Genomic DNA, 57149 nt, shown 5'->3' with positions numbered 1-57149 from the left:
GCTCCAACCAGTATGATTGCAGGGCGTCGATCCAGTGGTACACATACTCGTCGTATTCCACCCCTGAAGAGCGCAGAAGGTCGAGCGGAATTTCGCACAGCTGTGTCATTCGAGTCTGTTCGCGGCACACGATCGAAAACCAGAACGCGGTGAGCCAGTTTCCTGCATTGGCGTAATATTGCGGGCCTGTCGCCGGGATGATCCGCATCTGATCCGCAATGCGGCACTCAACAGTGCCCTCCCTCTGAACGGCAGCCGCGAACGCCGCGGAACTCACCTGCATCGCGGTCACAGTGGCTTCCCAGGTGCGGAGGCGTGATGCGTTGGGGTTGACTGCCAGGCAGGCGCGAAGGTAGGTGTCTGCTCCTCCCATCGCCCCGTCGAACATGAGTGGCGAGCGCTCCAGGACGGCAATCGTTCGCGTGAGTCCCTCGCCCAGGGTTTGCGCGTATCCCTCGTCATCAGGCCCGGGGCTACCATGCCGAGCTACCCTCACCGTCACAGAACTCTCCCGTCAGCCAATGTTGAACTGGTGCTTCTCGTAGCCAGCGTACCGACCTCCGTCGGCCTTCCCCTTTATGAGAACGTAGTCCACCTTGCCTTCGGCGAGAGCAATCTTCAGCTCGGCTGCCAGCCGGGGCTCAGTGGGATGCTTTCGACCCCTGTTTTCCATTTGCTTGAGGATATCCATGAAGTACTCCCTTGAGCCTTGCATGGCGCTTCTCTTGCCATCGAGGAAGGGGATGTCCCTTTTGCCCATCTTGGTGCTGACATTCGACTTGGCCTCGATGACGACGAAACCGCCGTCTTCGCGGCGCCACACCTGATCGAATTGGTCGTTGCCGTTGGCCGGCCCGTACAGCGTCTCCTTGGTGGAGTTCGGATAATGCTCGGGAATGAACTGATGTTCCGCGATCGCCTCACCGTACGACTCAGCCGCCTTCGTGCGTTCATTCATCGCGGCCTTGTACTCGTTTCCGGCATCGTGCAACGCCGAGTCCGAGTCGTCCATGCCTTCGAGAGCCCCCCGGTGTCGGTCGGCGCTCATGGAATAGTCAATTGAGCTCCTCCGGTGGGCTGCCGCCTCGTCCAACTTCTGGAGTGTCTCCGGGCTCAGCACTTCGTGCCGGCCTCGGCTCAATTCGGCCCCGTCAACGTACTTTGCGGGGATGGGGGGCGGTGCATCGGACGCCGCGGACTTGACCTTCGTGGCGGGATCCACGTCCAGTTGGACCGGCACGAGTCCGCTTTCGTCCGTAACCGTTGTGTCGAGTCGACGACCGTCGGCGTAGTAGTGGTCCTTGAAGTATCCCGGCTCGTGATTTGCGCGGTAAACCTGTATTTCCTTGATCTGCTCCGGGGTAAGCGAACCCGGCGGACCGTACGGGTTGTCGCCGTCCCGCATGAAGGGGGGTCGTTCAGGACTCGACGGGCGGTCAGGTGTCGGCGTGTCATCGCTGTGCCTGCCCGCATCACCGAGCGCGTCGTCGCCGGCCCCACCGAGGTCGTCCAGGCTGCCGCCGCCCGGGGGCACTTCCGGGCCACGACCGGGCAGTCCGTCGGTGGCGCTGCTGCCGGGCAGGTCGTGGCCGCCGGGACCGGTACCACCGGTGCCGAGGTCGTTGGTGGGGCTGCCGGGCAGACGGTCGGCTGTTCCGGCGCCGGGTACCTGGTTGTCCGGGATGGTGCCGGGGGTGTGATTGTCGAGGCTGTTGGTCGGCAGGTTGTCGCCGACTCCGCCGCCTGGGAGATTGCCGGCGGTGCCGCCGGGGAGGTTGTCGCCCAGCCCGGCGCCGGGAAGGTCGCCGCCTGCGTGGACCGCTGGGGTGGTGGGGACGTCCTCGCCGACCCGGCCGACGTCGCCGAGGTTGTTGTCCACGCCGTTGCCGAGGCGGATGTGCTGGCCCGCCTGATCAGCGGTGTTGGTGGCCGCGCCGACCAGGGCCGGTTCCCTGACCGGAGAGTCCACCCGCGGCACGTCCGCGCCCGCAGCCGGGTCGCCGGACGACGGCCGGTCGACGATGTCCGTGGGGCCGGAGGCCTTGGCATCCATCTGGACGGTGCCGCGCTCGTCCAGGATGTTGCCCTCGCGGTCGACGAACAGCATCGGCTCGCCCTCGGGCGTGTTCAGCCGCTCCGCCCCCGCCGGCAGGACCGGGGCGTCGTCGGGCAGCTTGATGTTGCCGTCCGGGAGACGGGTCGCCCCGTCCGGGATCGCCGCGCCCTCGGGCAGGTTCACCGTGCCGTCGGGGAGCCGGACGGTGCCCTCGGGCAGGGTGATCGCGTTGTCGGGGAGGGCCGGGATGTCGATGTTGCCGACGCCCTTGAGGCTGGCGGCGATGTCGCCGATCTTCGACAGGCCGGCGCCCGCGCCCTTGGCGATGTAGGTCATCGGGTCGAGGACCCTGCCCGCCTTGCCGGCCACGGACAGGGCCTTCGCCACCGCGCCCGCCTTACCGGCACCTGCCACACCGGCACCCGCGCCACCGGTGAACACAGTGGTCAGGACGTTGAAGGTGACCGCTCCGGCCGCGCGGGCGGGGTTCTTGCCCCACTGATCCCACGCCACCAGCGCCTTGCCGGTCTCCTTCATCGCCGTACGCGAATCACGGATCCAGGCCGGGAGCTTGTCGTCCGGCAGAGCCCAGAACGCCACCTGCGCGCCCGGCATCATGCTCAGGGTCAGACCGGTGGCCAACTGCGCCAGGCCCTTCCAGGCCTGACCCATGGCGTCCCAGCCACCGAAGCCCACCAGCATGCCGAGACCCTTGATGGTGCCCCAGATGCCGTCGACGATCAGGCCGTCCCACACGAACGACTTCACCCAGTGGCCGACCTCGTACCACTTGTGCTTCTCCTCCACCGGGTCACCCCAGGGAAGCTTCGCGTTCTTCATGTCCTCGGCGTTGAACCCGTACTGGTCCTTACGCTCCGAACCATCCCCCGCCACCATCTGCGTCCCGCCCCACAGAGCGGTGATCTTGTTGTGGCAGGTGCGTTCCGCGGCCCAGAACGCCGCCACCGTCGCGGTGATGTCATCCCGGATCTGATTGTGCTCGTCGACCTTGTCGCCGTCGTACTCCCACTCGTCGTCATCCTTCACGGAATCGACGAACGTCACGGCCTTGGCCTTGAGCTCCTTCAGCTTGTCGACGAGCGGCCGGATCTCGGTGGCATACGACGACAACGCACCGGAGACGGTCTCCAGGTCGGTGGCGAAGTCGTCCGCCCGCTCCTTCACCGGCTTCGTCGTCGCGAAGAGCTGCTCCGCCTCCGGAGCCGTGTAATACGCCGACAACCCCTGGAACTGCGAATGCACATCCTCGCCGGTCTTACGGACATGACCCGCGTCCTTCTTCAAGTCCGCGTAGTCGATCTCCAGCTGCGGCAGGTTCCCCGTGAACTGGGGTATCTGCTCCGGCTTGATCACGCTCAACCGCCCCCGCTCGTCCGCGCGTCATCGGACCAACTCACACCAAGATCGGATCATCATACAAATAGGCCTGCGGGGCTGTCCAAGGCAGGAAGTGCCTTACCGCAGTGGGAAGTTGCGACGTTTTCGTGTGCGCGGGCCGCCGAAGCTCGCGGGTCGGCCGCCGCTCAGTAGGATGCCGCCCGCGACAGCCCCGCCGACCCCGATCGCGAGCGCATGCTCGGGCCGGCCGGCGATCGGCGTGCCGTGCACCCGCACGTCCTGCTCGGCGAGGTCGTGGGCCTGCCGGGCCAGGGCGTGGGCGCGTACCAGGTCGGTGAGGGTCGTGGCGTGGAGCAGGTCCTGGGTCGCCGTCGCCAGCCGGATGCGGGCGTCGGCGCCGACCTCGCCCCGGTGCGTGGTGATGAAGGCGTCCGCCGCGGCGGTGGCGCTGCGTGCGGTGAGGCGGGCGGCCGCCGGGAGGACCCCGGACCGGCCAGTGGTTACCGGCGCGAGGGCCTCCACCACCCGGCTCAGGATGCCCAGCGGGTCGTACGGACGCCCGCCGGTCAGCTCCCGCCGTACGGAGGCCAGCACGGCGTCGGCGTGCATGATCCGCGACCGCAGCTCGCCCACGGGGACGCCCAGCAAAGCGGGATCCGGCACCGCAACCGGTCCGGTCGCCTCCGGAACCGCCCCCGCCATGGCGCCCATCCCCGCGTCCGCCGGCTGCTCCCACTCTCCGGTCGTCGGCAGCACCCCCCGCAGCTCCCAGAGCTCCGCCTCCGCCCCTGTCAATGCGGCCGGCACCAGCTCCTCGGCGAACCTCAGCTCAGCGGCGAGTCGGTCGATTTCGTCGTCGAAGACGGCGGCCTGGGCGATTGCGCCCTCGGCTGCGCGCAGATGGCCGGCCGCCTCCTCCACGTCGCCCAAGTCGGCTGCCTGGCGGGCCTGGTTGAGGTGGACGGTGGCGAAGAGCAGGCGGTTCCTGGCCTGTTCGACGTACCCGATGACCGCGGCCGTGGCGGAGGGTGCGTACCGCTTGGTGAGGCTTGTGAGCGTCGCGTCCGTGGGCGCCGTACGTCCGGTGAGGTTGCGGAAGCGTGCCTCCGCGACCGCTAGGGCCTCGCCGATCTCCCGCTCCAGGGCGCGGAGTTGGTCGAAGGCGGGTGCCTCGGCGTCCAGTCGGCGGCCCGCCTCCTGGCATCGGCCCACGATGCCGGTGAGGGCTTGGCGCCGGGACGTCTCGTCCGTCGGGACGCCGGCCTCGTACTGCCTGCGTATCCGGAAGGCCGCCGACAGTTCCGACTCCGCGGCCTGTATCGCCTGCGCGAAGGGGGCGGTGGCCTCCTCGCCGAAACGGGCCTCGGCGAAGCCGAGCTCCTCGCGGCTGGTGCGGATCCAGTCGTCGGCCTCGGTCAGAAAGGCGCGGGAGTGGTCGTCGAGTTCCGTGAGGGGCGGGGACCAGCCGACGGGGGGTGCGGCGAGGGTGCCGCCGGGTGTCGTACGGGTTCTGGCCCGTCGTGTGCGGCGGATGTATCCGTAGCCTGCCAGGGCGGCCGCCGCGGCCATCACGACGAGCGGCAGGACGAGGTCGGCGGCGGACGTCTCCTCGTCCTCCTGCGCGACGGCGTTCGCGCTCGCGGTGGGTCCGGACCCGTTGACCGCAACCGGAGCGTCCGTACTGATCGTCATCCCCGGCAACACCAGCCACAGCACCCCGACCGCACCGCCCAGTACGGCAAGCGCCACCCGCACCCATATCTGCGAGGCGGCGCGCGGCGGCCGGCCCCGGAACGACGATGACGTCACATTTCGGAGCGTATGGGGAGGAACGCCGGCTCGCGACCGGGGTGAGGTGGGCGGGCGTACGCCGATGGGGAGGGGAACGCGCGATGGAAAGTTCTGGGGGGACGGGGTCGGGGATGGGGATGGGCGTGGGCATGGGGATGGACGGAGCGCAGCAGCAGGATGAGGGGAGCAGGGGAAACGAATCAGCAGCCGCCCCTGACAGTGACAGTGACAGCGAGCAGGCCCCACCGGAGCCCAGCCCCAGCCCCAGACCCAGCCGCCGCCCCTGGCTCCGCTGGACCCGCCGCACCGCCCTCACCCTCGTCCTCGTCGTCCTCCTTCCCCTCCTCGCGGCCGAGATCGCCCTCCGCGTGAACTACACCGGCGACCCGGCGGACGACACCTACACCAGGAACAAGGACGCGATCTGGCTCGGGCACGCCTGGGTCGACGGCCGCAAGAAGGACGCCGACGTCACCGGCCTCGCCCGCCGCCTGGAGACCACCGGAATCCGCGACCTGTACGTCCACTCCGGGCCCCTGGAGCACGACGGCACGCTGCCCGCGTCGGTCTATCCCCGAGCACGTTGGTTCATCGACGCCGTGCACCGCGAAGCACCCGGCATACGGGTCCAGGCCTGGCTCGGTGACGTGCTCGCCACCGAGAGCCCGGACGGGATGCGGCTGGAGCGCCCCGCGACGCGCGCGGCCGTCGTCGCCTCGGCGCGGCAGATCCTGGCCACCGGCTTCGACGGCGTCCATTTCGATCTGGAGCCCCTGCACTCCGGGGATCGTCACTACCTCACCCTGCTCGACTCCCTGCGCCGGGTCACGCGGGCGCAGGGCGCGCAGTTGTCGATCGCCGCCCACCAGATCGACCCGGTTCCGGCCTTCCACTCCTTCTGGGGGACGTTCACCGGGCACCCGAAGTGGTGGTCGCAGGAGTTCTTCGGGCAGGTCGCGCGTCGCGTGGACCAGATCGCGGTGATGTCGTACGACACCATGCAGCCGCTGGAGAGCACGTACGGCGGCTATGTCGCCCAGCAGACCTCGCTGGCCCTGGAGGTCACCCCGCAGTCCACCGACCTGCTCATGGGTCTGCCCTTCTTCCACGAGAACCGGTTCGGCCACTGGAGCCACGCCGAGACCGTCCCCGCCGCCGTCCGCGGCGTCCGCCTCGGCCTGTCCCGCACGGACGCCGACCGCGCCAATTTCGGTGTCGCCCTGTACGTCGACTTCGCGGCGAAGGAGGGGGACTGGACGGCGTACCGGGAGGGCTGGGTGCGGTGAGGAACCAGCCGCGCTGAAAACCGGCTGCGGCCGGTCCGGCCGGGTGCCACGATCCGACGCGTGACCGCCACCGGAAAGTCCCAGCCCAGCCAGTCCCAGCCCAGCCAGTCCCAGCCCAGCCAGTCTCAGCCCTGCCAGTCCCAGCCCCGCAAGCCCCTCACCCGCGACGACCTCGCCCCCCTCGCCCGGGCGGCGACCGGCCCCCACCGCACCCTCGCCGGCGTCGCCCGGCTGCGCGGCGGCTCGAAGAAGGGCGTCTACCGCCTCACCTTCGACGACGACACGACGGCCGTCGCCTACGTCTGGTCGGCCGACGAGGACTACTGGGACGCCGGACCCTCCGACCCGCGCGACCCCTTCTCGCACGGCACCGGCCTCGACCTGCTCACCGCGGCGCACGACCGCCTGACCGCCGTAGGTGTGCGCACGCCCCGGCTGCTGTACGCCGACGCCTCGCACGCGCACCTTCCGGCGGACGCGGCGGTTGTCGAGGACGTCACGGGCGGGAGTCTGGAGGAGGCGCTGGAGCGGGACCCGGTCGCGGGCCGCGCGGCCCTGGAACGGCTGGCCGGCCAACTCGACGTGCTGCACGCCCACGAGGGGCCGGCGTTCGGCAAGGTCGCGCTGGTGGACAACGGCGGTGTGTCGTCCGCCGACTCCTGCGAACAGCGGGTCACCGACGGTGCCCTGCGCTCCATCGCGGAGGCCGCCCGGCGGGACGCGCGCATCGCCGCCGCGAAGGAGGACCTGGAAGGGGCGGTCCGAGAGCTCTCCGCCGCGGTCCGCCCCCGCACGCGGTACACCCTCATCCACGGCGAGCTAGGCCCGGACCACGTCCTGTTGGACGCCGAGGGCAATCCCGCCCTGATCGACATCGAGGGCCTGCTGTACTTCGACGTGGAGTGGGAGCACGTGTTCCTGCGCCTGCGCTTCGGCCCGCACTACGACATCCTGGGCGCACCGGACATGGACGAGGACCGCCTCCGCCTCTACCGCCTGTCCATGCACCTGGGCCTGGTGTCCGGCCCCCTCCGCCTCCTCGACGGCGACTTCCCCGACCCGCAGTTCATGCGCGCCGTCGCCGAGCACAACCTGCGCAGGGCACTGGAACTGGTCGGGCGACCGGGTTAAGCGTCCCGTGGCCCAGACGTCATGCGTGCTTCTTCCGCAGGGAGACATCTGTTAGTTGTGAGCGATCTGTGAGCCCCCTACGGTCCACGGATGCGAGCGTTACTCACCAGCAAGGCTGCCCGGCGCGCTCTGCGCCCGATAGCCGACCTCATAGATCAGCGCATCGAGCGCCATGTTCGCCGCGCCCTCCAGAACGCCTCGGCCGCCGGAAAGACACCGGCCGCCACGATCACTCCCGACGCCGCGTTGCAGCAGGAACTCAAGGTGTTGCGCAACCGCCAGCGGCCCCTGGAGCTGTTCTTCGACGGGACCGGGCGCGGTGCCTCCCGGCTGCCGTCCGGGCCCCACCTCAACCGCACGATCAGCGAACTGGCGCAGGTTACCGGGGACAAGGACGGCGCCGAGCGCAATGTCGCCCAGGCGTTCCGGCTGCTCATCGCGATGGAGGCGCTCGGGGTCGGCCGAATAGCCGGCGGCACCATGAACATCGTCGGCAAGCTGTCCGCCGTACCGCTGCTCAAGCCGCCGAACGACGAGATCATGGAGATCGGCACGCTGTACGGGATGTTCGGCGCTTCCCTGATCCGGATGATGGAGCGCGCGGGGCGTGATCCGCGGCTGACGATCGTCGATCCGCTCGCGGGGACGCAGTTGCAGCCCGGGACGAGTATCGGTGACGACGCCTCGGGGACGCCCGTGCAGGGCGCCGCGGTGCGCACCAATCTCGCCCTGGCGGGTGCGGCCGGTGCCGCGACGCGGATTCAGCAGGGTTTCTCGGAGGATCCCGAGGTGCGTGCCCTGGTCTCCGACCGTTCCTACGGCGTGATCATCGTCGACGGCGACCACTCCGCCGCCGGTGTCGCGGCGGACCTGGAGTGGGCGGAGCAGATCGTCGCGCCCGGCGGGATCGTCGTACTGGACGACTTCGGGCACCCCAAGTGGCCCGGTATCAAGGAGGCCTTCGAGAAGCACATGGCGACCGACACCCGGTTCACCTTCCTCGGCCAGGCGGCGCACTCGGGATATCTGAGGGCCGCAGCCTGACGAACAGGTCCTCAGCCTGACGAGGACCGCCGACGGATCTTGTTCCCGAGCCATACGAGCGGGTCGTACTTGCGGTCGACGGCCCGCTCCTTCAACGGGATCAGCGCGTTGTCGGTGATCTTGATGCCTTCCGGGCAGACCTCCGTGCAGCACTTGGTGATGTTGCAGTAGCCGAGGCCGTGCTCGTCCTGGGCCGTCTTCTTGCGGTCCAGGCCGGTCTCGGCCGCCGCGTCCAGCGGGTGCATGTCCAGCTCCGCGACCCGCATCAGGAAGCGCGGGCCGGCGAAGGCCGTCTTGTTCTCCTCGTGGTCGCGGACCACATGGCAGGTGTCCTGGCACAGGAAGCACTCGATGCACTTGCGGAACTCCTGCGACCGGTCCACGTCCTCCTGCATCATCCGGTACTCGCCGGGGCCGAGCCCCTCCGGCGGCACGAAGGACGGCACCTCGCGCGCCTTGGTGTAGTTGAAGCCCACGTCCGTGACGAGATCGCGTACGACGGGGAAGGCGCGCAGGGGCGTGACGGTGATCGTCTCGTCCCGGGTGAACACCGACATGCGGGTCATGCACATCAGGCGCGGGCGTCCGTTGATCTCCGCCGAGCACGAACCGCACTTGCCCGCCTTGCAGTTCCAGCGGACGGCGAGGTCAGGGGTCTGCGTGGCCTGGAGGCGGTGGATGATGTCGAGGACGACCTCGCCCTCGTTCACCTCGACCTTGAAGTCCTCCAGGCCGCCGCCCTCGGCGTCACCCCGCCACACCTTGAAGTGGGCGTCGTAGCCGCTCATTCGTACAGCTCCTCTTCGGCGAGGTACTTGACCAGCTCCTCCTTGTCGAAGAGGGCGAGCAGGTCGGGACGGATGGCTTCGGTGGTTTCCCGTACGAGGTCGATCTGGCCGCGGACCGGGTCGGTGGCCGCCAACCCGCCTGTGGGGTCGGTGAGTTGGCACAGCAGGTTGATGCGGCGCCACTGGCGGTCCATCGTCGGGTGGTCCTCGCGGGTGTGGCCGCCGCGCGACTCCGTGCGCTCCAGCGCGGCCCGGGCCACGCACTCGCTGACCAGGAGCATGTTCCGCAGGTCCAGGGCGAGGTGCCAGCCGGGATTGAACTGGCGGTGACCCTCCACCCCGGCCCGGCGAGCCCGTACACGCAGGTCGGCCAGCTTCTCCAGGGCCTGCTTCATCTCCGTCTCGCGGCGGATGATGCCGACCAGGTCGTTCATCGTCTGCTGGAGTTCCTGGTGGAGGGTGTACGGGTTCTCCGGCGGGCCCGAGGCCGGCTCCTCGGTCTCGGCCGAGAAGGGGCGCAGGGCCTCGGCGGCCGCTGCGTCCACCTGGACGTCGTCCACCGGCGGGCGGCCGTCCGCGAGCCCCGTCGCGTACTCGGCCGCGTGCCGGCCCGCCCGGCGTCCGAAGACCAGCAGGTCGGAGAGGGAATTGCCGCCGAGGCGGTTCGAGCCGTGCATGCCGCCCGCCACCTCACCGGCCGCGTACAGGCCCGGCACCCCGCGTGCGGCGGCGGTGTCGGACTCGACGGCGATGCCGCCCATCACGTAGTGACAGGTGGGGCCGACCTCCATCGGCTCCGCGGTGATGTCGACGTCGGCCAGCTCCTTGAACTGGTGGTACATGGAGGGCAGGCGGCGGCGGATGACGTCGGCCGGCATACGGGTGGACACGTCCAGGAAGACGCCGCCGTGCGGGGAGCCGCGGCCCGCCTTCACCTCCGCGTTGATCGCCCGCGCCACCTCGTCGCGGGGGAGCAGCTCGGGGGGACGCCGGTTGTTGTCCGGGTCCTCGTACCAGCGGTCGCCCTCGTCCTCCGACTGGGCGTACTTCTCCTTGAAGACGTCGGGGATGTAGTCGAACATGAACCGCTTGCCCTCGGAGTTCCTGAGGACCCCGCCGTCGCCGCGCACCGACTCGGTGACCAGGATGCCCTTCACCGACGGCGGCCAGACCATGCCCGTCGGGTGGAACTGCACGAACTCCATGTTCAGCAGGGGCGCCCCGGCCAGCAGTGCCAGCGCGTGGCCGTCGCCCGTGTACTCCCACGAGTTCGACGTCACCTTGAAGGACTTGCCGATGCCGCCGGTCGCGATCACCACCGCGGGGGCTTCGAGGACGAAGAAACGGCCGGTCTCGCGGTCGTAGGCGAAGACGCCGGAGACGCGATTCCCGTCCTTGAGGACGCGGGTGACCGTGCACTCCTGGTACACCTTCAGGCGGGACTCGTAGTCACCCGTCTCCCGGTGGTCCTCCTGCTGGAGCGAGACGATCTTCTGCTGGAGGGTGCGGATCAGCTCCAGGCCCGTGCGGTCGCCGACATGGGCGAGCCGCGGGTACTCGTGCCCGCCGAAGTTGCGCTGCGAGATCCGGCCGTCCTTCGTACGGTCGAACAGGGCGCCCCAGGTCTCCAGCTCCCAGACCCGCTGCGGGGCCTCCTGCGCGTGCAGCTCGGCCATCCGCCACTGATTGAGGAACTTGCCGCCGCGCATGGTGTCGCGGAAGTGGACCTGCCAGTTGTCGCCCGCGTTGACGTTGCCCATCGCCGCCGCGATGCCACCCTCGGCCATCACGGTGTGAGCCTTGCCGAACAGCGACTTGCAGATCACCGCGGTACGGGCGCCGCGCTCGCGCGCCTCGATGGCGGCGCGCAGCCCGGCACCGCCGGCGCCGACCACGACGACGTCCCACTCCTGTCGGTCGACCACGGACATCAGAAGGCCTCACTCATCTAGAAGAAGCGCGGATCGTCGAAGGCACCGGACGCGACGAGATAGACGTAGAAGTCGGCGAGCGCCACGCTCACCAGCGACGTCCAGGCCAGCAGCATGTGCCGGGCGTTCAGCTTCCCGATCCACTGCCACGTCCGGTAACGCACCGGATGCTTGGAGAAGTGCTTCAGCTTGCCGCCGACGATGTGCCGACAGGAGTGGCAGGACAGCGTGTACGCCCAGATCAGCACGATGTTGACCAGGAAGACCAGGGTGCCGAGGCCCATGTGGCCCCACTCGTAGTGCTCGTCGCGGAAGGCGAGCACGGTGTCGTACGTCAGGATCGCGGCGACGAGGATCGCGGCGTAGAAGAAGTACCGGTGGATGTTCTGCAGGACCAGCGGGAAGCGGGTCTCGCCGGTGTACTTCTTGTGCGGCTCGGCGACCGCGCAGGCCGGGGGCGACATCCAGAAGCCCCGGTAGTAGGCCTTGCGGTAGTAGTAGCAGGTCAGGCGGAAGCCGAGCGGGAAGATCAGGATGATGATCGCGGGGGAGATGCCCCACCAGCCGCCGAAGATCTCCCAGTTGGGCCCCGCGCGCATCGGCTCACAGCGCTCCGCCAGGCACGGGGAGTAGAACGGCGAGACATACGGCGCCGCGTAGTAGTCCGTGTCGGCGAAGGCCCGCCAGGTCGAGTAGACGACGAAGGCCAGCAGACCGGCGGCCGTGGCGGCCGGGGCCAGCCACCAGCGGTCGGTCCGCAGGTGCGGGGCGGCGATCGCGGCGCGCGTAGGGGTTCTTACGCCGCCGCTGGTCGGATGGGGTTCTGTGGCGGGGGGCTCCGTACCAGTGGCCAATTCATGACTCCGGTCGGTTCAGGACGGCTCCGGTCGGCTCAGGGGGCGTGGCGGTCGCGGGCGCCGAGTCCCTCGTCGTCCGAGTCGATCCACAGTGAGTCGTCGTAGGGCGTGTCGGGGATGGTGACGAGATCGGGGCGCTTGGGCGCGGCGGGCGTGGAGGCCGCCTCACGCAGTAGCGCGACGCTCTCGCGCAGGTGCTCGGCGTCGGTGCGGACCCGGCGTATCTCCAGGCCACCGCCGCCGATCTGCTGTTCCAGGCGCCGCACCGACCGGTTCAGGTCGTCGAGGCAGCGCTGGACTGACGTCAGTTCATCGTGCACGGACATGACTTGCCCTCACTTCCGCGGGTTCTCAGGCCCAAGGCGGCAACGTTCATGCGCCTGCGAGTGTCGCGCGTCACACCGGCCGGTGGGAAGCGGTGTGCATGGATTGGCTGGGGTGCGTTGGTGCGTGCGGCGTGTGGGGCGGTTGCCGACTCAGGGGGCTGCGCCCCCTCGGACCCCGTCGCGTTGCGCCGTACGGGTGGGCTTCCCGGCTCTCGTCGTCGTGTCGCCTTCGGTTGATGAACCCTTTCCTCTTCAGTGTGTGGCCGTAGATCTGATCAGCTCCATATACCCCCAAACGTGATCATAACGCCCTTTTCTCATGGCGGCGGCTCCCGGAGGTACGCAGAGATGTCCCACGACGGCGTCGGACCCAGGCCCTCTCGCGCGGTCGCGCGCTCGGTCGCCTTCCTCACCTCGGGCGCGCTCGCGGTCTCCGCGCTCGCCGGATGCGGCTCCGAGGACAAGGCGGGCAAGCCGCTCGCCGGGCAGGACATCGCACCCGCCGCCCGCGTCCAGGTCGCCGACGGCGGCACCCTGCGCTGGGCGGTGGACGCCGTACCGGAGACGCTGAACACCTTCCAGGCCGACGCCGACGCGGGCACGACCCGGATCGCCCAGGCCGTGCTGCCGTCGATGTTCCAGCTGGACGAGAACGGGCGGCCGGAACGCAACCCCGACCACCTGGAGTCCGCCGAGGTCGTCGAGACCGAGCCGAAGCAGGTCGTGCTGTACAAGCTGAACCAGCAGGCCGTGTGGAGCGACGGCCGGGAGATCGGCGCCGCCGACTTCGCCGCCCAGTGGCGCGCCCTGTCCGGAAAGGACTCCGCCTACTGGACCGCCCGCAACGCCGGCTACGACCGCATCGAGAAGATCGAGCGCGGGGCGAACGACCTGGAGGTCAGGGTCACCTTCGAGCGGCCGTACGCCGACTGGAAGTCGCTGTTCTCACCGCTGTACCCGAAGGACGTCATGGGCACGCCGGACTCCTTCAACGACGGGGCCAGGAAGAAGCTGAAGGTCACCGCCGGTCCCTTCACCGTGAAGAAGATCGACCGCAAGGACGACAAGGTCACCCTCACCCGCAATCCCCGCTGGTGGGGCCACCCCGCCAAGCTGTCCGAGATCGAGCTGCGCGCCGTACCCCGCGACAAGCGGGCCGCCGAGCTGGCCGCCGGGAAGCTGGACCTGGCCGAGATCGACCCCGACGCCGCCGGACGCATCAGCCTCGCCGCCCGCGCCCGGGGCAGGGGCACGGCCACCCCGCTCCAGGGGCCGCGCGGCTCCGCCGACAAGAAGCCCGGGAAGATCACCGAGTACGAGCGTCAGCAGGCGGCTCTCCGCGGCTACGAGGTCCGCAAGTCCCTGGAGCCCGCCTACACCCAGCTCGCCCTCAACGGCGCCGCCGGCCCCCTCGCCGACGAGCGCGTCCGCCGTGCCGTCGCCCGCGCCCTCGACCGCGAGGAACTGGCGAAGGCCGTACTCAGGCCGCTGGGACTGCCCGCGGTGCCCGTCGGCAGCCATCTCGCGCTGTCCGGCCAGGCGGCCTACGCCGACAACAGCGGCGCGCTCGGCGACCAGGACACCAAGGAGGCGCAGGCGCTGCTCGCGGACGCCGGGTGGGTGCCGGGCGGGCCCCTCGAGAAAGAGAAGAAGAAGAAGGGGGAGAAGGCGGCCGGGGCGGAGGGCGAGAAGGGCGAGGAGAGCAAGAAGAGCAAGACGAGCAAGACGAGCGAGGAGGAGTCGGAAGGCGGCGACGAGGGGACGTACATCGTCGGCGAAGACAACAAGGGGCACGGCGAGGCCGACCACGACAAGAGCCACGAGGACGACTCCACACAGCTCGCCCAGGAAGGCAACCAGTACGACAGCAACAACCAGAAGCCGGGCGGAGACCCCGGCGCCTACGCCCCCAAGGGCACCGCCGCCCCCGCGGGCGCCGCGGCCCGTCCGCTCGCCAAGGACGGCAAGCCGCTCTCGCTCCGCTTCGTGCTCCCCTCGGGCTCCGGCTCACAGGCGCTGCGTACCGTCGCCGGCCGTATCAGCCGCATGCTGGAGAAGGTCGGCATCCGTACCGATATCTCCAAGGTCTCCGACGAGAGCTATTTCAAGGACCACATCGCGTCCGGCCAGTACGACCTCGCCCTGTACTCCTGGCCCACCTCCGCCTTCCCCGCGACCGACGCCCGCCCCATCTTCGCCAAGCCCGTCCCGGCCGCCGACGGTTCCCTGAACGTCGAGCAGAACTTCACCCGCGTCGGCACCGACCAGGTCGACCAGCTCTTCGACCAGGCCATCGGCACCCTCGACGAGGGCGAGAACCGCAGCCTGATCCGCAAGGCCGACTCCCGCATCTGGGCCGCCGCCGGCTCGATCCCCCTCTACCAGCGCCCCCAGCTGACGGCCGCGCGGAAGAACCTGGCGAACGCCGGAGCCTTCGGCTTCGAGACGCCGGTCTATGAGGACATGGGGTTCCTGAAGAAGGGGGCGAGGCCTGCGGCGGGCCCGTCGTCCAAGAGCTGAGGCTGTGAAGCGGCCTCCAGCTGTCGAGCGGGACCCCTGCCAACAGCCCCGGGGCGCCCCAGGGCTGCCTCCCTCTCCTTGACGGGCGCGAGGCCGTCGGCGAGCGCGTCGTCGGAGGGCTGACCGCCATAGCTCAGATCTCTCTCAAAGCCCTTGCTGTCCCTGCCCGGCGCCCCCACTATGAGCCCAATAGTGATCATGGTGCGGGTGCTGGGTGCCCGTGCGACGGGGGAGAGGAAGCCGACGCATGCGCGGCATGGCACAGCGGGCTTGGGTGGCGGGACTGGCCATGGTGGCGTTGGCGGCGGGGCTTGTGGCCTGCACCGGTGGCGAGGGCAAGGTGGACAGCAGGAGCAGCGGCAAGAGCGACAAGGCCGCGGTGGCGAAGGCTTGCGCCGACGGCACGTACGCCTGGTCCGGGGTCAAGAAGACGGACAAGCTGACCGGCGTCTCCGGGGTGGAGTCGCTGGGCGACGGTGGCGGCAAGCTGACGGAACGGTTGGAGCGGGTTTACACACCGCAGCCGTCGGTTCGGACCTCGGGGCCGGCCGTCTCCGCGGCGGAGGTCCTCTTCTCGCTGGGCAAGAAGATCGGCGAGATCGAGTCCGAGGCCCGCACCCTGGCGGAGGCGGACGGCGACACCTGGAGCTTCACCGACGTGCACGTCGAGGCCCCGGCCATCAACGACGGCAAGACCGAGGTCGACGGTGCCGGAGAGTTCGTGCGGTTCGCCGGGGTGCGAGAGGTGGCGGGTGATTTCAGCTACGTCTGCCCGGGCGGCAAGACCACCACGGGGCACGCGCGGACCTGGCAGGTCGACATCACCGGCATCGCCGACTGCGACGAGAGCGTCGGCGACTCCGACCTCGCTCGCGAGGCAGCCCGACGCGCCTGCGAGGAAGGCTCCCCAGCCACCCGGGACGCCTGACCTCAGCCGCCTGGTGAGCCCCCGCGGCAGCGGCCACGTACCATGGGGTGAGGCCGTGGCGTGTCCAGCCCGGCAGGGTCCGCGTAACACAGACGTACGCGCAGGCCATCCTCACACTCCGGGAGAACGCCGCTATATGGCCACGCGCCACGACATCCGTAACGTCGCCATCGTCGCCCACGTCGACCACGGCAAGACGACCATCGTCGACGCCATGCTCAAGCAGGCCGGTGCCTTCGCCGCGCACGCCGCCGAGAACCTCGACGACCGCATGATGGACTCGAACGACCTGGAGCGTGAGAAGGGCATCACGATCCTCGCCAAGAACACCGCGGTGAAGTACCACCCGAAGGCCGGCGGCGACGTCATCACCATCAACATCATCGACACCCCCGGCCACGCCGACTTCGGCGGCGAGGTCGAGCGCGGTCTGTCGATGGTCGACGGTGTCGTTCTCCTCGTCGACGCCTCCGAGGGCCCCCTGCCGCAGACCCGGTTCGTGCTGCGCAAGGCGCTCCAGGCCCGCCTGCCCGTCATCCTGTGCATCAACAAGACGGACCGGCCGGACGCCCGTATCGACGACGTGGTCAACGAGACGTACGACCTCTTCCTCGACCTCGACGCCGACGAGGAGCAGATCGAGTTCCCGATCGTCTACGCCTGCGGTCGTGACGGCGTCGCCTCGCTGACCAAGCCCGACGACGGCACCGTGCCGAGCGACTCCACCAGCCTGGAGCCGTTCTTCTCGACGATCCTGGAGCACATCCCGGCGCCGACGTACGACGAGGCCGCCCCGCTCCAGGCCCACGTCACCAACCTCGACGCCGACAACTTCCTCGGCCGTATCGCGCTGCTCCGCGTCGAGCAGGGCGAGCTGCGCAAGGGGCAGACCGTCGCCTGGATCAAGCGTGACGGCTCCGTCAGCAACGTCCGCATCAGCGAGCTGATGATGACCGAGGCGCTGACCCGGAAGCCGGCGGAGAAGGCCGGTCCCGGTGACATCTGTGCCGTCGCCGGTATCCCCGACATCATGATCGGCGAGACCCTCGCCGACACCGAGAACCCGATCCCGCTCCCGCTGATCACGGTCGACGAGCCGGCGATCTCCATGACCATCGGTACGAACACCTCGCCGCTGGTCGGCCGCGGCGGCACCGGCAAGGGCGCGGACGCGAAGGCCGCCGTCAAGGACCGCAAGGTCACCGCCCGGCAGGTGAAGGACCGGCTCGACCGTGAGCTGGTCGGTAACGTCTCGCTCCGCGTGCTGGAGACCGAGCGCCCGGACGCGTGGGAGGTGCAGGGCCGTGGTGAGCTGGCGCTGGCCATCCTGGTCGAGACGATGCGCCGCGAGGGCTTCGAGCTGACCATCGGCAAGCCGCAGGTGGTCACCAAGGACGTCGACGGCAAGGTCTACGAGCCGGTCGAGCGCATGACCATCGACGTGCCCGAGGAGCACATGGGCGCGGTCACGCAGCTCATGGGTGTCCGCAAGGGCCGTATGGACAACATGTCGAACCACGGCTCCGGTTGGGTGCGCATGGAGTTCGTCGTGCCGTCGCGTGGTCTCATCGGCTTCCGGACCGAGTTCCTGACGCAGACCCGCGGCACGGGCATCGGGCACTCCATCCACGAGGGCTTCGAGCCCTGGTTCGGCACCCTGCAGACCCGTAACAACGGCTCGCTGGTCGCCGACCGCGCCGGTGCCGTCACCGCCTTCGCGATGACGAACCTTCAGGAGCGCGGCGTGCTCTTCGTGGAGCCGGGCACCGAGGTGTACGAGGGCATGATCGTCGGCGAGAACTCGCGCTCCGACGACATGGACGTCAACATCACCAAGGAGAAGAAGCTCACCAACATGCGATCCTCCACGGCCGATGTGGCGGAGTCGATCGTCCCGCCGCGCAAGCTGTCGCTCGAGCAGTCGCTGGAGTTCTGCCGCGACGACGAGTGCGTCGAGGTCACCCCGGAGGCGGTCCGTATCCGCAAGGTGAACCTGGACGCCCGCGAGCGCGCCCGCGCCGCGAGCCGCGCCAAGCACGGCTGACACCGCCTCACTGTCGACGCACCGGGCATCCTCGCCTTCACGGCGGGGTGCCCGGCGCCGTTGTAAGGGGGCGTAGGGGCGGTAGGGGCCAGGCGGTAGGGCCGTAGGGAAAACCCTCTATTTGGAGCGGAGAGCCCTTAGAGGCGTGCCGATCGCACTACCCTGGCGCTGGAGTGGCTTGTCCGCCAACTGTGGGGCATGGGGCCGTGAATCCGCGGTGCCGGAATCGGCACGCGCGCTCTCGTTCACCGAGCGGCCTTGTCATCACGGAGCGTTGACGGAGCGGCAGGTGGTACCGCGCTCGCGCGCACAGCGCGCAGTCGTGCCGGAGGCACTGTGCCCGGCGAACCCGGTACACGCAATCTATTTTTAACATTCGAGTGTCCGGTATACGGACACTCGCTCCCGATAGATGTGTAACAAGTCCGTTTCGCAGGGATCTTTCGCCAAACCGTTTGTCCGGATTTTGGAAGAAGTAGGCGCCAGGTGTGATCGAACCGAGACCTTAGGGGTGTGGTTCGGCCATGGCCCATGGCAGATAGTTAGGCGCGTAGAGCTCGGATCAACGGGTCATGCGCGGCAGACCGCGCCGACTCACGAGCGCCGGGGGGCATCTGACTTTTCCGACACCGGTGAGGTGGCGGTTGTGTGTCATGTGCTCTCCCTTGCGGTGAACCAATGGACTCATGAGGAGGAACCCATGCGCGGTGCCAAGAGCGCCAAGTGGGTCGCGATAGCCGCGGTTGTGGCGCTGGGCGCGACCGCCTGTGGCGGCAGCGACGACGGCGACAGCGGCGACAGCAAGGCTGCGATCGACCCGAACGGCACGTTTACGGTCGAGTCCGGTGAGCCGCAGAACCCGCTGCAGCCGGCCAACACCATGGAGTCCTACGGCAGCATCGTGATCAAGTCACTGTTCACCGGTCTGGTGGACTATGACTCGAGCGGCAAGATCGTCATGATGAACGCCGAGTCCGTCGACTCCACCGACAACAAGACCTTCACGGTCAAGCTGAAGCCGGGCTGGAAGTTCCACGACGGCACCCCGGTGACCGCTGAGTCCTACGTCAAGGCCTGGAACTGGGCCGCCGCCCCCGCGAACAAGCAGACCAACAGCTTCTGGTTCTCGGACATCCAGGGCTACGCCGACGTCGCCCCCGAGAAGGGCAAGCCGAAGGCCACCGAGATGTCCGGCCTGAAGGTCGTCGACGACAACACCTTCACCATCACGCTGACGACGCCCATCCCGTACTTCGTCTACAAGCTGGGCTACGAGGTCTTCTCGCCGCTGCCCGAGTCCTTCTACAAGGACCCCGCGGCCGCCGGTGAGAAGCCGATCGGCAACGGCCCCTACAAGTTCGTCAGCTGGGAGCACAAGAAGGCGATCACGGTCGCCAAGAACGCCGACTACAAGGGCTCGAACGCGGCCAAGAACGGCGGCGTGACGTTCAAGAACTACTCCACCCCCGAGACGGCCTACGAGGACCTGAAGTCCGGCAACGTCGACGTTCTGACCCAGATCGCGCCCCGTGACCTGCCCGTCTACAAGGCGGACCTCGGCGACCGTGCCGTGGACCAGGCCTACTCCGCGATCCAGACGATCGCCCCGGCCTTCTACACCGACCAGTGGAAGGACATCGACCCGAAGGTCCTGCAAGGCCTGTCGATGGCGATCGACCGCAAGACCATCACCACGACCGTGCTCCAGGGCACCCGTGAGCCCGCCACCGGCTGGGTCGCCAAGGGCGTCCTCGGCTACCAGCCGTCCCTGGGCACCGACATCTTCACGTACGACCCGGCCAAGGCCAAGGCGCTCATCAAGGAGGGCGGCGGCGTTCCGGGCAATAAGATCTCCATCCAGTTCAACGCGGACGGCGGTCACAAGGAGTGGGTGGAGGCGGTCTGCGGCTCCATCACCAAGGCCACCGGCGTGGCGTGCACCGGTGACTCGAAGGCCGACTTCCAGGCCGACCTCGACGCGCGTGACGCGCATGAGGTCAAGTCGATGTACCGCTCCGGCTGGGTGCTCGACTACCCGTTCAACGCCAACTTCCTGCGCGACCTGTTCGGCACCAAGTCGTCCGGCAACACCAGTGGCTTCTCCAACAAGGAGATCGACACTCTGATCACGCAGGCCGACGCCGCCAAGACGCTGGAGGAGTCGGAGAAGCTGTACCAGGAGCTCGAGAAGAAGCTGCCTGAGTACATGCCGAGCATTCCGCTCTGGTACTACAAGGTCAACGCGGGCTACTCGGAGAAGGTCAGCGGCGTGAAGTTCGCCCAGGACGGCGACCCGATCCTGACCGGCGTTCAGGTCAAGAAGTAACCGCAACAGACCGTTGTCCCGGGCGCGGCTGACCCCGCCCGGGGAACGGCAGCAGCCGGGGGGCCCTTTCCACACGCATCTTCAGGTGATGCGCGAGGGAAGGGCCCGTCGGCTGCCGCCGTGACTGACATGGAGGCACGATGGGGCGCTACGTCGCACGACGACTGCTCCAGATGATCCCGGTGTTCATCGGGACAACCCTGTTGATCTTTCTCATGGTCTACGCCCTGCCCGGTGACCCCGTGCGCGGCCTCTTCGGCGACAAGGCCGGCAGCCCGCAGGTCATCGCGGCGCTGAGACATGAGTACGGCCTGGACGACCCGATCCTGGTGCAGTACTGGAACTACATGAAGGACATGATCCTCCATGGCGACTTCGGTACGCAGATCGCCAGTGGCCGTCCCGTCACGGACGTACTGGGCGAGGCATTCCCGGTGACCCTGCGCCTCGCCTCCCTGGCCTTCGCCATCGAGTTCGTCCTGGGGATCGCCCTCGGTGTGGTGGCGGGCCTGCGCGCCGGGCGGCTCACCGACAACGTGATCCTCGTGATGACGCTGCTGTTCATCTCGGTCCCGGTCTTCGTCCTCGGCTTCATCGCCAAGCTGGTCTTCGCCGACCAACTGGGTTGGGTGGAGTCGAACGTCCAGGACTCCACGAACTACGGCCAGTTGCTGATGCCGGCCATCGTTCTGGCGACCGCGTCACTGGCCTATGTGACCCGGCTCACCCGTACGTCGATCGCTGAGAACCGCCGCGCGGACTACATCCGTACCGCGATCGCCAAGGGGCTGCCCAAGAGCCGTGTAGTGGGCGTCCACCTCATGCGCAACTCGATGATCCCCGTCATCACGTACCTGGGCACCGACATCGGTGCGCTGATGGGCGGTGCCGTCGTCACCGAGGGCCTGTTCAACATCCAGGGCGTGGGCGGCACGATCTACGAGTCCCTCGTGCGCCGCGAGGGGACCACCCTGGTCGGGCTGGTGACGATCCTCGTTCTCGTCTACCTCCTCGCCAACCTGCTCGTCGACCTGCTCTACGCGGTCCTTGACCCGAGGATTCGCTATGCCTGACGTGACCAAGACCGACGTCAAGACCGGCGCGATGGACCCGGTCGGCGGGACCCCCGCGGTGCCGCCCGCCGTGCCCAAGGCCGAGAAGACCCGCAGCCTGTGGGGCGACGCCTGGGCCGACCTGCGGCGCAGCTGGATCTTCATCGTCTCCAGCGTGCTGATCTTCTTCCTGCTGCTGATCACCTTCTTCCCCGGCTGGTTCACCAGCGCGGAACCGATCCTTGGCGACCTGTCCAAGCACTACCTGCAGAAGCCCAAGCTGGGGGACGTCGGCTCGGCCGACTGGCTCGGCTACGACCAGCAGGGCCGCAGCGTGTACGCCCGCCTCATCTACGGCACCCGGGCCTCCATCGCCGTCGGTTTCGGCACCACCATCCTCGTCACGATCGTGGGCAGCCTGGTGGGCATGATCGCCGGATACTTCGGCGGCGTCGTCGACTCGATCCTGTCGCGGCTGACGGACGTGTTCTTCGGTATCCCGTTCCTGCTCGGCACCATGGTCGTGCTCAACTCCTTCCCGGAACGCACGACATGGGTCGTCATCGGCGCCCTGGGCTTCTTCGGCTGGACGCAGATCTCCCGCGTGATGCGCGGCGCGGTCATCACCACCAAGCAGTCCGACTACGTCCAGGCCGCCAAGGCCCTGGGCGCGAGCACCCCGCGGATCATGTTGCGGCACATCCTGCCGAACACCCTCGCCCCGGTGATCGTCGTCGCCACCATCTCGCTCGGTGTCTACATCGCCGCCGAGGCGACACTGTCCTTCCTGGGCCTCGGCCTCAGTGGCGTGTCGTGGGGCAACGACATCTCCGACGGCGGCAACCAGATCCGCGTGGCACAGTGGATCATGCTCTATCCGTCGATCATGCTCAGCATCACGGTGCTGGCGTTCATCATGCTCGGTGAGGCCGTACGCAACGCCCTCGACCCGAAGATGCGCTGAGGGAGGCGTACGTGACCATCATCGAAGAAGTAGCCGTGCCCTCGCCTCGCGACGGCGAGGACGGACCTCTGCTCGAAGTGCGTGATCTGCACGTCGAGTTCCGCACCCGCGAAGGCGTCATCAAGGCCGTCAACGGTGTCAACTACAGCGTGAACGCCGGCGAGACGCTCGCCGTGCTCGGCGAGTCCGGCTCCGGCAAGTCCGTCACCGCGCAGGCCGTCATGGGCATCCTCGACATGCCGCCCGCGCGGATCCCGCAGGGAGAGATCCTCTTCCGCGGCCAGGACATGCTGAAGATGTCCGGCGAGGAGCGCCGCAAGGTCCGCGGCCGCCGGATCGCCATGATCTTCCAGGACGCGCTCAGCTCGCTCAACCCGGTGCTCAGCGTCGGCTACCAGCTGGGCGAGATGTTCCGCGTCCACCAGGGCCTGTCCAAGAAGGACGCCAAGGCCAAGGCGATCGAGCTGATGGACCGGGTGAAGATCCCGGCCGCCGCGGCCCGGGTGAACGACTACCCGCACCAGTTCTCCGGCGGTATGCGCCAGCGCATCATGATCGCCATGGCGCTGGCCCTGGAACCGGACCTGATCATCGCCGACGAGCCCACCACGGCCCTCGACGTGACCGTCCAGGCCCAGGTCATGGACCTGCTCTCGGAGCTGCAGCGCGAGTACCACATGGGCCTCATCCTGATCACCCACGACCTCGGCGTGGTCGCCGACGTCGCGGACAAGATCGCGGTGATGTACGCGGGCCGGATCGTGGAGCGCGCCCCGGTCCACGAGCTGTACAAGCGTCCGGCGCACCCGTACACGCGGGGTCTGCTGGACTCGATCCCGCGCCTGGACCAGAAGGGCCAGGAGCTGTACGCGATCAAGGGCCTGCCGCCCAACCTGCTGCATATTCCGACGGGTTGCGCCTTCAACCCGCGCTGCCCCAAGGCCCAGGACATCTGCCGTACGGACATCCCGGAGCTGTTCGGGGTCACCGAGCAGGACGGCACCGAGCTGGTCGGCCGCGCCTCGGCGTGCCACTTCTGGAAGGAGACGATCCATGGCTGAGCTCAGCAAGAACGACGAGCCGCAGGACGCCACGCCGAACGTCTCCGACGTCGAAGTCGTGGACGCCCGCTCCGAGACGGAGGCGGTCGCCGCGATCGAGGCGCCCGTCGAGCGGGGCGAGCCGATTCTCCAGGTGCGCGACCTGGTGAAGCACTTCCCGCTCACCCAGGGCATCCTGTTCAGGCGACAGATCGGCGCCGTCAAAGCCGTCGACGGTGTCTCCTTCGACCTGTACCAGGGCGAGACCCTGGGCATCGTGGGCGAGTCCGGCTGCGGCAAGTCCACCGTGGCGAAGCTGCTGATGAACCTGGAGCGGGCGACGGCCGGCGAGATCTTCTACAAGGGCCAGGACATCACCAAGCTGTCCGGCCGCGCCCTGAAGGCCGTACGCCGCAACATCCAGATGGTGTTCCAGGACCCGTACACCTCGCTCAACCCCCGTATGACGGTGGGCGACATCATCGGCGAGCCCTTCGAGATCCACCCTGAGGCGGCCCCGAAGGGCGACCGGCGTCGCAAGGTGCAGGAACTGCTGGACGTCGTAGGCCTGAACCCGGAGTACATCAACCGCTACCCGCACCAGTTCTCCGGCGGCCAGCGCCAGCGCATCGGCATCGCGCGCGGTCTCGCGCTCAACCCGGAGATCATCATCTGCGACGAGCCGGTGTCGGCGTTGGACGTGTCCGTCCAGGCGCAGGTCATCAACCTGATGGAGCGCCTGCAGGACGAGTTCAACCTGTCCTACATCTTCATCGCGCACGACCTGTCGATCGTCCGGCACATCTCGGACCGGGTCGGGGTCATGTACCTCGGGCGGATGGCCGAGATCGGCACCGACGAGCAGATCTACGACCACCCGACGCACCCCTACACCCAGGCGCTGCTGTCGGCGGTCCCCGTCCCGGACCCGGAGGCCCGTGAGGGCCGCGAGCGGATCATCCTCACCGGCGACGTGCCGTCCCCGGCCAACCCGCCCTCCGGCTGCCGCTTCCGCACCCGCTGCTGGAAGGCCGAGGACAAGTGCGCCGAGGAGACGCCGCTGCTGGCGGTCCCCGAGCGCTTCAAAGGCGCGGACACCCCGGCGGCACACGAGTCGGCGTGCCACTTCGCCGAGGAGAAGGACGTCGTGCACGCGGCCTGATCCCGTACGGCCGCACGTGTCGCGGGGCGCCGCGAGTCCCGGCTCCAGGCGTCCCGCATGCGGTCCTGGTCCTCAGCCCAGTGCGTGAGGACGCAGAGAGGCCGTCGGCGAGCGAGCCTCGCCCGCCGCAGTCGGTACCCAGTACCGCAAACAGGGCAGCATGGTCCGCCGCTACATCATCTGGCGGAACAAGCGCACTGCCGGTATTCGCTTGCGCGCCCTCGTCACTCGGGTCAACGTCGCCTGACACCTGACGAAGGCAGAGAAGATGACCACGCAGAGCCACCATGTCGACCACGAACTCATCCGGGCCGCGGCGCACGTCGCGCGCACTCGCTGCCGGGGCGACAACCACACCATGGCGGCTGCGGCCCGCGCTCAGGACGGCCGGATCGTCACGGCGGTGAACGCCTACCACTTCACTGGAGGCCCCTGCGCCGAGCTGGTCCTCGTCGGCGCGGCAGCCGCCCAGGGTGCCTATGAGCTGGACACGATCGTCGCCGTGGGCGACCGCGACCGGGGGGTTGTCCCTCCATGCGGCCGGTGCCGTCAGGTCCTTCTCGACTACTTCCCCGCACTCAAGGTCATCGTCGGCGAAGACGACCGCGTCCGAACCGTCCTCATCACCGACTTGCTCCCCGAAAGCTATGTCTGGGCCGACCACCAGCTCGACGCCGAGTAAACCGCCACTCAGCGCGAGCTGGCACCGTTGGCCGACAGCAGGGCGAACGTTGTCTGATGCGGCACTGGCTCAGCCCTTCGTACTCAAAGGAGGTCGAATGCTGATCGAGCCGCAGGTGCGGGAGTTGGGAACCGTCGTGGTATCTCACATTGAGAAGTCCCTCTACCTGGACGATGCGGAGGCGCTCGCCAAGTACGAGGACTGGTTCACTAGGTTGAATGAGGCGGCACTTCCTGCTGTCGATCCGGCGGCCTCGCCGGAGGCGCAAGCAGCCAGGGATTCGCTCGGTCTCCTGCAACGGATCCTGTACCCCCTGCTCTAGAGAGGCGCGCATGTCCGAGCTCAGCTGGCAGAAGTCCAGCTTCAGCGAAGGCGGAGCGGCGAACTGCGTGGAAATCGCCACCTACTCCACGGGCCTTGCTCACCTGCGCGAGAGCGATGAGCCAACCATCGTCATTGAGACGACCGCCACCGCCCTCGGGGCTCTACTCCGTACTGTCACGGAGGGTGTGACAGGCATTGCTCGGGGCTGATTCCCAGTCGTGCTTGGGTGAGAGGTCGAAGGGTTCGCTCCACCACATCGAGCTGTGGGTCCCCGACCTGCCCCGGGCGGTCCGCGAGTGGGGCTGGCTCCTCACCCGGCTCGGCTACGACCCGTACCAGGAATGGCAGCACGGCCGAAGCTGGTGTCAGGGGACGGCGTATCTCGTCGTGGAGCGGTCACCGGCTCTGACTGCCACCGACCATGACCGTCTGCGTCCCGGCCTCAACCACCTGGCCTTCCACGCCGGAAGCCGCGATGAGGTCGACGCACTGGCGGCCGAGGCCCCCGCCCACGGCTGGACCCCGCTCTTCGCGGACCAGTACCCGCACGCGGGCGGCCCGGGCCACTACGCCGCCTACCTCGCGAACACGGACAGCTTCGAGGTGGAGTTGGTGGCCGCCGTCACGCAGTGATCCGCGACGGGGCTGAGTGCCAGGTCACCTGCGCCTCCGCACCTCCGTTCAGCACCTCCGGATCCTCGGTCCGGCACGCCTCCGCGACGCCCGCCCGTTCCGCCTCTCCGCTCGCCAGGATCTGGCGGCGGGCGTGGAAGCGGCAGCCGGAGGGGACGCCCAGGTCGTGGGGTCGCCATCAGTGCGGAGAGGCCCGTGAGGGCCGCGAGCGGATCATCCTCACCAGCGACGCGCCCTCCCCGGCCACCCCGCCCTTCGGCTGCCGCTTCCGCACCCGCTGCTGGAAGGCCCAGGACAAGTGCGCCGAGGAGACGCCGCTCCGGGCGGTCCCCGAGCCCTTCAAGGGCGCGGATACCCCGGTGGCGCACGAGTCGGCGTGCCACTTCGCCGAGGGAAAGTACGTCGTGCACGCGGTCTGAGTCCTGGCACCCCCTACCGGTTCCCGGCACCCTCCGAGGTGCCGGGAACCGTGCGCTCCGGGGGAGCGGCCCAGCACCCGGTCATCATCGGACCGAGGCAGCGGTGGCGTCCCGCCGCGTGTCCGCCGTGTGGTGCAGCCGTCCGGACTGCCGGACTCCGGGCGACTGCACGAGGCCACCACCCCAGGGCACGACCGCGATCTGCGCGGGGGCCCGGACGCTCACCCAGTCATTGGCAGATCTGTTCCACCGGCACGGCCACCTCACCTGGTGTTTTCCTTCGCGGGGGTGGAACAGATCTGGCAATTTCCCCTTGATCCCGGTCGTGGGTCTCGTGCCGACCATCCGGAGTTCCGCAGTCCAGGTCGCTACACCACCCGCCGGGACATGACCGAGGCAGCGGCGACGCAGAACTCGTTGCCCTCCGGGTCGGCCATCACGATGTGGTGCCCGTCGAACTCTTCCAGGACGCTCCCGCCGGCCTTCACGAGCCGCTCGGACTCCCCCCGGATCCGCGCCCACCGCTCGTCGGCGCTGCCGTGCCCCGGCACCCGGACGTCGATGTGGAGTCGGTTCTTCGCCGTCTTCCGCTCGGGGACCTTGAGAATGGAGAGTCTGGGGCCGACGCCGTCGGGATCGCAGAGCCAGGCGCCGTCGTCCTCGGAGTCGTCTTCGGGGAGGTCGAACTGCGCGAGCCACTCCTCGCGGGTCCTGTAAGGGGCCGGCGGCGGCTCGTCGACGTATCCCAGTGCCGTCTTCCAGAAGCCCGCGACGAGCTGCGCGTCCGCACAATCGAGGGTCAGATCGATTCTGGTTGCCATGGCAGGACCGTACTGCGCGCTCTGAACCTTTCGTGGTCCGCGCGCCACTCAGCCACGGTGGTGTGGCCCTCGCCCTCGTCCAGCGCATGGTCGAGGCCCACCTGTGCCAGCGGGAGGACGCGTACGTCTGTCACTTCAATGAGCCGTCGGGGCTCGGGGTCGACATGGCGTGTGACTGAGGCGTTGCCGTCGGGGGTGTGGGTCCGCTGCGGTGAACCCACAGGAGAGCTCCTGCCAGCAATGCGGCGCCTCCCACCAGCCAGGGCAGCGGGCCTGGCGGAAGGACGCCAACGATCAAGCCGGTGAGAGCTGCCACCAGTTGCAGAGCGAGAGACTGGACGGACAGCGCCGTGGCCCGGCCCGAACTTGTGACACGGCGATGCAAAAGGTCGTTCTCGCTCGGCCCCGCCGCGCCGAGCCCGAGGTAGACCAGGCCGTAGCCGGTGGCCGCGAGGACCATGGAGCCAACTCCTGCGAACGCTGCGGTGGCGCCGAGCAGAAGCAGGCCGCCCGCGCTGGTGCCGAGGCTCACCATGACCGCACGCTCGCCGCTGCCCGCGAGCCGGGCGGTGAGCGGCGCGAGGTGGCTGCCGATACCGGAGCAGATGAATCCGGCGCAGGCAAGTGAGGCGAAGAGCACCGCGCCCGATTCCGATGCGCCCGTGAGGGCTGCGGCACGGGCCGGTGTGAGCAGTTCGATCGCGGCCAGGGCGCTGCCGGCGGCCCCCGCGCTCAGGAGGACCCGGCGGACCAGCGCGTCGCGTCCGCCCAGGCGCAGTCCGCCCGAGACTGTGGCTGGGATGTCTCGGAGTACGTCGCGCAGGGTGGCTGTCGGCCGCGGCGGCTCGTGAAGAGCGGTCAAGGCGTACAGCACGAAGGCGATCTCGACCGCTGCACCCAGCAGTAGCGGGACAGAGAGGGGCAACACAAGCTCGGACGTTGCCTCGCTCAGTCGGGTCCCGTAGTCAGGACCGAGTCCGAGCAGCCAGGGCAGGGCACCGCCGAGCAGTGTGCCCGTTGCGAGCGCTGCGGATATCGCGGAGGAGCCGCGGGCCAGGCCGGTACGCAGTTCGGCGCCGGGGCCGGAGTGCGCTTGGACGGTGTCGACGTACCAGGCTTCGGCCGGTCCGCTGGACAGGGCGCGGCCCGCGCCCATCAGGGCCATGCCGAGTCCGAGCAGCAAGGGAGTGCTGCTCAGGCCCACGAGGGTTAAGGCGGTCAGGTTCAGCAGGCCGGCGGCGGCCAGAACCGAGCGGCGTCCGACGACGTCGGACAGTCCTCCGGTGGGCAGTTCCAGCGCGGCGGCGGTGAGGGAGTGCGCGGCGAAGAAGCCCGAGATGACCGCCATGGCCATGCCGCGCTCGGTGAAGAGCAGGATCAGAGGAGCGATGCTCAGTCCCAGCGGCAGCCAGAACAGAACGCTGACCGTGACGTAGCGTCGGCGTGCGGTGCGTAAGTCCAGCCTCCTGGTCATGACGCGTCCTCGGCGTCTGCCCCTGCTGGGGCAGAGGCGTCCGGTTCAGCGCCGGGGTCGCGCGGTGCCAGGGGCAGCCCGGCTGTGAGGAGTACGACCTGCGCGGCGCGCGGATCGCCCCCGTCCCGGGTGGTCAGTTCCTCCAGCTTCCGCTCGAGCACCTCCCAGAGTTCGGTGAGCGACTCGGGGGTCAGACGTGGCATCAGGTCGCTGATCCCGGACGGCTCCACCCACTCCTGGCCCAGCCGCCCGGCGGCGATGTCGGCCTCGTGCCGGACCAGAGATGCCTCCAGGTGCTCGATCTGACGCCTTCGCGACAAGCTGACCCAGGCGCGGCTTCCCGGCGAGGCTTCCATGGCCTTGTTGCTCCAGGAGGTCACGGAGTGCACCGCCTGCCAGCGACGCTCCCGCCCGTCACGGTGCTCGGCCTCGGCGACGAACGCGTACTTCGCCAGCACCCGCAGGTGATAACTGGTCGAAGCGGATGACTCCCCGGTCCTGACCGCGAGTTCACTCGCAGTGGCCGGGCCGTCCTGCCGCAGCATCCCGAGCAGCCGGATACGCAGAGGGTGCGTGAGGGCCTTCAGGGCTGCCGTGTCCTGCTCGGGATCGAGTACGCGTTTCTGCTCTTCGCTGACCATATGACGGGAGGTTAGAGCCAAGCAGAGAGTTTGGAAAGATATTTTTGCAGAATTTCTTTTGGAGAACTGGTCGGAGACCTGTGGGCGCAGGTCCGGCGCCAGAGGCCGTGTGAGGGCATGCCGGCCGAGCAAGTTGATGTGGTCGGTGACGTTTGAGCTGGGGGCCGATCAGGCGACGGCTGTGACCGCACGCCCAGCTCGGCGTCGTTCGTTCCCCGCCTTCCCGTGACGCCGGAAGGAGGCGGTCTCCAGGTGAAGATCCACTGACGCCGTGCGGATCGTCCGTGTCAGCACCCCGTTCGGACGCGTGCATCCGGATGGCAGATCCCTCCTAAAGGTCCGGTGCGTGTGCGCTTCGCGCTGGTTGACCGGATATTGGCCGGTAACGGACCGGCAAGAGGAGGGACTCCATGCGCGGAGCCACGCACGCCAGATGGGCCGTCTGCGCTGCGGCGGCAGCCCTCGTGGCGACGGCCTGCGGGGGCTGCGCCGGTGGCAGCGACACCGGTGCGGTGCTCAGTTCCTCCTGGGGGGACCCGCAGAACCCGCTGGAGCCGGCCAACACCAATGACGTGCAGGGCGGCAAGGTCCTCGACATGATCTTCCGGGGCCTGAAGCGGTACGACCCGGAGACCGGCGAGGCCGAGGACATGCTGGCCGAGCGGATCGAGACCTCGGACTCGCGGAACTTCACCATCACCGTCAAGGACGGCTGGACGTTCAGCAACGGGGAGCCCGTCACCGCCAGGTCCTTCGTCGACGCCTGGAACTACGGGGCGAGTCTGAGGAACAAGCAGAAGAACGCCTACTTCTTCGGGTACATCGAGGGCTACGACAAGGTCCACCCGGAGGACGGCGGCAAGCAGAGCGCCGACACGCTCTCCGGCCTGAAGGTCACCGGCGACAGGACCTTCACCGTCAGGCTCGCCCAGAAGTTCTCCAGCTTCCCGGACACCCTCGGCTACAACGCCTTCGCCCCGCTGCCGCGCGCCTTCTTCGACGACCACGACGCCTGGGTGCGGAGGCCGATCGGCAACGGGCCGTACACCGTCGAGTCGTACACCAAGGGCTCGCAGATGTCCCTGCGGGCGTGGGACGCCTACCCCGGCGAGGACAAGGCGCGAAACGGCGGCGTGGACCTGAAGGTCTACACCGACAACAACACCGCCTACACCGACCTGATGGCCGGCCACCTCGATCTCGCCGACGACATCCCCGCCTCCCAGCTGAGGAACGTCCACAGCGACCTCGGCGACCGGTACATCAGCACCCCGGCCGGCATCATCCAGACTCTCGCCTTCCCGTTCTACGACAAGGCCTGGAACAAGCCCGGCATGGAGAAGGTCCGCACCGGCCTGTCCCGGGCGATCAACCGCGAGCAGATCACGAACACCATCTTCCAGAAGACCCGCACCCCCGCCACCGACTGGACCTCCCCGGTCCTCGGCGAGGACGGCGGCTACAAGGCAGGCCTGTGCGGGGACGCCTGTGAGTACGACCCCGCCGCGGCCAAGAAGCTGATCGAGGAGGGCGGCGGGCTGCCCGGCGGGCAGCTCAAGATCACGTACAACGCGGACACCGGCTCCCACCGGGAGTGGGTCGACGCGGTCTGCCACTCCATCAACAACGCCCTCGGCCAGGACAGGGCCTGCGTCGGCAACCCGATCGGCACCTTCGCCGACTTCCGTAGCCGGATGGGCGACCAGAAGATGCCCGGCCCGTTCCGCGCCGGCTGGCAGATGGACTACCCGCTGATCCAGAACTTCGTCCAGCCGCTCTACTACACCAACGCCTCGTCCAACGACGGCAAGTGGACCAACAAGAAGTTCGACAAGCTGGTCGACGAGGCCAACGCCGAGACCGACAGGAGCGAGGCGGTGGAGAAGTTCCAGCAGGCCGAGGAGGTCCTCAGGGACAACATGGGCGCCATCCCACTCTGGTACCAGAACGGCAGCGCCGGCTACTCGGAGCGGCTGTCCGACGTGAAGCTCAACCCCTTCAGCGTCCCGGTGTACGACCAGATCAAGGTCGGCTGAGGCCCCGTGGGACGGTACGTCGCCCGGCGGCTGCTCCAGATGATCCCGGTCTTCACCGGGTCCACCCTCCTGATCTTCCTCATGGTGAACGTGATGGGCGACCCCGTCGCGGGCCTGTGCGGCGAGCGGCAGTGCGACCCGGCGACGGCCGGCCGGCTCAAGCGGGAGTTCGGCCTCGACAAGCCGGTCTGGCAGCAATACCTGACCTACATGGGCAACGTCTTCACCGGCGACTTCGGCACCGCGTTCAACGGCCAGGAGGTCACCGAGCTGATGTCGACGGCGTTTCCCGTCACCATCCGGCTGACGATCGTGGCGATCCTCTTCGAGATCGTCATCGGCGTCACGCTGGGCGTGGTCACGGGGCTGAGGCGCGGGCGCCCCGTCGACACCTCGGTCCTGATGGCGACTCTCGTCGTGATCTCCGTCCCCACCTTCGTCACCGGCCTGCTGCTCCAACTGCTCCTCGGCGTCGAGTGGGGCTGGATCAAACCGTCGGTGTCGACGGACGCCACGTTCGACGAGCTGATCGTGCCCGGCCTGGTCCTCGCCTCGGTCTCGCTCGCCTATGTGACCCGGCTGACCCGCACGTCGATCGCGGAAAACCGGCGCTCCGACTACGTCCGTACGGCGGTGGCCAAGGGGCTGCCGCGCCGACGGGTCATCACCCGCCACCTCCTGCGCAACTCACTCATCCCCGTGGTCACCTTCATCGGCACCGACATCGGCGCCCTGATGGGCGGAGCGATCGTCACCGAGCGCATCTTCAACATCCACGGCGTCGGCTATCAGCTCTACCAGGGGATTCTCCGCCAGAACACCCAAACCGTCGTCGGCTTCGTGACGGTCCTCGTCCTGGTGTTCCTGGTCGCCAACCTGCTCGTCGACCTCCTGTACGCCGTCCTCGACCCCAGGATCCGTTATGCCTGAGCAGCAGCCCTACGAGCCCGAGGGAGCCATCGCCGGGACGGGCATGGGCGGCGCGATGGACCTCGCGACCTCCGAGGGGGCGACGCTCGAACAGCATCCGCCGTCCGCCTCCGGCGGACCGGCCCGCAGCCTCTGGTCCGACGCCTGGCACGACCTGCGCCGCAACCCTGTCTTCCTCGTCTCCGGCCTGGTCATCCTCTTCCTCGTCGTCATCTCCCTCTGGCCGTCCCTGATCGCCTCCGGAAGCCCCCTCAAATGCGACCTCGCCAAGGCCCGGGAGGGCTCGCAGCCCGGCCACCCCTTCGGCTTCGACGGCCAGGGCTGTGACGTCTACACCCGCACGGTCCACGGCGCCCGTACGTCCGTCACGGTCGGCGTCTGCGCCACGCTCGGCGTGGCGATCCTGGGCTCGGTGCTCGGCGGGCTCGCCGGGTTCTTCGGCGGGATCTGGGACGCGATCCTGTCCCGGATCACCGACGTCTTCTTCGCGATCCCGGTCGTGCTCGGCGGACTGGTGCTGCTGTCGGTCGTCACCAGCAGCACCATCTGGCCGGTCGTCGGGTTCATGGTGCTGCTCGGCTGGCCGCAGATCTCCCGCATCGCCCGCGGATCCGTCATCACCGCCAAGCAGAACGACTACGTGCAGGCCGCCCGGGCGCTGGGCGCCTCCAACTCCCGCCTGATGCTCCGCCACATCACGCCCAACGCGGTCGCGCCCGTCATCGTCGTGGCGACCATCGCGCTCGGTACGTACATCGCGCTGGAGGCGACCCTGTCGTACCTCGGTGTCGGGCTGAAGCCGCCGACTGTCAGCTGGGGGATCGACATCTCCTCCGCGTCCCCCTACGTCCGGCAGGCCCCCCACATGCTGCTCTGGCCGGCCGGGGCGCTTGCGCTCACCGTGCTCGCGTTCATCATGCTCGGCGACGCGGTGCGCGACGCCCTCGATCCGAAGCTGAGGTGAGCCGCCGCCATGCTGCTCGAAGTGCGTGACCTGCATGTGGAGTTCCGTACCCGGGACGGGGTCGCCAAGGCCGTCAACGGCGTCAGCTACGCGGTGGACGAGGGCGAGACCCTCGCCGTGCTCGGCGAGTCCGGCTCCGGCAAGTCGGTGACGGCACAGGCGGTGATGGGGATCCTCGACATGCCGCCCGGGCGGATCACCGGCGGCGAGATCCTCTTCCAGGGCAAGGACCTGCTGAAACTGAAGGAGGAGGAACGGCGGAAGGTCCGGGGCGCCGAGATGGCGATGATCTTCCAGGACGCGCTGTCCTCGCTGAACCCCGTGCTGAGCGTCGGGGACCAGCTCGGCGAGATGTTCGTCGTCCACCGGGGCATGTCGAAGAAGGACGCGCGCGCGAAGGCCGTGGAGCTCATGGACCGCGTCCGGATCCCCGCGGCCAAGGAACGGGTGAGGGACTACCCGCACCAGTTCTCGGGAGGTATGCGCCAGCGCATCATGATCGCGATGGCGCTCGCGCTGGAACCCGCACTGATCATCGCCGACGAGCCGACGACCGCCCTGGACGTGACCGTCCAGGCCCAGGTCATGGACCTGCTCGCCGAGTTGCAGCGCGAGTACGACATGGGGCTGATCCTGATCACCCACGACCTGGGCGTGGTCGCGGACGTGGCGGACCGGATCGCGGTCATGTACGCGGGCCGGATCGTGGAGTCGGCGCCGGTGTACGACATCTACAAGGCGCCGGCCCATCCGTACACGCGCGGCCTGCTGGATTCGATCCCCCGGCTCGACCAGAAGGGCCAGGAGCTCTACGCCATCAAGGGCCTGCCCCCCAACCTCATGAACATCCCGCCCGGTTGCTCCTTCAACCCCCGCTGCCCGACGGCCCGGGACGTGTGCCGGACCGACGAACCGCCGCTCTACGACGTGTCCGAGGACCGGGGGAGCGCCTGCCACTTCTGGAGGGAGTGCCTGTATGGCTGAGCCGATTCTGGAGGTGAGTGGGCTGTACAAGCACTACCCGCTCGCCACGGGCGTCCTCTTCAAGAAGCAGGTCGGCGCGGTGAAGGCGGTCGACGGCGTCGACTTCGCGTTGCACCAGGGCGAGACCCTGGGCATCGTGGGCGAGTCCGGCTGCGGCAAGTCCACCGTGGCGAAGCTGCTGATGAACCTGGAGCGGGCGACGGCCGGCGAGATCTTCTACAAGGGCCAGGACATCACCAAGCTGTCCGGCCGCGCCCTGAAGGCCGTACGCCGCAACATCCAGATGGTGTTCCAGGACCCGTACACCTCGCTCAACCCCCGTATGACGGTGGGCGACATCATCGGCGAGCCCTTCGAGATCCACCCCGAGGCGGCCCCGAAGGGCGACCGGCGTCGCAAGGTGCAGGAACTGCTGGACGTCGTAGGCCTGAACCCGGAGTACATCAACCGCTACCCGCACCAGTTCTCCGGCGGCCAGCGCCAACGCATCGGCATCGCACGGGGTTTGGCGCTGCGCCCGGAGGTGATCGTCGCGGACGAGCCGGTGTCGGCTCTGGACGTGTCGGTGCAGGCGCAGGTCATCAACCTGATGGCGCGCCTGCAGAGCGAGTTCGACCTCTCGTGCGTCTTCATCGCGCACGACCTGTCGGTCGTCCGGCACATCTCGGACCGGGTCGGGGTCATGTACCTCGGACGGATCGTGGAGATCGGCACGGACACCGAGATCTACGACCATCCGACGCACCCCTACACCCAGGCCCTGCTCTCCGCGGTCCCCGTGCCCGACCCGGAGGCCCGCGAACACCGCGAACGCATCATCCTCGCGGGCGACGTCCCGTCCCCGACGAACATCCCCTCCGGCTGCCGCTTCCGCACCCGCTGCTGGAAGGCCCGGGAGCGGTGCGCGCGGGAGGTGCCGGCGCTGGCGGTGCCCGCCGAGTTCCGGCTGGATGGCGGGCCGGCGGCGCATGCCTCGGCGTGCCACTTCGCGGAAGACGCGCAGACAGTGCCGGCGGAAGAGCACGAAAGCGGCGCGGCATAGCCGCACAAATGCCCACCAATTGCGTTAACACGCAGGCAACTCAGCCGACCCGATCCCGATATACGGACGCGTCAGTCTGAACAACGTACGGCCGTGCGGGTGCCGTAAACGGACCGGGGCGCGCCATGTCGCCCCGGTCCGTTGCCGTACCTACGTCAGCTGGAGTGCGCGCTTCAGAAAGTCCACCTGGAGCAGCAACAGATTCTCCGCGACCTGTTCCTGCGGGGTCATGTGCGTCACCCCGGACAGCGGCAGCACCTCGTGCGGGCGGCCGGCGGCCAGCAGGGCGGAGGACAGTCGCAAGGCGTGCGCGAACACCACATTGTCGTCGGCCGTGCCGTGCACGATCAGCAGCGGGCGGTGCGGCTCGGCGGGGGAGGAGAGCCCCTCGTCGGTGATGAGCGAACTCTTCGCGTACGCCTCCGGGTGCGCGGCCGGGTCGCCCAGGTACCGCTCGGTGTAGTGGGTGTCGTACAGCCGCCAGTCCGTGACCGGGGCGCCCGCGATGCCCGCGTGGAAGACGTCCGGGCGGCGCAGCACCGCGAGGCCGGCCAGCCAGCCGCCGTAGGACCAGCCGCGGATCGCCACCCGGGTCAGGTCGAGGGGGTGCGACTTCGCGAGGTCCTGGAGCGCGTCGATCTGGTCGTCCAGGGAGACCGTGAGGTCGTGGTGGATCGCCTTCTCCCAGGCGGGGGAGCGGCCGGGGGTGCCGCGTCCGTCGGCGACAACCACCGCGAAACCCTGGTCGGCGAACCACTGCGAGGTGAGGTGCGCGTTGTGCGCGGCGACCACCCGTGGGCCGTGCGGACCGCCGTACGGGTCCAGGAGGACGGGAAGGGGAGTGTCATCGTGGTAGTCCGTAGGCATAAGCACGGCGCACGGGATTCGGCGTGCGCCCCCCTCGGTGAGGGTCACGCGCGGGGACATACCGGGATCTTCGGCGTACGAGGTGACGGTCGCCGCTCGTTTTCCGTCGCGCAGCACCTGAGCCCGGGCGCCCGGCCGGTCGAGCGTCGCGGACACCAGTACCGTCACGCCCCCGGCGCGTACCGCCGAGTGCACGCCGGGCTCCAGCGAGACGCGCTCCATGCCGAGTTCGTTGACCCGGTAGACGTGCACCTCGCCGGTCTCCGGAGTCTCGGCGTCCGCGCCCGCCGACGCCGAGACCAGCACGTCGTCGTCGGAGACGTCCAGTACCGCACGGACGTGCAACTGGGCTCCCGTCAGCGGCCGTTCGCCGACCGCGAGCACCCGCGCCCCGCCCTCGTCGGCGATGCGGACCAGCCGCCCGGAGGGGCTCCAGCACGGCACCCCGGGGAAAAGTTCCAGCCAAATTGGATCTTCGTCCGCATGCACCATCCGGGTCGCGCCCGTCTCCGGATCCACCGCGAGGAACAGCTGACTGTGCTGGTCGCGCGCTTGTACGAGCAGCAGCGGCGCACCCGCCGCTGACCAGTGCACACGCGCCAGATACGGATAGCGTGCCCGGTCCCAGACAACCTCCGTGCGTACCCCGTCCAGGCCGATCACGAACAGCCGTACGTCCGCGTTGCCGGTGCCCGCCGCCGGATACGGGACGTGTTGTGGCTCACGCTCGGGGTGGGCCGGTTCGGAGATCCACCAGCGCCGCACCGGCGTGTCGTCCACGCGCGCCACCAGCAGCCGGTCCGACTCCGGCGACCACCAGAAGCCCCGTGACCGGCCCATCTCCTCCGCTGCGATGAACTCGGCCAGACCGTACGTGACGTGCTCCGCGTCCGGCTCGGCGAGCGCCCGGTCGTCCTCGCCCTCGGCGCCCACGACCCGCAGGGCGCCCTGCGCGACGTACGCGAGGTGCCGTCCGTCGGGGGAGGGGCGGGGGTCGATCACCGGCCCGGGAACGGGCAGTTCACGCGCCGTACCGGCCCGCAGCTCCGCCGCGAACAGCCGCCCTGACAAGGCGAAAGAGGCCAACTCCACGGCCGTGTCGGTGGCGTAGCCGACGATGCCGGCGCCGCCCTCGCGACTGCGTTCACGCCGTGCCCGTTCCTCCGGCGAGAGGTGCTCCGCGGCGCCGCCCAGGAGAGCGCGCGGGTCGGCGGCCACGCGCTCCCCGCCCTCCGTCAGATCGAGCACCCACAGCGCGTTGGCCCGGTCCGTGCCGGAGCTCGAACGCAGGAAGACGACACGGGAACCGTCCGGCGCCACGCTGAACGCGCGCGGCGCGCCCAGCGTGAAGCGCTGGGTACGGGCGTGCCGACGGGGAAAGGAGTCAGGCTCGGTGGTCATGCCATGACCATATTGGCCATGCGCCCCCTTGTGCGGCAGTGCGCCGATCGATGCGCGCGTATGGATAGTTATGATCATTGGCGCATGGTGGGTATCAACCCGCTGGCTGCTGTGTGGATTTATCTGCCCCCATAGTTCCGACCCGTCCGACCCCCACGTCCCTGGGATCTTTGGAGGTGAGCCGCCGTGGCACTCTCGATTTCGGCGGTGGTGCTGCTGGCGATCATCGTCTTCCTTCTGATCAAGAAGTCAGGGCTGAAGGGCGGGCACGCGGTCGTGTGCATCCTCCTCGGCTTCTATCTCGCCTCCTCGACGGTCGCCCCGACGATCAGCGAGCTGACGACGAACATCGCGGGCATGATCGGCAGCATCAAGTTCTGATCCGGTTTCGGCTCCGTGGCGGATCAGGGCTGTCATAGGCTCTGCGTCCCGAAGTCCGACGCACGGAAGGCGCATGGCGCGTGGCCGACAGACCGTCCGAAGAGCCGAGACCCAGTCCGGGGGATCCGGGGGAGGGGCACTCCTCTTCCATTCCCGACGAGGCCTGGGAGAAGTTCGTCCGGGACAGCGAGCGCGGGATATCCGGCTCCGCTCCGAAGGAGCCGTCCGCGCGGGCCCGCATGGTCACCGAGCGGCTGCGGCAGCAGGAGGCGCGGGGCGAGGTGCCCGAGGGATGGCGCACCGGGCCGGCCTGGCAGGAGCGAGAAGGGCGTGCGGCGAGGCGTCGGCGCCTGTGGGCGATCATCGGCGTGCCCGTCACGATCGCCGTGGTCGTCGTCGCCCTGAAGCCGTCGCTGCTGCCCGGCGACCCCTTCGGTACGGGCGGCTCGGAGACGGCCGCGACATCGCAGCTCCCCGCGGAGACCGCGGCCCCGACCGCCCCGCCCTCGGCCGCGGATCCCGAAACCCCCACGCTGGACAGGCCGTTCGCCGGTTCCCCGGCGCTGAGATGGGCCGACGGCGAGGCCGGCATCGTCCTGCCGAAGGCGACACCGGTCGGCACGCTGTCCGAGGCACAGGTCGAACAGGCTCTGCGGCAGACCAGGAAGCTGCTGGTCGACGCGAACCTCGACCCGGCCACGCTGCGCGGCGAGCGCCCCGAGACGGCGCTGGGCGTGATCGAACCCCGGCAGACGGACCTGCTCGGCTTCCTGAACACCGCGCTGCGCACGCCGGACGAGAAGCACGACCCGCTGACGATGTTCAGCCGCCTCGACCCCGCCGAGACCCGCCTGGTCGGTGACGTGGTCAAGACCCGCGGACGCATGACGTTCAAGGCCGGCGAGCACGCCTCCGTCGCCGTGCACGCGGACTACACCTTCGTCTACCCGGTCGTCCGGACCGACGGTTCCACCGAGGTCACCCGCACGATCGTGCGCCGCGTGCTCGACGTCGAACTCTCCGACCCGACCAAGTACCAGGTCACCCCGGGGAAGATCACCGTCCTGCGCCACGACCAGGAGATCGGCAACTCGGCCTGCGATGTGTACGACGGCTATCTGCATCCCGAGTTCTCGACCACCGAGCCGACGGGCGCACCCCCGAGCGGGCCGACGACCGACCCGTACGACCGGAGCCAGGAGATCGACGTGGACCCCGAGGAGGGCTGTGGGGCGGTGTCCCGGGTCTGACCAGGCCTCCGGCGCAGACCGCGGGGCCAGGGCCTCGTAGGGTGGGCCCATGACGGAACTGCCCGCCCGGCGTCTGCTGCTGGTGCACGCGCACCCGGACGACGAGTCGATCAACAACGGCGCGACCATGGCCAAGTACGCGGCCGAGGGCGCCCGGGTGACCCTGGTCACCTGCACCCTCGGCGAGCGCGGCGAGGTCATTCCGCCCGAGCTCGCGCATCTGACCGGCGCCGCCCTCGGCGAGCACCGGCTGCGCGAGCTCACCGCCGCCATGCGCGCGCTCGGGGTGGAGGACTTCCGTCGGCTCGGCGGGCCCGGGCGCTACCAGGACTCCGGGATGATGGGCCTCCCCGACAATGACGAGCCGGCTTGTTTCTGGCAGGCCGACGTCGATGAGGCCGCCCGGTATCTCGTCGAGGTGATCCTCGAGGTGCGGCCCCAGGTACTCGTCACCTACGACCCGAACGGTGGCTACGGGCACCCCGACCACATCCAGGCCCATCGGGTGGCCATGCGCGCGGCAGAGCTGGCCGCCGAAGCCGGGTGGGAGATCGCCAAGGTCTACTGGAACCGCGTACCCCGCTCCGTCGCCGAAGAGGCCTTCGCGGGGCTTCAGCGGGACCTGCCCGGCCTGCCCTTCACCAAGGCCGCCGTCCTCGACGACGTACCGGGCGTGGTCGACGACGAGGTCATCACCACCGAGATCGACGGCACCGCGCACGCCGCCGCCAAGGCCGCCGCGATGCGCGCGCACGCCACCCAGATCACGGTGGCCGAGCCGTACTTCGTGCTCTCCAACGAGCTCGCGCAGCCCGTCTTCACCACCGAGTACTACGAGTTGGTGCGCGGGGAGCGGGCGGCCTCCGGCTCTCGGGAGAGCGATCTGTTCGCCGGGATCGCCGGGATCGCCGGAGCCGCCGGAATCGCCGGAGCCGCCGGAATCGCCGGAGCCGCCGGGATCGCCGGAGCCGCCGGAACCGGGGAGTCGTGATGAAGCCGGCAGACCGTTCTTCGATGATGGCCCAGCCGTTGCGACGCCCCTCCCTCGGGCGGGCCGCCGCCTACCTGGGACTCTTCGTGCTCGGCGCGATCGTCGGCATCGCCGGGGCGCTGGTGCAGAGCGGCTGGTTCCCGGGCGGACTGCTGCTCGCGCTCGCCGGTGAGGCCGGACTCTGCCTGGGCGGAGCGCGGGCGGCCGGCAGCCGGGGCGGGGCCGTCGCGCCCGCCAGTGGCTGGATGATCGCGGTCATCCTGCTCACCGCCAGCCGACCGGAAGGGGATTTCGTCTTCGCCGCGCAAGGCGGCTCCTATCTCTTCCTGCTCGGCGGCATGGCTGTGGCTGTGATCTGCGCCACCCTCGGCCGGGGGCGGCAACCGGACGGCGACGGCGTCCGACTTGGCAAGTGACGTACCACTTCGCCGCACCGAGTCCGTGCGAGTCCCGTGATGGTTTCCCCAGCGGTCGTGGGATACGCGCCAGACGTGGCCAGTATGGTGGTGCGCGCCGCCGAGTCGCCCGAGAGAGGTCGTAACGCGGGCGGCGGAGCCAACCGGGAGAACCTGCCTTGAGTCGTGAAACTGACAGTCCGTCCTCCGGGCCCAACGGGCGCGGCGGAGCCGCATACCCCTCGGGCACGCCGCCGTACGGGACGCCCACGGCTTCCGACGGCAGTCCGGACGCGGGCCGTTCGGCCGCGCGGCCGGAGGAACGCAAGACCGAGACCACGCTGACGACCCGTATCCGGATCAACATCCCCGGATCACGGCCCATTCCGCCGGTCGTCGTGCGCAAGCCCGTCGGGGAGGCGGCCGAGGCCGCCGACGACAGCGGCGCGGACGCCGAGGCATCGGCGCCGGGCGCCGCCGCGTCCGCGGGCACCGTCGAGCCGCCCCCCGCCGAGCCCGCGCCGTCGGCCGACGAGAAGACCAGCGACTGGTTCGCACCCCGCAAGTCCGGGCCCGCCAAGGGCGGTCAGGGCGGCGGCTCCACCAACGGGGCCGGGCTGCCGGGTGGTTCGGGTGCGTCCGGGGCCGGTTCCGGTACGGGGGCCGGTTCTGGTGCCAGTCCAGGTGCGCCGACCGGTGCGCGTCCCGGTGGGGCTCGTCCGGGTGGCGTCGTCGGTTCCATGAACGTGTCGGGCGGCTCCCGTCCCGGCGGCACGAACGGTTCCGGGCTCCCTGGAGCCACCGGCGGCCCCGTGGCCCCCGGGCACGGCGGCGGCACCGGCTCCTTCGACGTCACCGAGGCGCTGGCCGCGGGCCCCCGGGGCAACGGCTCCCGCCCCGGCGAGCCGCGCCGCGACGACCTGCCGTACTTCGCGGAGAACGGCAACGGCGTCCCGGGTGCGCAGAACGCCCAGAGCAATCAGAACGGGTACGGCGGCGACCAGAACGGATTCGGCGGCCCGGGCGGCCAGACCGGTGAGGGTGGTTACGGTCCCCAAGGCGGCCAGAGCGGTTACGGCGGCCAGGGTGTCGGCGCTCAGAACGGCCAGGGCGGTTACGGCGGCCAGGGCGGCCCCAGTGGCCCCAGCGGCTTCAACGGGCCCAACGGCTCCGGCGGCCCCGGTGGCCCGCAGGGCCCCGCAGGCCCGACCAGCGGCCCGGTCACCGGCGACGGCCTTCTGGTGCCGCCCATGGGCAGCGGCTCCGACAGCCTGGGCGGACCTGGCGTACCGGGCGGTCTCGGCGGACCTGGTGGTCCCGGTGGCCCCTCCGGCGCTCAGGGACACCCAGGAGGTCCCGGCGGCCCCGGCGGCCCGGGCACACCCCCCGGCCCTGGCCCCGGCGCCCTCACCGGCCGTGGCCCCGGCGGCGGCATGAGTGACGACACCGCGATCCTCACCCCGCAGAAGCCGGCCCCCGAGCCCGGCACCCCCGGCTACGGCGGTGCCTCCGGCAACATCTCCGGGCACACCGTCACCAGCGGTATCCCCGTGGTCCCGTCCGACCGGAACTCGGCCTTCCCGCCGGGCGCCCACACCGACGGACCTGTGCCGCACACGGCCCCGAAACTGCCCGAGCCGGGTGCGCAGAACGCGTCCGCGGCCTCCGCGCCCAAGAAGCCCAAGAAGAAGGGGCGCAGCAAGCTGGGGCTGCTCACCGGCGCAGTGATCGTCGTCGCCGCCGGTGCCTACGGAGCCGGGCTGCTGATGAACAGCTCCGACGTGCCCAAGGGCACCACCGTGCTCGGCGTCGACATCGGCGGCGGCACCCGTGACGACGCCGTCGAGAAGCTCAACAAGGCCTTCGACGGCCGGGTGAACAAAGAACTGAAGCTGGCCGTGGACGGCAAGACCGTCACGCTCAAGCCGGACCAGGCCGGGCTCCAGTTCGACATGACGTCCACGGTCAGCACGGCCGCGAAGAGCGACTACAACCCGGTCTCCGTGATCGGCTCGCTGTTCGGCCAGCACCGGGTCGTCGAGCCGGTCATGCCGGTCGACGAGGAGAAGCTGCACGCCGCCCTGCAGGACGCCGCCGGCGGCACCGGCTCGGCGACCGACGGCACGATCAAGTTCGAGCCGGGCAAGGCCGTCGCCGTGTACGGCAAGGCGGGCAAGAGCGTCGACGTCGCCAAGTCGACCGAGGCGGTCGAAGAGGCGTACCGCACCCAGGTGGAGACCGGCACGGCCTCCGCGGTGTCGCTCCCGACGACCACCAAGGAGCCGACGGTCAAGAACGCCGAGGTCGACCGGGAGATGGAGGCCTTCGCGAAGCCCGCGATGTCGGCCAACGTCATCGTGAGGACGGACGCCACCCGCTTCATCGAGTTCAGCCCGCAGAACTCCCTGTGGAAGTTCCTCAAGGTGAAGGCCGTGAACGGCAAGCTGGTCGACAGCCCCGACCTGAACGCGCTCAAGGAGCTCTACGGCCAGACCTTCGACGGCGTGCTGATCACCCGGGGCAACGGCAAGAAGACGGCCGTCACTCCCCAGGACGTCTACGTCGCCCTGCGCCAGGCTCTGCTGAGCACGAGCGACCGGGACGCCGTCATCGACACGAACCCGAGCTGAACCCGAGCTGGTCGAGCACGACCGAGGGAGGGCACCCGGCGAACACTGGGTGCCCTCTGCTCTTCCTCCGCCGAGCCATCAATTGAGCATCGCTCGCGCGGCATGAGCCTGCTGCCGCACCCGCTCCGCGGCCGGCTCGTCCACTGCCCCCACCACGTCGGCATAGGCCTCGAGCTCCGCCGCCCCCTCGACGAAGTCACCCCGCTGCACCAGCAACTGCGCCCGCTCATACCGCAACCGAGCCGGATGCGAAGGCAACAACAGGGCCAACTCCACCGCCCACAACGACACATCCGACCGCTCCGGCCGGGCAGCCGCCCACGCCCGAATGTTGTTGAGGATCCGCGCGACCACGTCCAAAGGCTCCGCGGGACCGAGCATCGACGGATGCAAGGACGCCCCTGTGGCCCCCGCCACCAGCATCTCCGCGTCGGACCCGCTCAGCACCCGCCCCCCGTCGAACGGATCGGCCAGCACCTGTTCCTCCAGCGCCCCGAACCCGACCACGAAATGCCCCGGCAGAGCCACCCCGTACACGTGGGCCCCCGCCCGCCGCGCGACCTCCATCCACACCACCGACAACAGGATCGGCAGCCCGCGCCGCCGCAGCAGCACCTGATGAAGCAACGACGACTCGAGCCGTTGATAGTCCGCGGCGGAGCCGCGAAACCCGCACCGGTCCCCGAGCAGCTCCCGCAGCGACACGGCCCAGGAGCGCGGCCCGCCGGGCCGGAACGGCAGCTGCCCGGCCAGCCGGTCCAGCTCGATCTGCGCGGCGTCCAGGCCCGCCTCGTCCAGCGTCCCGTCCGCCTCCGCGCCCACCAGCAGGCACAGCGCGGACAGATCGGGCCGCTCGGAGCGTGCCTCTTCGGCGAACCGCCGCCGCAGCTCGGCGGAACGCTCGGGCGATGGGGGGTACGGGGGACGCATAGCTGGCTCGTGCCCTTTCACGGCGATCGCTACCTGCCGCCGCCGGATGTTCCCGGCGCCCGATAGTGGTGGTACGCGTGATGCGCGGCGAAGCCCATCCCGGCATACATCGCCCGCGCCCCCGCGTTGTCCGTCTCGACCTGCAGCCACGCCGCCGAGGCGCCCTCGTCCAGGGCCTGCCGGGCGAGCGCCGCGATCACGGCCGAGGCCAGCCCCTGCCGCCGTAGCGCGGGATCCACCTCGACGGCGGCGAAACCGGCCCACCGGCCGTCGACGACACACCGCCCGATGGCGGCGGGCGCGCCCCCGGCCTCACCGGGAACCGTGGCGAACCACACCGAGGGCCCGCTCCCGAGCACCTTCAGCGCCACCTCACTCAGACCCTTGCGCTGATACCGCGCAAGCCAGTCCGCACCGGCCTCCCGGGACAGCACCACCCCGGCCTCGCTGTCGTCCCTGTCGGCGATGGGCGCCAGCGCCCCGATCCACATCTCGGCGCTCACCTCCCGCACCCAGCCCCGCCGCTCCAGCTCCGCGCACAGCAGCTCCTGCGTGCCCTCCGCGCCGGTCGCGGTCTGCACATAGGCGGGCAGACCACGCTCGCCGTACCACCGCCGTACGAAGCTCAGGGCCTCGTCGAGCGGTATCCCGGGGTCACCGATCGGCAGCACCGAGTTCGCCCGCCGGGTGAATCCACCGGCGGCCCGCAACTCCCACTCGCCGAGCCGCTCGCTCTCCACCGGCCGCCAGGCGCGCGCGGAGACGCGCGCCAGCTCCTCGTACGAGGCCGCAGGGCCCCGTCGCCGGGCCGGTGCGGGGGGCACGACCTTGCCCGCGACCAGCGCGGATTCCGGGATCCGGACGGTCTCGCCGTCGCGGCGCGTGATCAGCAGCACACCGTCGTTCCATGATGTGAGAACACCCACCGTGTCGGTGAACTTCTCGTCCGCGACACCAGGTTCCCCCAAGCGCCGTACGGAGACCCGTTTACCCACGTCAGCTGCGGTGATACGGACGACGAGGCGCCCTGTCGACGAGATTTCCACAGGTCAGTTCACCCCTCCTGTTCGGATCGTGCCCAGGAACGGAGATACTAGGGGCGGGCATCGACGACGCCGCGCTCCCGCGCGCCAGGCGGCGGAGCCTGTGGAGGCCCGCCAGCGCCCTATCGAGGAGGAACGACAGCGTGACCTACGTCATCGCGCAGCCTTGTGTCGACGTCAAGGACAAGGCGTGCATCGAGGAGTGCCCGGTCGACTGCATTTACGAGGGCTCCCGGTCCTTGTACATCCACCCGGACGAATGCGTCGACTGTGGGGCCTGTGAGCCGGTCTGCCCGGTCGAGGCGATCTTCTACGAGGACGACACTCCGGAGGAGTGGAAGGACTACTACAAGGCGAACGTCGAGTTCTTCGACGAGCTCGGCTCCCCCGGCGGCGCCAGCAAGCTGGGCCTGATCGAGCGCGATCACCCCTTCATCGCCGCGCTGCCCCCGCAGGCCTAGTGCTGCCGCCGCAGGCCCCATAGGCCGGCGGGCGACCGCATCCGCGCCGCCTCGGTCCCGTACGGCCTGATCGCCTTGATCGCCGTACGGGACCGAGGCGTTTGCCGCACCAGAAAGTGAGCCAGAACCCGTGTCCGTAGTCTCCGACCGTCTCCCCACGTTCCCCTGGGACAGGCTGGCGCCGTACAAGAAGACGGCCGCCGCGCACCCGGACGGCATAGTCGACCTGTCCGTCGGCACCCCGGTCGACCCGGTCCCCGAGCTGATCCAGAAAGCGCTGGTCGCGGCGGCGGACTCGCCGGGCTATCCGACCGTCTGGGGCACGCCCGAGCTGCGCGACGCGATCACCGGCTGGGTGGAGCGCCGGCTGGACGCGCGTGAGGTCACCCACCGCCATGTCCTGCCGATCGTCGGCTCCAAGGAACTGGTCGCCTGGCTCCCGACCCAGCTGGGCCTCGGCCCCGGCGACAGGGTGGCCTACCCGCGTCTGGCCTACCCGACCTACGAGGTCGGCGCGCGCCTCGCTCGCGCGGACTACGAGGTCTACACGACGACATCGGGCGCTGACGCGCCGGGCCCGACGGACCTGGACCCGTCGAACCTGAAGCTGCTCTGGCTGAACTCGCCGTCCAACCCCACGGGCCAGGTGCTGAGCAAGGCCGAGCTCACCCGGATCGTCGCCTGGGCTCGCGAACACGGCGTCCTGCTCTTCTCCGACGAGTGCTACCTGGAACTCGGCTGGGAGGCGGACCCGGTCTCCGTCCTCCACCCTGATGTGAACGGCGGCTCGTACGACGGCATTGTCGCCGTCCACTCCCTCTCCAAGCGCTCCAACCTGGCGGGCTACCGCGCGGCCTTCCTCGCGGGCGACCCGGCCGTCCTGGCCCCCCTGCTGGAGATCCGCAAGCACGGCGGCATGATGACCCCCGCGCCCACGCAGGCGGCGGTGGTGGCGGCCCTGGGCGACGACACGCACGTCCGCGAGCAGCGGGAGCGGTACGCGGCCCGCCGTACGGCCCTGCGCGCGGCCCTGCTCTCCCACGGCTTCCGCATCGAACACAGCGAGGCCAGCCTCTACCTCTGGGCGACCCGCGACGAGTCCTGCTGGGCCACGGTGGCCCACCTGGCCGATCTGGGCATCCTGGTCGCACCGGGTGACTTCTACGGCGAGGCGGGCGAGAAGTTCGTACGGGTGGCCCTGACGGCCACGGACGAGCGGGTACGGGCGGCCGTCGAGCGTCTGTGACCGCTGTGGGCGGCGTACGAGCCCGCTCCGGCGCCTGCCGACTGCCGCAGTAAGCAGACATGGCTACGGGGCCCAGGAGACTCCCCTGGGCCCCGTAGCCATGCAGCCGGGCGCGGCCACTGTCAGCCGAGGGGGAGGCCCTTCGCCGGCAGCTTGGGGGTCGCCGGCAGGCCACCCTTGGTCAGCGAGTCCGTCGGCAGCCCGCCCTTCGTCAGTCCGCCCTTGGGCAGCCCGCCCTTGGCCAGCCCACCCTTCGTCGCGCTCGACGCGGTGTCACCCACGATTTCCCCGGCGGAGCCCGCCGCCTCGCCCGCCACCTTCTGCAGCGCGGGGGTCGCCTTCTTCACGGCCTTGCCACCGGTCTTGCCCGCGGCCGGCACGGCCTTCTTGACCGCCTTGCTGCCGGTGTCGCCCGCGGTACCGGTCACCTGCTGAGCAGCACCGTCGACCGTGTTGCCGACGCTCGCCCCGTCCAGGGCGGTCAGCCCGCCGACGTTCGGGGTGGCGGGCAGTTCGGGGGCCGCACTCGCGGAGCCGGCCGCACCGACCCCGGCAGCCGCTCCCGCAGCGACGAGCAGCGCGGCACGGGCGATCCGTCGGGTCAGGGGGAGGGACATGTTGCTCCTTTGACGGGGAGGGAACGATGAAGTGTCCGACCGAGTCCGGGGGTTGGTATCCCGGCTCGGACGCAGTGACTACCGCTCGAAGCCCGGGAAGGTTGCGGCGGCGCAATGTAAAGAATTGGCAATGCGTCGCATTATCGCCTGCGGATAAAAACGGGCAAAAAGTACCCGCGTGAAGTTCGCCGAATCCTTACAGCCCTTTGTTTCCAAGGTTTCGACCGTGGGGAGGGTGACCCTGCGAAAACATGCGCACACCGCCGCCCGCACCCGACCCACGTAACCCCTGCGGGTGATCTCTCGCACTGCTGCTCGTACCGCTGTTTGTCCTACCGTGCCGTCACGATACGGACCGCGCCCGCATCCTTCTCCGCACCGGCTCCCCCCGCGGCGGCCCTGCGCCACCGACTGTCGGTGTTGCCGGCGGTCCACTCCCACCCGGCGTACGAGACACGTTCGATGCGCAGCGCGGAGGCGTTGGCCACCGCCCAGTGCGCCAGCTGCCAGCCGCGCTGCCGAAGGCTGCGGCCGCCGTCCGAGGCCGTGTCGGCGGTCACGGGGAGCGTCACGGTCCGTCCGTCGCCCTTGCCCACGGAGGGCGTCGGCGTGGGTGTCGCCGCGCCGCCCACCTCCGCCGCGGCCGGCTCCAGCACATCCCGCCCGAAGTCCCGGGCGAGCGCGGAGCGCACCGCGTCCGGACCCGTCGCCTGCGTGGCCGTCGGGCGGCCCGCGCAGGTCAGCGTCGCCGCCGACTCCCCGGTGAGGGCGGCGGCGAGCAGCGTGGCGTCCGGCTCGTGCTTGGCGTACGCCGTCGGGAAGCCGCTGCGCTGCACGCGCTGCGCGGCGACGGTCAGCGGAAGCCGCGTGTAGTCGCGCACCTTGGCCAGGTGCTCGTAGAAGATGTCCGCCGCATACGTCGGGTCCATGATCTCCTTCGGCGTGCCCCAGCCCTGCGAGGGCCGCTGCTGGAACAGGCCGAGCGAATCCCGGTCGCCATGGTCGATGTTGCGCAGACCGGACTCCTGGATCGCGGTGGCGAGCGCGATCGTCACGGCCCGCTCGGGCATCCCGCGCCCGGTGCCGACGGCCGCGATCGTCGCCGCGTTCACCGCCTGTTCCGGGGTGAATTCGTACGCCGCTCTGCCGCCACTGCCCGCGACGACCTTGCATCCCGGAGCGCCCGCGCCGGTGACGTACTGGACCACGAGATAACCGGCGACCGCACACAGGACGACGACGGCCGCCCCGAATCGGAGGAGGCGGCCACGACGCTTGGGAGAAGGGGACTGCTCTGGCACGGGCACAACATACTGGAGAGTACGGCGCATGGTGTGCCAGGTGTGGAAAGTCGGCGAAGGTCCGGGCGTTAGGCTCGACAACATGGCCGACACCCCACTTGACCTCACGCTGGACGCCGCGCTGCTCACCGCGCAGCTCGTCGACTTCCCCTCCGAGAGCGGCACGGAGAAGCCGCTCGCGGACGCGATCGAGACCGCCCTGCGCGCCCTGCCGCACCTGACGGTCGACCGGTACGGCAACAACGTCGTCGCCCGCACCGACCTCGGCCGCCCGGAACGTGTCATCCTCGCCGGCCACATCGACACGGTCCCCATCGCGGGCAACGTCCCCTCCCGGTTCGACGACGAGGGCTACCTGTGGGGCTGCGGCACCTGTGACATGAAGTCGGGTGTGGCGGTGCAGCTGCGCATCGCGGCGACCGTCCCGGCCCCGAACCGCGACCTGACCTTCGTCTTCTACGACAACGAAGAGGTCGCCGCCGATCTGAACGGCCTGAAGCATGTCGCCGAGGCCCACCCGGAGTGGCTCAAGGGCGACTTCGCGATCCTGCTGGAGCCGACGGACGGTCAGGTGGAGGGCGGCTGCCAGGGCACGCTCAGGGTGTTCCTGAAGTTCACGGGCGAGCGGGCGCACTCCGCGCGCGCGTGGATGGGCTCGAACGCGATCCACGCGGCCGCGCCGGCCCTCGCCAAGCTGGCCGCGTACGAGCCGCGCACGCCGGTCGTGGACGGCCTGCGGTTCCACGAGGGCCTCAACGCCGTACGCGTCGAGGGCGGCGTCGCCACCAACGTCATCCCCGACGCCTGCACCCTCGTCGTCAACTTCCGCTACGCGCCGGACCGCAGCGAGGCGGAGGCGGAGGCGTTCGTCCGGGACTACTTCGCGGACTGCCAAGTGGACGAGTTCGTCGTCGACGACCACACGGGCGGCGCCCGCCCCGGCCTGACCCACCCGGCCGCGCAGGCCTTCATGGCGGCCGTGGGCGGCGAGGCCCGACCCAAGTTCGGCTGGACGGACGTGGCCCGCTTCAGCTCACTGGGCGTACCCGCGGTGAACTACGGCCCCGGGGCACAGCTTCTCGCCCACAAGGTGGACGAGCGGGTGAAGGCGTCGCTGATCCCGCAGGCGGAGCAGCGGCTGAGGAGCTGGCTGACGGCGTGACGGCGGTCGGGGGGTGGTGGGCGTGCTTCGGCGCGCTTCATGGCGGACATGCTCACGTCCCCCGTCCGTAACCCGCGTAGATCTACGCTGAGGCGGAACGACCTGCAAGCTGGAGGGAGCGCACATGGCTACTGGCAACCCCGAGGGCAAGAAGCAGCCACCGGAGGAGCAGCGCCTGGGACCGGTCCTCCGGAGGCGGGGCCAGGTCCAGGCCAGCACGACCGACCAGCGGCTGCTGGACGCGGGCGGCCCCTCGGACTGGGTCCACACCGACCCCTGGCGGGTCCTGCGCATCCAGTCGGAGTTCATCGAGGGCTTCGGCACGCTCGCCGAACTCCCGCCCGCCATCAGCGTGTTCGGCTCGGCACGGACGCCGGAGGACTCGACGGAGTACGAGGCGGGTGTGCGGCTGGGCCGGGGCCTGGTCGAGGCCGGCTTCGCGGTGATCACGGGCGGCGGCCCGGGCGCCATGGAGGCGGCCAACAAGGGCGCCTGCGAGGCGAACGGCATCTCGGTGGGGCTGGGCATCGAGCTCCCCTTCGAGCAGGGGCTGAACCCCTACGTCGACATCGGCCTCAACTTCCGCTACTTCTTCGTCCGCAAGATGATGTTCGTGAAGTACGCGCAGGGCTTCGTGGTTCTGCCGGGCGGCCTGGGCACGCTGGACGAACTCTTCGAGGCGCTCACCCTGGTCCAGACCCAGAAGGTGACCCGCTTCCCGATCGTCCTGTTCGGTACGGAGTACTGGGGCGGCCTCGTGGACTGGCTGAAGAACACACTGATCGCCCAGGGCAAGGCGTCGGAGAAGGACCTGCTGCTGTTCCACATCACGGACGACGTGGACGAGGCGGTGGCGTTGGTGTCCAAGGAGGCGGGGCGCTAGCGCTGGGCTGGAGCGGACGGTCCCTTGCCGTCGGTGGTGGGGCGTCCGGCGTTGGTGCGAGCGTTGCCGTCGGCGGTAGGGCACCCGGCGTCGGTGCGAGCGTTGCTGGGGGCTCCGCCCCCAGACCCCCGGCCTATGCCCACCCACCACCCGTCTCGGTCGGTCGAGAGGTGCGCCACTACTCAGCCCGTCCGGCGTTTGAGGACGAGGCCGTTCAGGCCGATGGGGTCCGGGGCTCCGCCCCGGCGGGGTGCAGGGGACCCAGTCCCCGCCGGGGTCGAAGGGGGCGGAGCCCCTGGGGGTGGGACGGGTAGGGGCGGCGGGGGCGCTGCATCCATCAGCGGCTCCGCCGCGGGCTCCTACGCCAACCCCCGTCGCGCCACCGCCGGCGGACGATGCCCCGCGATCGACGCCACCATCTCCAGCACCTGCCGCGTCTCCGCCACCTCATGCACCCGATACACCTGCGCCCCGAGCCACGCCGACACCGCGGTCGTGGCCAACGTCCCCACCACCCGCTCCTTCACCGGCTTGTCCAGCGTCTCGCCCACGAAGTCCTTGTTGGACAGCGACACCAGCACCGGCCACCCGGTGGCCACCATCTCCCCCAGCCGCCGCGTGGCCTCCAGACTGTGCCGCGTGTTCTTCCCGAAGTCGTGCCCGGGATCGATCAGCACGGACTCCCGCGGCACCCCCAGCGACACCGCCCGCTCGGCCAGCCCCAGCGTCACCCGCAGAATGTCGGCCATCACGTCGTCGTACGTCACCCGGTGAGGACGGGTCCGAGGCTGAGCACCCCCCGCATGCGTACACACCAGCCCCACCCCGTACCGCGCGGCGACCTCCGCCAGCCCCGGATCCACCCCACCCCACGCGTCGTTCAGCAGGTCCGCGCCGACCTCGCAGACCGCCTCCCCGACCTCCGCCCGCCAGGTGTCCACGCTGATGACGACGTCCGGGAACCGCCGCCGCACCTCCGCCACGAAACCGACCGTCCGCCGCGCCTCCTCCTCGGCGCTCACCTCGTCGCCCGGCCCGGCCTTGACCCCGCCGATGTCGACGATGGCCGCCCCCTCCGCCACCGCCTGCTCCACGCGCGCGAGGGCCGGCTCGTCGCGGAAGGTCGCGCCCTGGTCGTAGAAGGAGTCCGGGGTCCGGTTCACGATCGCCATGATCACCGGCTCGTGCGTGCCGAATTCACGCCTGCCCAGCCTGAGCATCCCCTGTGACCTCTCCTGATTCGTCCCGGCAACCGGCTGCCTGAGACCCTAAGTGTCAGACTCGCATGGCACGATCGGACCCTGACACATTCGACACCGAGTGCTTGGACCGAGTACTTGGACCGAGCACTTAGAGCGTGGGGGCTCCGGCGATGGTTATGTTCTTGTTCCTGGTCATCGCGCTGGCCGTGGTGGTCGCCGCGGTGACGCTCGCCGTGGTGGGCGGCGGTGAGGGCGACGGCCCGCTGCCGGAGGCCGCCCCCGAGAGGCTGCAGGACTTCCTGCCCCCGGACCGCCCGGTGAACCGCGCGGACATCGAGAGCCTGCGCTTCCCGCTCGCCGCCCGCGGTTACCGCATGGCGGACGTCGACGACGCGCTCGGCCGCCTCGGCGCCGAGCTCGCCGAGCGGGACGCCCGTATCGCCGACCTGGAGTCCGCGCTGGCCGGCGCCCAGGCCGCCGCCCATGTCTCCATGGAGAAGCCCGGCCGGCCGGAAGATCAGCAGTGAGCGACGACGGCACCCTCGCCGGCCCGGACGGCGCGCTGCGCTGCCCCTGGGCCCTGTCCACGGCGGAGTACGTGTCGTACCACGACGAGGAGTGGGGCCGCCCGGTCCACGGCGACGACGCGCTCTTCGAACGCCTCAGCCTGGAGGCGTTCCAGTCCGGCCTGTCCTGGATCACGATCCTGCGCCGCCGCCCCGGCTTCCGCGCCGCCTTCGCCGGCTTCGAGATCGCCAAGGTGGCCGTCTTCACGGACGCCGACCGCGAGCGCCTGCTGGCCGACGCGGGCATCATCCGCAACCGCGCCAAGATCGACGCGACACTCGCCAATGCGCGCGTGTTGGCCGACTGGGCCCCGGGCGAGCTGGACGACCTGATCTGGTCCCACGCCCCCGACCCGGCCACCCGCCCGGCCCCGAAGACGCTCTCCGACGTCCCGGCGATCACTCCCGAGTCGACGGCCCTTTCCAAGGCCCTGAAGAAGCGAGGCCTGCGTTTCGTCGGCCCGACGACGGCGTACGCACTGATGCAGGCGTGCGGACTGGTGGACGACCACCTGGAGGCGTGCGTGGCGAGACGGGACTGATCCCCGCCTCGCCACGCCCGCCCCGGCGGCTCACCGCTCCCGGCACTCCCGGCGGCTCACCGGCCCAGATACTTCGGCTTCTCCTTGTTCACGAACGCCTGCACCGCGATCGCGTGGTCCTCGGAGGAGCCCGCCCGGGTCTGCAGCTCGTCCTCCTTCTCCAGGGTCTGGGCCAGGGAGTGGGACAGCCCGTACGCGACCGCCTCCTTGATCGCCCCGTACGCCACCGTCGGCCCCTCGGCCAGCGCCCGCGCCACCTTCTCCGCCTCGCCGCGCAGCTCGCCCGCCGGTACGACCCGGCTCGCGATCCCCAGCTCGTACGCCTCCTGCGCCTTGACGCTGCGCGGGAAGAGCAGCAGGTCGGCCGCCCGGCCGGGCCCGACGACCCGCGGCAGCGTCCAGGAGATGCCCGAGTCGGCGGTCAGCGCCACGCCCGCGAACGACGTGTTGAAGGCCGCCGTGTCCGCCACCACCCGGTAGTCCGCGGCCAGCGCGAAACCGAACCCGGCCCCGGCCGCGACCCCGTTCACCCCGGCCACCACGGGCTTGGGCATCCCGGCCAGCGCCTTCACGATCGGGTTGTAGTGCTCCTTGACCGTGCTCATCGTCTGCCCCGAACCGCTCTCCCGGTCGGTCACCAGCAGCCCGATGTGCTCCTTGAGGTCCTGCCCCACACAGAACGCCCGCTCCCCGGCCGCGGTCAGCAGCACCGCCCGTACGGCGTCGTCGGCCGCCGCGGACTGCACCGCCTCGCGGAGAGCGACCTTGGTCGCGACGTTCAGCGCGTTCATCGCCTCGGGGCGGTTCAGCGTGATCGTCGCGAGTCCGTCGCTCACCTCGTACAGCACGGTGTCGGCCATGGCGTGTCCCCTCCGGTGTCACGGCTCGGACGTACCCGTCGGTACGTCCCTGTGTCGATCCCTGTTTCCGAAGGACAGCATGGCGGAGATCACCGTCCGGGGACCGGACCGGACGTGTGACCTGCGTCAAAGAATTCTCGAACCCATCCGGTCGGCGGATCTCCTTGCGGCGGCGCAGTATCGCAGTCACATCGCCGAATTGAGTGGTTTTGCTCGCGCGCGTTGCCCAAGCGATGCCGACTGATGTTGGTCATCGGGTCCTGAGATGCGGGATAATGGCTTGGAAGCAATGTGTTCGATGCCGGTGTCGCGTGTCCCACGCTATGGACCGCGCCTGCCCTCCAGGGCCGTCGGCTTTGACTATGAGCTGGTTTCAGGAAGGGGAACGAGCATGGCGGCCATGAAGCCGCGAACGGGTGATGGCCCGCTCGAGGTGACCAAGGAGGGGCGGGGCATCGTCATGCGCGTTCCGCTCGAAGGCGGCGGTCGACTCGTCGTCGAGCTGACCCCTGACGAGGCCCAAGCACTCGGCGACGAGCTCATGAAGGTCGCCGGCTGACGCGGCAGCGTCCCTACCCTTTCAATTTCAACTGCCCCGGCACCGCGAGCGGTGCCGGGGCAGTTGTTTGTCCCGCGGTACGGCTCTCAGCGCTTGACCGCGCACAGCAGTCCGTCACCCACGGGCAGCAGCGACGGCAGCAGATCCTGGCTCTCGCGCACCGCGCGCAGCAGCTCCCGCAGCCGCAGGACCTCCGTGGGCTGCGGCCCCGAGTCCACCGTCCGGCCGTTGGCGAAAACGCCCTCGAAGACGACGAGCCCGCCGGTGCGCAGCAGGCGCAACGATTCAGCGAGGTAGTCCAGGAACTCCAGGCGGTCGCCGTCGCAGAAGACGAGGTCATAGCCGGCGTCCGCGAGCCGGGGCAGCACGTCCAGGGCGCGGCCCGGGATGAAGCGGGCCCGGTTGCTGGCGAAACCGGAGGCGCGGAAGGCCTGGCGGGCGAACTGCTGGTGCTCCGGCTCGGGGTCGACCGTGGTCAGGACGCCGTCCGGCCGCATGCCGTGCAGCAGGTGGATCCCGGAGACGCCGGTGCCGGTACCGATCTCCGCGATCGCCTTGGCGTCCACGGTGGCAGCGAGCAACCGCAGCGCCGCGCCCGTGCCGGGCGAGACCGAGCGCAGCCCCGCCTCGCGGGCCCGGTCCCGGGCCCAGCGCAGGGCGTCGTCCTCGGCGACATAGGCGTCGGCGAACGCCCAGCTCGTCTGCCGGTTGCCGGTAATGACCCTCTCCTGTCCCCGTGGTTGCCTGGGCGTGACTGTATCCGTTGGTGCCGGGAACCCGCAGATGGGACCAGGCGTTTAGAGGGGGAGAGACGCGAGCGGGGGGACACGGTTGGATCACGACGACGAGCAGGCGCTCGAGCAACTGCTGACGCAGCCGCCCGAGCCGTATCAGCCCAGATCAAATTCTCGTAAAACCGCTTATCCGGAGCTAACGGGCGAGGTGGCTATGGTAGGGGCTCCACTGGACACCACCAGAGCCGACAGGGGAGGTGCGGCCGCGCCCGAGGATCGGGGAGGAGCGCTGCGGCGCTTTCTCGGATCGGCGGGCAGGCCGAAATCCGTGAACGACACCGCTGCTGACCACAGCCACGCCGCTGTATACGCCCAGACCGCGACCTTCTCCACCGACGCGGACGGGCAGGCGTGGACTCCGCCCACCTGGGAGGAGATCGTCAGCACGCACAGCGGCCGGGTCTACCGGCTGGCGTACCGACTGACGGGCAACCAGCACGACGCCGAGGACCTCACGCAGGAGGTCTTCGTCCGCGTCTTCCGCTCACTGTCGACCTACACGCCCGGCACCTTCGAGGGCTGGCTGCACCGCATCACGACCAACCTCTTCCTGGACATGGTCCGCCGCAAGCAGCGCATCCGCTTCGACGCCCTCGGCGAGGACGCGGCGGAGCGACTGCCCAGCCGCGAACCCTCGCCCCAGCAGGTCTTCAACGACGCGCACTTCGACGCGGACGTCCAGCAGGCCCTCGACACGCTCGCGCCCGAGTTCCGCGCCGCGGTCGTCCTGTGCGACATCGAAGGCCTGTCGTACGAGGAGATCGCCGCGACCCTGGGCGTCAAGCTGGGCACGGTCCGGTCCCGGATCCACCGCGGCCGCTCGCAGCTGCGCAAGGCCCTCGCGCACCGCTCGCCGGAGGCCCGGGCCGAGCGCCGCTCCTTCATGGCCCGTGTGCCCGCGCTGGGGGGAGGGGGCGCGACCGCGTGAGTGGATCACGGCCCGAACCCGGCGAGGCACGCCTCGCGGAGCAGCACCTGGGAGACCGACTCGCCGCCTTGGTGGACGGCGAGCTCGGTCATGAGTCGCGTGAGCGCGTCCTCGCGCACCTGGCCACCTGCGCCAAGTGCAAGGCGGAGGCCGACGCACAGCGCCGACTGAAGAACGTCTTCGCGGAGGCCGCCCCTCCGCCGCCCTCCGAGAGTTTCCTGGCCCGACTCCAGGGGCTTCCGGCGGGAGGTGACCCGGACGGCGACGACGACTCGCCGTTCGGCGGGGCGGGATTCGCCGGTGGGCTGACCGGACGGCCCGGCGTTACCGGCGTCTTCGGCCTGAGGCGCGGCGAGCGCTTCGAGTTCGACTACGTCCCTGCCCGTTCGCACGCCCCTGTCCTGCCCTCCTCGGCGAACCGTGGCTTCCGTATCCATGACGTCAGCCGTCATGAGGCCGAGCGGTCGGCCTCGCGCGGGATGCGGTTCGCGTTCGCCGCCGCCGGCGCGGTGTCGCTGGCCGCGATCGCCCTGGGCGGCGTCAGCAGCGTGGCGCCCGGCGACCCGGCCGCGGACGCGCGGGGCG

52 protein-coding genes and 4 pseudogenes (1 of these 56 running past the window's edge) are annotated in these 57149 nt (G+C 69.7%); 36 read left to right on the top strand and 20 right to left on the bottom strand.

All coding sequences use genetic code 11. The features are described 5' to 3' along the window. From CLM62_RS34050 to CLM62_RS34040, 3 genes are all read right to left on the bottom strand, one after another. On the bottom strand, positions 1-388 hold the 5' portion of the coding sequence (locus tag CLM62_RS34050) for an immunity 49 family protein (protein ID WP_306457954.1). Its footprint begins 359 nt before the window's first position; the window shows 388 of its 747 coding nt (coding positions 1-388); it begins with the start codon at positions 386-388; its stop codon lies beyond the left edge, outside the window. Between the two features lie 126 nt (positions 389-514). After that, entirely contained in the window at positions 515-3430 is a 2916-nt protein-coding gene (locus CLM62_RS52150) for a hypothetical protein (RefSeq protein ID WP_257004247.1), read from the bottom strand. A gap of 102 nt (positions 3431-3532) precedes the next feature. After that, positions 3533-5224: a hypothetical protein gene (locus CLM62_RS34040; protein WP_095753743.1), complete on the bottom strand. Its 1692-nt coding sequence runs from the start codon at positions 5222-5224 to the stop codon at positions 3533-3535. A gap of 137 nt (positions 5225-5361) precedes the next feature. Between CLM62_RS34040 and CLM62_RS34035 the strand changes: the two genes are divergently transcribed. From CLM62_RS34035 to CLM62_RS34025, 3 genes are all read left to right on the top strand, one after another. After that, on the top strand, positions 5362-6492 hold the full coding sequence (locus CLM62_RS34035; RefSeq protein WP_095753861.1) for a glycosyl hydrolase family 18 protein: 1131 nt from the start codon (positions 5362-5364) through the stop codon (positions 6490-6492). A gap of 60 nt (positions 6493-6552) precedes the next feature. Further along, the gene (locus tag CLM62_RS34030) at positions 6553-7623 is read left to right on the top strand and encodes a phosphotransferase (protein WP_095753742.1); all 1071 of its coding nucleotides are present in this window, start codon (positions 6553-6555) and stop codon (positions 7621-7623) included. Positions 7624-7713: 90 nt separating this feature from the next. Further along, entirely contained in the window at positions 7714-8667 is a 954-nt protein-coding gene (locus tag CLM62_RS34025) for a class I SAM-dependent methyltransferase (RefSeq protein ID WP_095753741.1), read from the top strand. An 11-nt stretch (positions 8668-8678) separates the two neighbouring features. Here the strand turns inward: CLM62_RS34025 and CLM62_RS34020 are convergent, their stop codons facing one another. Genes CLM62_RS34020 through CLM62_RS34005 form a run of 4 tightly spaced genes read right to left on the bottom strand, consistent with a single transcriptional unit; the run spans position 8679 to position 12569 of the window. Beyond that, positions 8679-9455: a succinate dehydrogenase/fumarate reductase iron-sulfur subunit gene (locus CLM62_RS34020; protein ID WP_095753740.1), complete on the bottom strand. Its 777-nt coding sequence runs from the start codon at positions 9453-9455 to the stop codon at positions 8679-8681. Next, positions 9452-11386, bottom strand: coding sequence for a fumarate reductase/succinate dehydrogenase flavoprotein subunit (locus CLM62_RS34015; RefSeq protein ID WP_095753739.1), 1935 nt, complete (start codon positions 11384-11386; stop codon positions 9452-9454). Before CLM62_RS34015 ends, CLM62_RS34020 begins: the two co-directional genes overlap by 4 nt. 17 nt (positions 11387-11403) lie before the next feature. Next, positions 11404-12240 carry a hypothetical protein gene (locus CLM62_RS34010; protein WP_095753738.1) on the bottom strand — a complete coding sequence of 279 codons (837 nt, stop codon included), beginning with the start codon at positions 12238-12240 and terminating at the stop codon, positions 11404-11406. A 38-nt stretch (positions 12241-12278) separates the two neighbouring features. Beyond that, positions 12279-12569, bottom strand: a complete 291-nt coding sequence (locus tag CLM62_RS34005; protein WP_095753737.1) for a hypothetical protein — start codon at positions 12567-12569, stop codon at positions 12279-12281. A gap of 348 nt (positions 12570-12917) precedes the next feature. Between CLM62_RS34005 and CLM62_RS34000 the strand changes: the two genes are divergently transcribed. From CLM62_RS34000 to CLM62_RS33945, 13 genes and pseudogenes are all read left to right on the top strand, one after another. Beyond that, on the top strand, positions 12918-15089 hold the full coding sequence (locus CLM62_RS34000) for an ABC transporter family substrate-binding protein (protein WP_095753736.1): 2172 nt from the start codon (positions 12918-12920) through the stop codon (positions 15087-15089). A 247-nt stretch (positions 15090-15336) separates the two neighbouring features. Next, a complete protein-coding gene (locus CLM62_RS33995; RefSeq protein ID WP_095753735.1) occupies positions 15337-16017 on the top strand; it encodes a hypothetical protein in 681 nt (226 codons plus the stop codon). 136 nt (positions 16018-16153) lie between these two features. Continuing rightward, positions 16154-18061 (top strand): translational GTPase TypA, encoded by a 1908-nt coding sequence (gene typA, locus CLM62_RS33990; protein ID WP_095753734.1) that lies wholly within the window; start codon positions 16154-16156, stop codon positions 18059-18061. 700 nt (positions 18062-18761) lie between these two features. Further along, the gene (locus CLM62_RS33985; RefSeq protein ID WP_095753733.1) at positions 18762-20387 is read left to right on the top strand and encodes an ABC transporter substrate-binding protein; all 1626 of its coding nucleotides are present in this window, start codon (positions 18762-18764) and stop codon (positions 20385-20387) included. Between the two features lie 140 nt (positions 20388-20527). Next, positions 20528-21460, top strand: coding sequence for an ABC transporter permease (locus tag CLM62_RS33980; RefSeq protein WP_095753732.1), 933 nt, complete (start codon positions 20528-20530; stop codon positions 21458-21460). Continuing rightward, positions 21453-22403, top strand: coding sequence for an ABC transporter permease (locus CLM62_RS33975; protein ID WP_095753731.1), 951 nt, complete (start codon positions 21453-21455; stop codon positions 22401-22403). Before CLM62_RS33980 ends, CLM62_RS33975 begins: the two co-directional genes overlap by 8 nt. Positions 22404-22414: 11 nt before the next feature. Then, on the top strand, positions 22415-23464 hold the full coding sequence (locus tag CLM62_RS33970; RefSeq protein ID WP_095753730.1) for an ABC transporter ATP-binding protein: 1050 nt from the start codon (positions 22415-22417) through the stop codon (positions 23462-23464). Then, positions 23457-24605: an ABC transporter ATP-binding protein gene (locus CLM62_RS33965; protein ID WP_095753729.1), complete on the top strand. Its 1149-nt coding sequence runs from the start codon at positions 23457-23459 to the stop codon at positions 24603-24605. The genes CLM62_RS33970 and CLM62_RS33965 overlap by 8 nt, the downstream gene beginning before the upstream one ends. A 142-nt stretch (positions 24606-24747) precedes the next feature. Then, positions 24748-24852 (top strand): annotated as a pseudogene (locus tag CLM62_RS52785) (transposase); the annotation flags it as partial. 21 nt (positions 24853-24873) lie between these two features. Further along, on the top strand, positions 24874-25287 hold the full coding sequence (locus tag CLM62_RS33960; protein WP_095753728.1) for a cytidine deaminase: 414 nt from the start codon (positions 24874-24876) through the stop codon (positions 25285-25287). 97 nt (positions 25288-25384) lie between these two features. Beyond that, the gene (locus tag CLM62_RS33955) at positions 25385-25609 is read left to right on the top strand and encodes a Scr1 family TA system antitoxin-like transcriptional regulator (RefSeq protein ID WP_095753727.1); all 225 of its coding nucleotides are present in this window, start codon (positions 25385-25387) and stop codon (positions 25607-25609) included. A gap of 10 nt (positions 25610-25619) precedes the next feature. Next, complete coding sequence (locus tag CLM62_RS33950) at positions 25620-25820, top strand: DUF397 domain-containing protein (RefSeq protein ID WP_095753726.1); 201 nt, start codon at positions 25620-25622, stop codon at positions 25818-25820. A 13-nt stretch (positions 25821-25833) separates the two neighbouring features. After that, entirely contained in the window at positions 25834-26244 is a 411-nt protein-coding gene (locus tag CLM62_RS33945; RefSeq protein WP_095753725.1) for a VOC family protein, read from the top strand. Here the strand turns inward: CLM62_RS33945 and CLM62_RS52145 are convergent. Beyond that, positions 26234-26416, bottom strand: a pseudogene (locus tag CLM62_RS52145) (ABC transporter ATP-binding protein); the annotation flags it as partial. The gene CLM62_RS33945 and the pseudogene CLM62_RS52145 overlap by 11 nt on opposite strands. A 16-nt stretch (positions 26417-26432) precedes the next feature. Between CLM62_RS52145 and CLM62_RS33935 the strand changes: the two are divergent. Then, positions 26433-26663: pseudogene (locus CLM62_RS33935) on the top strand (peptide ABC transporter ATP-binding protein); the annotation flags it as partial. Positions 26664-27031: 368 nt separating this feature from the next. Here the strand turns inward: CLM62_RS33935 and CLM62_RS33930 are convergent. The 4 genes and pseudogenes from CLM62_RS33930 to CLM62_RS33915 all read right to left on the bottom strand — a co-directional run bounded on the left by CLM62_RS33930 (position 27032) and on the right by CLM62_RS33915 (position 29599). Next, complete coding sequence (locus tag CLM62_RS33930) at positions 27032-27484, bottom strand: VOC family protein (RefSeq protein ID WP_095753724.1); 453 nt, start codon at positions 27482-27484, stop codon at positions 27032-27034. A gap of 23 nt (positions 27485-27507) precedes the next feature. Next, positions 27508-27624: pseudogene (locus CLM62_RS52140) on the bottom strand (ASCH domain-containing protein); the annotation flags it as partial. Then, positions 27615-28958: an MFS transporter gene (locus tag CLM62_RS33920; RefSeq protein WP_257004240.1), complete on the bottom strand. Its 1344-nt coding sequence runs from the start codon at positions 28956-28958 to the stop codon at positions 27615-27617. The gene CLM62_RS33920 and the pseudogene CLM62_RS52140, both read right to left, overlap by 10 nt. Beyond that, positions 28955-29599 carry a helix-turn-helix transcriptional regulator gene (locus CLM62_RS33915; protein WP_095753723.1) on the bottom strand — a complete coding sequence of 215 codons (645 nt, stop codon included), beginning with the start codon at positions 29597-29599 and terminating at the stop codon, positions 28955-28957. Before CLM62_RS33915 ends, CLM62_RS33920 begins: the two co-directional genes overlap by 4 nt. Positions 29600-30009: 410 nt before the next feature. Here CLM62_RS33915 and CLM62_RS33910 point away from each other — a divergent pair, with 410 nt between their 5' ends. From CLM62_RS33910 to CLM62_RS33890, 5 genes are read left to right on the top strand one after another with little or no spacing between them, the layout of a single operon-like run. Then, entirely contained in the window at positions 30010-31635 is a 1626-nt protein-coding gene (locus CLM62_RS33910; RefSeq protein ID WP_095753722.1) for an ABC transporter substrate-binding protein, read from the top strand. 6 nt (positions 31636-31641) lie between these two features. Then, positions 31642-32565 carry an ABC transporter permease gene (locus CLM62_RS33905; RefSeq protein WP_095753721.1) on the top strand — a complete coding sequence of 308 codons (924 nt, stop codon included), beginning with the start codon at positions 31642-31644 and terminating at the stop codon, positions 32563-32565. After that, on the top strand, positions 32558-33529 hold the full coding sequence (locus CLM62_RS33900; protein ID WP_095753720.1) for an ABC transporter permease: 972 nt from the start codon (positions 32558-32560) through the stop codon (positions 33527-33529). Before CLM62_RS33905 ends, CLM62_RS33900 begins: the two co-directional genes overlap by 8 nt. A 9-nt stretch (positions 33530-33538) precedes the next feature. After that, positions 33539-34513: an ABC transporter ATP-binding protein gene (locus tag CLM62_RS33895; protein ID WP_095753719.1), complete on the top strand. Its 975-nt coding sequence runs from the start codon at positions 33539-33541 to the stop codon at positions 34511-34513. Next, the gene (locus CLM62_RS33890) at positions 34506-35555 is read left to right on the top strand and encodes an ABC transporter ATP-binding protein (protein ID WP_095753718.1); all 1050 of its coding nucleotides are present in this window, start codon (positions 34506-34508) and stop codon (positions 35553-35555) included. The genes CLM62_RS33895 and CLM62_RS33890 overlap by 8 nt, the downstream gene beginning before the upstream one ends. A 150-nt stretch (positions 35556-35705) precedes the next feature. Here the strand turns inward: CLM62_RS33890 and CLM62_RS33885 are convergent, their stop codons facing one another. Continuing rightward, positions 35706-37823, bottom strand: a complete 2118-nt coding sequence (locus tag CLM62_RS33885; RefSeq protein ID WP_095753717.1) for a S9 family peptidase — start codon at positions 37821-37823, stop codon at positions 35706-35708. 186 nt (positions 37824-38009) lie between these two features. On the opposite strand from CLM62_RS33885, the gene CLM62_RS33880 reads away from it, so the two are divergent. The 5 genes from CLM62_RS33880 to CLM62_RS50365 all read left to right on the top strand — a co-directional run bounded on the left by CLM62_RS33880 (position 38010) and on the right by CLM62_RS50365 (position 43470). Further along, positions 38010-38204 (top strand): hypothetical protein, encoded by a 195-nt coding sequence (locus tag CLM62_RS33880; protein ID WP_095753716.1) that lies wholly within the window; start codon positions 38010-38012, stop codon positions 38202-38204. A gap of 80 nt (positions 38205-38284) precedes the next feature. After that, positions 38285-39454, top strand: a complete 1170-nt coding sequence (locus CLM62_RS33875; protein ID WP_095753715.1) for a hypothetical protein — start codon at positions 38285-38287, stop codon at positions 39452-39454. Positions 39455-39503: 49 nt separating this feature from the next. Further along, positions 39504-40445 (top strand): N-acetyl-1-D-myo-inositol-2-amino-2-deoxy-alpha-D-glucopyranoside deacetylase, encoded by a 942-nt coding sequence (mshB, locus tag CLM62_RS33870; protein ID WP_095753714.1) that lies wholly within the window; start codon positions 39504-39506, stop codon positions 40443-40445. Beyond that, positions 40445-40861, top strand: coding sequence for a DUF6113 family protein (locus CLM62_RS33865; RefSeq protein ID WP_095753713.1), 417 nt, complete (start codon positions 40445-40447; stop codon positions 40859-40861). Before mshB ends, CLM62_RS33865 begins: the two co-directional genes overlap by 1 nt. Before the next feature lie 158 nt (positions 40862-41019). Beyond that, entirely contained in the window at positions 41020-43470 is a 2451-nt protein-coding gene (locus CLM62_RS50365; protein WP_179382347.1) for a hypothetical protein, read from the top strand. A gap of 78 nt (positions 43471-43548) precedes the next feature. Here CLM62_RS50365 and CLM62_RS33850 read toward each other — a convergent pair whose 3' ends face one another. Both CLM62_RS33850 and CLM62_RS33845 read right to left on the bottom strand, forming a co-directional pair. Then, a complete protein-coding gene (locus tag CLM62_RS33850) occupies positions 43549-44400 on the bottom strand; it encodes a transglutaminase-like domain-containing protein (RefSeq protein ID WP_095753711.1) in 852 nt (283 codons plus the stop codon). Positions 44401-44429: 29 nt separating this feature from the next. Beyond that, positions 44430-45446, bottom strand: a complete 1017-nt coding sequence (locus tag CLM62_RS33845) for a GNAT family N-acetyltransferase (protein WP_095753710.1) — start codon at positions 45444-45446, stop codon at positions 44430-44432. A gap of 140 nt (positions 45447-45586) precedes the next feature. On the opposite strand from CLM62_RS33845, the gene fdxA reads away from it, so the two are divergent. After that, positions 45587-45904 carry a ferredoxin gene (gene fdxA, locus CLM62_RS33840; protein ID WP_010047804.1) on the top strand — a complete coding sequence of 106 codons (318 nt, stop codon included), beginning with the start codon at positions 45587-45589 and terminating at the stop codon, positions 45902-45904. Between the two features lie 130 nt (positions 45905-46034). Next, positions 46035-47150 carry a bifunctional succinyldiaminopimelate transaminase/glutamate-prephenate aminotransferase gene (locus tag CLM62_RS33835; RefSeq protein WP_095753709.1) on the top strand — a complete coding sequence of 372 codons (1116 nt, stop codon included), beginning with the start codon at positions 46035-46037 and terminating at the stop codon, positions 47148-47150. A 122-nt stretch (positions 47151-47272) separates the two neighbouring features. Here the strand turns inward: CLM62_RS33835 and CLM62_RS33830 are convergent, their stop codons facing one another. Both CLM62_RS33830 and CLM62_RS33825 read right to left on the bottom strand, forming a co-directional pair. Continuing rightward, positions 47273-47767, bottom strand: coding sequence for an ATP-binding protein (locus CLM62_RS33830; RefSeq protein ID WP_095753708.1), 495 nt, complete (start codon positions 47765-47767; stop codon positions 47273-47275). A 332-nt stretch (positions 47768-48099) separates the two neighbouring features. Next, positions 48100-49068, bottom strand: coding sequence for a heavy metal transporter (locus CLM62_RS33825; RefSeq protein WP_179382346.1), 969 nt, complete (start codon positions 49066-49068; stop codon positions 48100-48102). A gap of 82 nt (positions 49069-49150) precedes the next feature. Between CLM62_RS33825 and dapE the strand changes: the two genes are divergently transcribed. Both dapE and CLM62_RS33815 read left to right on the top strand, forming a co-directional pair. Beyond that, on the top strand, positions 49151-50230 hold the full coding sequence (dapE, locus tag CLM62_RS33820; protein WP_095753706.1) for a succinyl-diaminopimelate desuccinylase: 1080 nt from the start codon (positions 49151-49153) through the stop codon (positions 50228-50230). 124 nt (positions 50231-50354) lie between these two features. Then, the gene (locus tag CLM62_RS33815; protein WP_095753705.1) at positions 50355-51113 is read left to right on the top strand and encodes a TIGR00730 family Rossman fold protein; all 759 of its coding nucleotides are present in this window, start codon (positions 50355-50357) and stop codon (positions 51111-51113) included. A gap of 359 nt (positions 51114-51472) precedes the next feature. On the opposite strand, the gene folP is transcribed toward CLM62_RS33815, so the two are convergent. After that, positions 51473-52333, bottom strand: coding sequence for a dihydropteroate synthase (folP, locus tag CLM62_RS33810; RefSeq protein ID WP_095753704.1), 861 nt, complete (start codon positions 52331-52333; stop codon positions 51473-51475). Between the two features lie 152 nt (positions 52334-52485). Here folP and CLM62_RS33805 point away from each other — a divergent pair, with 152 nt between their 5' ends. Continuing rightward, positions 52486-52842, top strand: a complete 357-nt coding sequence (locus tag CLM62_RS33805) for a DivIVA domain-containing protein (protein WP_095753703.1) — start codon at positions 52486-52488, stop codon at positions 52840-52842. Beyond that, complete coding sequence (locus tag CLM62_RS33800) at positions 52839-53423, top strand: DNA-3-methyladenine glycosylase I (protein ID WP_095753702.1); 585 nt, start codon at positions 52839-52841, stop codon at positions 53421-53423. The genes CLM62_RS33805 and CLM62_RS33800 overlap by 4 nt, the downstream gene beginning before the upstream one ends. Positions 53424-53479: 56 nt before the next feature. Here the strand turns inward: CLM62_RS33800 and CLM62_RS33795 are convergent, their stop codons facing one another. Continuing rightward, positions 53480-54283: an enoyl-CoA hydratase/isomerase family protein gene (locus CLM62_RS33795; protein ID WP_095753701.1), complete on the bottom strand. Its 804-nt coding sequence runs from the start codon at positions 54281-54283 to the stop codon at positions 53480-53482. 391 nt (positions 54284-54674) lie between these two features. On the opposite strand from CLM62_RS33795, the gene CLM62_RS33790 reads away from it, so the two are divergent. Next, positions 54675-54842, top strand: a complete 168-nt coding sequence (locus CLM62_RS33790) for a DUF3117 domain-containing protein (RefSeq protein WP_179382345.1) — start codon at positions 54675-54677, stop codon at positions 54840-54842. Between the two features lie 86 nt (positions 54843-54928). On the opposite strand, the gene CLM62_RS33785 is transcribed toward CLM62_RS33790, so the two are convergent. After that, positions 54929-55627, bottom strand: coding sequence for an O-methyltransferase (locus CLM62_RS33785; RefSeq protein WP_095753700.1), 699 nt, complete (start codon positions 55625-55627; stop codon positions 54929-54931). A gap of 163 nt (positions 55628-55790) precedes the next feature. Here CLM62_RS33785 and sigE point away from each other — a divergent pair, with 163 nt between their 5' ends. Next, positions 55791-56564, top strand: a complete 774-nt coding sequence (gene sigE / locus CLM62_RS33780; RefSeq protein WP_179382344.1) for an RNA polymerase sigma factor SigE — start codon at positions 55791-55793, stop codon at positions 56562-56564. After that, positions 56561-57149 (top strand): zf-HC2 domain-containing protein (locus CLM62_RS33775; RefSeq protein ID WP_179382343.1); only part of this gene is annotated, 589 nt, incomplete at its 3' end. The genes sigE and CLM62_RS33775, both read left to right, overlap by 4 nt.

The sequence above is a fragment of the Streptomyces sp. SA15 genome (genome assembly GCF_002291145.1).
Lineage (GTDB): Bacteria > Actinomycetota > Actinomycetes > Streptomycetales > Streptomycetaceae > Streptomyces.
Note: the sequence above shows the minus strand (reverse complement) of the source record. Positions and strands in the feature narration are given on the sequence as shown.

Coding starts and splice junctions, on each gene's coding strand:
- CLM62_RS34035 (WP_095753861.1), top strand. CDS start 5,362: ATGGACGGAGCGCAGCAGCAGGATGAGGGGAGCAGGGGAAACGAATCA.
- CLM62_RS34025 (WP_095753741.1), top strand. CDS start 7,714: ATGCGAGCGTTACTCACCAGCAAGGCTGCCCGGCGCGCTCTGCGCCCG.
- CLM62_RS34020 (WP_095753740.1), bottom strand. CDS start 9,455: ATGAGCGGCTACGACGCCCACTTCAAGGTGTGGCGGGGTGACGCCGAG.
- CLM62_RS34015 (WP_095753739.1), bottom strand. CDS start 11,386: ATGTCCGTGGTCGACCGACAGGAGTGGGACGTCGTCGTGGTCGGCGCC.
- CLM62_RS34005 (WP_095753737.1), bottom strand. CDS start 12,569: ATGTCCGTGCACGATGAACTGACGTCAGTCCAGCGCTGCCTCGACGAC.
- CLM62_RS34000 (WP_095753736.1), top strand. CDS start 12,918: ATGTCCCACGACGGCGTCGGACCCAGGCCCTCTCGCGCGGTCGCGCGC.
- CLM62_RS33995 (WP_095753735.1), top strand. CDS start 15,337: ATGCGCGGCATGGCACAGCGGGCTTGGGTGGCGGGACTGGCCATGGTG.
- typA (WP_095753734.1), top strand. CDS start 16,154: ATGGCCACGCGCCACGACATCCGTAACGTCGCCATCGTCGCCCACGTC.
- CLM62_RS33985 (WP_095753733.1), top strand. CDS start 18,762: ATGCGCGGTGCCAAGAGCGCCAAGTGGGTCGCGATAGCCGCGGTTGTG.
- CLM62_RS33980 (WP_095753732.1), top strand. CDS start 20,528: ATGGGGCGCTACGTCGCACGACGACTGCTCCAGATGATCCCGGTGTTC.
- CLM62_RS33975 (WP_095753731.1), top strand. CDS start 21,453: ATGCCTGACGTGACCAAGACCGACGTCAAGACCGGCGCGATGGACCCG.
- CLM62_RS33965 (WP_095753729.1), top strand. CDS start 23,457: ATGGCTGAGCTCAGCAAGAACGACGAGCCGCAGGACGCCACGCCGAAC.
- CLM62_RS33960 (WP_095753728.1), top strand. CDS start 24,874: ATGACCACGCAGAGCCACCATGTCGACCACGAACTCATCCGGGCCGCG.
- CLM62_RS33955 (WP_095753727.1), top strand. CDS start 25,385: ATGCTGATCGAGCCGCAGGTGCGGGAGTTGGGAACCGTCGTGGTATCT.
- CLM62_RS33950 (WP_095753726.1), top strand. CDS start 25,620: ATGTCCGAGCTCAGCTGGCAGAAGTCCAGCTTCAGCGAAGGCGGAGCG.
- CLM62_RS33930 (WP_095753724.1), bottom strand. CDS start 27,484: ATGGCAACCAGAATCGATCTGACCCTCGATTGTGCGGACGCGCAGCTC.
- CLM62_RS33920 (WP_257004240.1), bottom strand. CDS start 28,958: ATGACCAGGAGGCTGGACTTACGCACCGCACGCCGACGCTACGTCACG.
- CLM62_RS33915 (WP_095753723.1), bottom strand. CDS start 29,599: ATGGTCAGCGAAGAGCAGAAACGCGTACTCGATCCCGAGCAGGACACG.
- CLM62_RS33910 (WP_095753722.1), top strand. CDS start 30,010: ATGCGCGGAGCCACGCACGCCAGATGGGCCGTCTGCGCTGCGGCGGCA.
- CLM62_RS33900 (WP_095753720.1), top strand. CDS start 32,558: ATGCCTGAGCAGCAGCCCTACGAGCCCGAGGGAGCCATCGCCGGGACG.
- CLM62_RS33895 (WP_095753719.1), top strand. CDS start 33,539: ATGCTGCTCGAAGTGCGTGACCTGCATGTGGAGTTCCGTACCCGGGAC.
- CLM62_RS33890 (WP_095753718.1), top strand. CDS start 34,506: ATGGCTGAGCCGATTCTGGAGGTGAGTGGGCTGTACAAGCACTACCCG.
- CLM62_RS33885 (WP_095753717.1), bottom strand. CDS start 37,823: ATGACCACCGAGCCTGACTCCTTTCCCCGTCGGCACGCCCGTACCCAG.
- mshB (WP_095753714.1), top strand. CDS start 39,504: ATGACGGAACTGCCCGCCCGGCGTCTGCTGCTGGTGCACGCGCACCCG.
- CLM62_RS33865 (WP_095753713.1), top strand. CDS start 40,445: ATGAAGCCGGCAGACCGTTCTTCGATGATGGCCCAGCCGTTGCGACGC.
- CLM62_RS33850 (WP_095753711.1), bottom strand. CDS start 44,400: ATGCGTCCCCCGTACCCCCCATCGCCCGAGCGTTCCGCCGAGCTGCGG.
- CLM62_RS33830 (WP_095753708.1), bottom strand. CDS start 47,767: ATGTCCCTCCCCCTGACCCGACGGATCGCCCGTGCCGCGCTGCTCGTC.
- dapE (WP_095753706.1), top strand. CDS start 49,151: ATGGCCGACACCCCACTTGACCTCACGCTGGACGCCGCGCTGCTCACC.
- CLM62_RS33815 (WP_095753705.1), top strand. CDS start 50,355: ATGGCTACTGGCAACCCCGAGGGCAAGAAGCAGCCACCGGAGGAGCAG.
- folP (WP_095753704.1), bottom strand. CDS start 52,333: ATGCTCAGGCTGGGCAGGCGTGAATTCGGCACGCACGAGCCGGTGATC.
- CLM62_RS33805 (WP_095753703.1), top strand. CDS start 52,486: ATGGTTATGTTCTTGTTCCTGGTCATCGCGCTGGCCGTGGTGGTCGCC.
- CLM62_RS33795 (WP_095753701.1), bottom strand. CDS start 54,283: ATGGCCGACACCGTGCTGTACGAGGTGAGCGACGGACTCGCGACGATC.
- CLM62_RS33790 (WP_179382345.1), top strand. CDS start 54,675: ATGGCGGCCATGAAGCCGCGAACGGGTGATGGCCCGCTCGAGGTGACC.
- sigE (WP_179382344.1), top strand. CDS start 55,791: ATGGTAGGGGCTCCACTGGACACCACCAGAGCCGACAGGGGAGGTGCG.